We start from the raw sequence: 57,671 nt of genomic DNA, 5'->3' as shown, positions 1-57,671 counted from the left end.
AATGCAACAGTGACAACACCAGATGGTAAAACAGCAACAATTCCAGTAGCTGATTTAGTGAAAACAGCAGCTGATGCAGAAAATACTAAAGCAGGTAATAATGTAAATAAACCAGCGGATAAAGTAACTGCTAATAAAGATAATTTACAACAAGCTGATAAAGATAAAATTAAAGAAGCAATTCTTAAAGTAAATCCAGAAGGAACAAAAGTATTTGTTGATGACAAAGGAAATGCAACAGTATCTACTCCAGATGGAAAAACAGCGACAATTCCTGTTGAAGATTTAGTAAAAACTCCAACTGCTAAAGATGAAGTAAATGGTGGAAATAAAGTAAATACACCAGCAGATAAAGTAGTAGTAGCAAATCCAGCTGAATTAACAACTGAAGATAAGGAAAAAATTGCTGAAAAAATTAAAGCAGTAAATCCAGATGCAAAAGTAGTATTTGACGAAAAAGGAAATGCAACAGTAACAACGAAAGACGGAGCTGTAGCAACAATTCCAGCATCAGACTTAGTGAAAACAAATAATGACTTAACAGATCCAGCTAAACAAGATGCGGTTAAGAAACCAGCTGATAAAACACTTGTTAAGAATCCAGCTAAATTAACAGATACTGAAAAAGATGCAATCAAAGCAGCTGTAGCAAAAGTAAATCCAGAAAACACAACAGTAGTTGTAGATGAAAAAGGAAATGCAACAGTCACAACACCAGACGGTAAAACTGAAGTAATTCCAGCATCAGACTTAGTGAAAATTGCAAAAGAAGCTGAAGGCGCAAACGCAGGAAACAACATCAACAAACCAGCGGATAAAGTTTCAGCAACACCAGCAGATTTAACTGGAGATAAGAAAGACGAAGTTAAAGCTAAAATTCAAAAAGCTGTAGAATCAGTAAATCCAGGTGCAACTGTATTCGTAGATGAAAAAGGAAACGCAACAGTAACAACACCAGACGGTAAGACAGCAACAATTCCAGTTGAAGACTTATTGAAAGATCCAGCAGCTAAAGAAACTCCATTAGCAGGAAACAAAGTAAATACTCCAGCTGAAAAAGCACTTGTGGATCCAGCAGTATTGAATGATCCAACTGCAACATTACCAAAAGATGTTAAAGATGCTATTCAAAAAGCTGTAGAATCAGTAAATCCAGGTGCAACCGTAGTAGTAGACGACAAAGGAAATGCGACAGTAACTGTAACAAATCCAGATGGAACTAAGACTACAGCAACAATTCCAGCTTCAGATTTAGTGAAATCAAATGCTAAAGAAGACTTAGAAAATGCCGCTAAACAAGATGCAATTAAGAAACCTATCGATCAAACAGTAGTTGCAGATAAAGATGCTTTAACAGGTCCTGAAAAAGAAGCAATTAAAGCTAAGGTTCAAGAAGTTAACCCAGGCGCAACTGTAGTAGTTGATGAAAAAGGAAATGCAACAGTAACAACTCCAGAAGGAAAAACAGCGGTAATTCCAGCGGATGATTTAGTGAAAACTGCAGATGAAGTGTTAACTGATCCAAAAGCAGGTAACGTAATTAACAAACCAGCTGATAGAGAGTTAGTGGCAGATAAAGAACACTTAACTCCTGAAGACATCAAAGCTATCAAAGACAGAGTTGCAGCAGTTAACCCAGGCTCAACAGTATTCGTAGATGACAAAGGAAATGCAACAGTTACAACGAAAGATGGACAAACTGCAACAATTCCAGTAAATGATTTAGTGAAGACAGAAGCTGATAAGAATACAGCAAATGCTGGTAACAAGGTAAACACTCCAGCAGATAAAGTATTAGTGAAAGATCCAGCTAAATTAACTGCTAAAGAAGTTGAAGAAATCGAGAAGAAAATCAAAGAAGTAAATCCAGATGCTGAAGTAGTATTTGACGACAAAGGAAATGCTACAGTTAAGACTAAAGAAGGTAATATTGCAACAATTCCAGTATCTGACTTAGTTAAACCAAAAGCAGATTTACTAGATCCAGCTAAACAAGATGCAGTTAAGAAACCAGCGGACAAAACTTTAGTGAAAAATCCAGATTCATTAACTCTAGAAGAGAAGAAAGAAATCGAAGCTAAAGTAAGAGCTGTTAACCCACCAGCAGATGGAACAACTGTATTCGTAGATGATAAAGGTAATGCAACAGTTACAACTAAAGATGGTAAGACTGTAGTTATTCCAAAAGATGATTTAGTGAAAACTGAAGCAGAAACTGCTAACGAAAAAGCTGGAAACAATATTAACAAACCAGCTGATAAGACTGTAGTAGCAAATCCAGAAGCTCTATCTTCAGAAGAGAAAAAAGCAATCGAAGCTAAAGTGAAAGCAGTTAACCCAGCTGCTAAAGCAGTATTTGTGGATGACAAAGGAAATGCAACCGTTACATTGAAAGATGGTAAATCAGCAACAATTCCAGCAACTGATTTAGTGAAATCACCAGAAGATGCAATTAAACCAAATGCAGGAAATAAAGTGAATACACCAGCTGATAAAGTCGTTGTAAAAGATCCAGATACTTTAACAGATGCGGATCAAGAAGCTATCACTAAGAAAATTCAAGAAGTGAATCCAGAAGCTAAAGTAGTGTTTGATAAATTCGGAAATGCAACAGTAACTACGAAAGATGGAGCAGTAGCAACAATTCCAGCGAAAGATTTAGTGAAAACAGAATCAGATGCAGCTAAACCAGAAGCAGGAAACAATGTGAACAAACCAGCTGATAAGGCTGTAGTAGCGAACCCAGAACAACTTACAGATGCAGAGAAAGAAGCTGTTAAGAAAGCTGTAGAAGCAGTAAATCCAGGTTCAACTGTAGTAGTAGACGATAAAGGAAATGCAACAGTAACTACGAAAGATGGTAAGACAGCGGTAATTCCAGCGGCAGACTTAACTAAGACAGAAGCGCAAGCTAAAGAGCCAAACGCAGGAAACGACGTAGTTAAACCAGCAGATAAGACTGTGGTAGCAAATCCAGAACAACTTACAGATGCAGAGAAAGAAGCTGTTAAGAAAGCTGTAGAAGCAGTCAACCCAGGTGCTGAAGTTGTAGTAGACGACAAAGGAAACGCAACAGTAACAGTAAATGGTAAGACAGCGGTAATTTCAGCGGCAGACTTAACTAAGTCAGCAGAAGATGCAGCTAAACCAAACGCAGGAAATGATGTAAACACACCAGCAGATAAGACTGTAGTGGCAAATCCAGACTCATTAACACAAGATGAAAAAGATGCAATTGCGGCTAAAGTTAAAGCAGTCAACCCAGGTGCTGAAGTTGTAGTGGATGATAAAGGAAACGCAACAGTAACAGTAAATGGTAAGACAGCAGTAATTCCAGCAGCAGACTTAACTAAGTCAGCAGAAGATGCAGCTAAACCAAATGCAGGTAACAACGTAGTTAAACCAGCGGATAAAACTTTAGTAAAAGATTCAACAAAACTTACTGATGATGAGAAACAAGCAATCACAGACAAACTTACAGCCTTAAATCCAGAAGCTAAAGTTGTAGTAGATGATAAAGGAAATGCAACAGTAACACCTAAAGATGGAAAACCAGTTGTGATTCCAGCAGCAGACTTAACGAAGACAGAAGCACAAGCTAAAGAACCAAAAGCAGGAAACGACATCGTTAAACCAGCAGATAAGACTGTAGTAGCAAATCCAGACTCATTGACACAAGATGAGAAAGATGCAATTGCGGCTAAAGTTAAAGCAGTAAATCCAGGTTCAACTGTAGTAGTAGACGACAAAGGAAATGCAACAGTTACATTAGAAAACGGTAAGACAGCGGTAATTCCAGCGGCAGACTTAACTAAGAATGCAGATGCAGAAAATGCACCAAAAGCAGGAAATGAAATTGTTAAACCAGCTTCTAAGACAAAAGTAGCAAATCCAGACTCATTGACACAAGATGAGAAAGATGCAATCGTAGCTAAAGTTAAAGCAGTCAACCCAGGTTCAACTGTAGTAGTAGACGAAAAAGGAAACGCAACAGTAACATTAGAAAATGGTAAGACAGCAGTCATCCCAGCATCAGATTTAACAAAATCTGAAAAAGATGTGAACGATGGAAAAGCGAAAGACAATGCAGTTACACCAGCTTCTAAGACAAAAGTAGCAAATCCAGAACAATTAACTGACGCTGAGAAGAAAGCAATCGAAGACAAAGTTAAAGCAGCAAATCCAGGCGCAACTGTAGTAGTAGATGATAAAGGAAATGCAACTGTAGTGAAAGATGGTAATGTTTCAGTTATCCCATCAACAGACTTAGTTAAAGTCGAAGACGATGCTAACAAACCTAATGGTGGTAACGATGCAAACACGCCAGCAGCGAAGACTGTAGTAGCAAATCCAGACTCATTAACGACAGATGAGCAAGATGAAATCATCGCTAAAGTTCAAGCAGTCAACCCAGGTTCAACTGTAGTAGTAGATGACAAAGGAAACGCAACAGTAACGAAAGCTGATGGAACAGTTCTTAACATTCCAGCTTTAGACTTAGTAATCCCAGCTGAAAAATTAGCTGATGAAGCTACAAACGCTAAAGTGAAAACACCAGCTATCCGTACATTAGTTGGAGATAAAGAAAACTTAACAGACGCTGAAAAAGAAGCTGTTAAGAAAGCCATTGAAGCAGTAAATCCAGGCGCAACTGTAGTAGTGGACAACAAAGGAAACGCAACAGTAACAATGCCAGATGGTTCTACAGCAACAATTTCTAAAGAACAACTAGTGAAAGATAAAGAAGCTGTTTCTAAATCTAAACATGGTGGAGATAATCTTGATATCGACTTGAGTAAAGTAGAGGTAACAGATCTTGCTAATATTACTCCAGAAGAAAAAGCGAAATTCCAATTCATGATGTTAGGTGCGATTAATTCTAAAGATGCATTCAATCTTGATGAGTTCACGAAAGAAACAGACGAACAAGGAAATACAGTTTACACATCTAAAGATTCTAAAGTGAAAATTATAATCGACAAAGATGGTAATATGAAAGTTACGAAAGATGGTAAGACTGATTTAGCAGTTAACATTGATAAAGCTGGAAATGTAACTATCGTAACAAAAGATGGTAAAGTATTAGCAATTTCAAGAGATGATGCATTCAAACAACGTCCTTATGTACCACAATATGATGGTAATGCAGGAAATACTGATGCTAAAGTAGATAAATCTAAATTAGAATCAGAAATTCATAACTTGGATAGTTTAATCGCTTCTCAATTAGATAAATTAGATGTTGCACAAGCAAAAGAAGCTCAAACTTTACTTGCAGAAGCTAAAGATGTATTTGCCAATGCAAAAGCAAGTCAAGCAGAAGTGGATGCAATGGTGAAACGTATCGAAGACTTCATGGCGAAAGTTGCTTCAGCAATTAATCATGCAACTCCAGCTAATGACCAAGATGCTCAAACACCAACTACAACTCAAGCAGCAGCAAATGCTAGTCAAACAGCATCAGCACAAGCAAATACACGTACAGTGGCTAAAGAATTGCCAAATACAGGTACAGCAGATTCTACTGTAGCTATGGTAGCAGCAGCCGCAAGTGCATTACTTGGTCTTGGTCTTGCAGGCCGTCGTCGTAAAGAAGACGAAGAAGCTTAATTGGTAGATTGTTTGATAATTGTCGAATAATAAGTCCGATTTTTAAAGCTTAAATAAGTACCTCTCATAAGAAAATCTCCTAGCAGGAAAGTCTGCTAGGAGATTTTTGCATTTCAGGAAGTGAACGGCTGACTTGGCAACCAGCTGAGGGTGAAGGTTAGCTGATCAGCTTTCAAGAGGTCTCGGTGTTGAATGCTAGATACTGGCACCTTATCCAGTCGACATTCTTTGACAAAGTTGAAGTGGCTGTGGTTTTGCTCGGCATGGATATCCAGCCATTTACCTTCTTTAGCTAGGTAAATACGGAGGTGGTCAAAGAGAGGAATTCCGAGGTCGTAGCTTGGTTTGCCTGGACAGGTCGGATAGAATCCGAGTGCCGACCAGATGTACCAGGCCGAGAGACTACCATTGTCTTCATCGCCAGGATAGGCTTGCCAGCTTGGGTGAAAGGCTTTCTGACGCAAGGTCTTGATGAGAAGGGCAGTGTAGTCAGGGTAGTTGCTGTAACGGAAGAGATAGGGAATGTGGAAGCTCGGTTGGTTGGAAATGGCGACTTGTCCAAAAGGAGCAGTTGCCATCTCGCTCATCTCATGAATTTCGTAACCATAGCCAGTCGTCTCAAAGAGGGGAGCATTTTGACAGGCTTTCAATAGATAGTTGCTGAAGGCTTCTTTTCCACCCATAAGCTGGATTAAGCCTGGGATGTCGTGGAGGACGCCTAAAGTCGCTTGAATGGCAGAACATTCGGCATAATCACGTCCCCAACTGTATGGAGAGAAGTCGGGACGGAAGTTGCCTTGCTTGTTTCGCGCTCGCATGTAACCTGTCTCAGCGTCAAATAGATAGCGGTAATTTTGTGAAGCAGTTCTATACGTTTCTGCGATGTTTGTTTTTCCTAGTTTTTCGGCACAGCTAGCGATGCAAAAATCGCTATAGGCATAGTCTAGGGTATGGCTGACGCTTTCGTGGTGGTCGGTAGAGAGGTAGCCCAGTTCTTGGTATTGGGCTAGTCCGTGGCGACCATTGATGCCGAGAGGATCGGACTTGGTGGCTGTTTCAAGCATGGCTTGGAGAAATTCTTCTTCTAGGTCGGGGGCCATGTCCTTGCAGGCGCTATCTGCGATAATGCCATCTAAAAGGGTACCAGGCATCATGCCACGTTCATCTGGAGCTAGCCATTTTGGAAGGAATCCAGTCTCGCGGTAGCTATTGAGAAAGCCTTCTAAAAAAAGACGATAATGCTCTGGTATGACAAGGGCAAAGAGGGGGAAGGTGGTGCGGAAAGTATCCCAGAAACCATTGTTGCTAAAGAGAACACCGTGCTTGACAGTACCAGTAGGCAGATCCATGTGGATGGCTTGCCCTGATTCATCAATCTCATAAAAAGTCTGTGGGAAGAGGAAAAGTCTGTAAAGGCAGTGGTCAAAGAAGGTTCGATTGGCCTCTCCTGTTTCTATAACGTCAAAACGATGGAGAAGATTTTCCCATTCCGCTTGGGCACTTGCTTTACAGCTATCAAAGTTCTTTTGAGATAGATTGATTAGAGCTTGAGAAGGAGAGATGAAAGAAGTTGCTAGCTGAATCTCAGCATGGCTACTTGCTAAGTCAATTCGCCAGTCTCTCCCTTCTTGGCTGATAGCAAGAATATACGTATTCGATTGTAGAGCAGTGAACATCGTTAGCGGATTTTTGTTGGTTTCTGTTTTTCCGTCTTGTCTTAGGGCAAGAGTTCTCTTATCTACTTGCTCTACGGTCAGTTCATCTGTTGCATGAAGATAGAGGGAGAGGGTTTTGCCTTGCTTTTGCTCCAAACGAATAGAAGCACCGTAGCAAGTCGGAGTAAGCTGGCTTTCAATCTGATAGCGCAGGGAGAAAATTTTCAGATAATGAGGTTGAAAGGAAGCTTTATCTCTATCATAGGAAGACTGGCGGTGGAATAGGCTGTCTCCACCTAGTTGTCCTGTGACAGGTGTCAGAAGGAGCCAAGAATAGTCTCCAATCCAAGGACTGGGCTGGTGAGTTAATCGAATCCCCTGAAAGATGGGCAAATGCGGATCGAAAAACCAAGCTCCCTCCTGGTCACTGGTCTGGGGCACAAAGTAATTCATCCCGAAAGGGACGCCTGTGTAAGGCAGGGTATTTCCACAAGAAAAGGCATGCTTGCTGGCAGCTCCAAAGCGGGTATCGATGGTTTCAAGTAGTGGTTTCATAGTCTTTCCTTTAGCTGTTTTTCTACATTATATCAGAAAAAGAGGGCCTTTAGAAAAGGAGTTTCAAAGATAACTATTTTGTAGAAAAATGACTATCATTTGTGTATGTATTTTCTGTCTCAAAAGCTATATACTGAAAATGAAACTTGTTTGAAAGAGGAAACTGCACGATGATTTATTCGAAAGAAATTGTTAGAGAGTGGCTAGATGAAGTAGCAGAGCGGGCTAAGGACCATCCAGAGTGGGTGGATGTTTTCGAGCGTTGCTATACAGACACCTTGGATAATACGGTTGAGATTCTAGAAGATGGTTCAACTTTTGTCTTGACTGGGGATATTCCTGCCATGTGGCTTCGGGATTCGACAGCCCAGCTCAGACCCTATCTTCATGTGGCTAAAAGAGATGCCCTCCTGCGCCAGACCATTGCTGGTTTGGTTAAACGTCAGATGATCTTGGTGCTCAAGGATCCTTATGCCAATTCCTTTAACATTGAGGAAAACTGGAAGGGGCACCACGAGACCGACCATACCGACCTTAATGGTTGGATTTGGGAGCGAAAGTATGAAGTGGACTCGCTTTGCTATCCTTTGCAGTTGGCTTATCTTCTCTGGAAAGAGACTGGCGAGACTAGTCAATTTGATGAAACTTTTGTCGCAGCGACCAAGGAAATTCTCCATCTGTGGACAGTGGAACAAGACCATAAGAACTCTCCTTATCGTTTTGTCCGTGATACGGACCGCAAGGAAGATACTCTGGTAAATGATGGCTTTGGACCTGATTTCGCAGTGACAGGTATGACCTGGTCAGCCTTCCGTCCAAGTGATGATTGCTGCCAGTATAGCTATTTGATTCCGTCAAATATGTTTGCTGTAGTAGTCTTGGGTTATGTTCAAGAAATCTTTGCAGAACTAGACCTAGCTGATAGCGAGAGGATTATTGCTGACGCTAAGCGTCTCCAGGCTGAGATTCAAGAAGGAATCGAAAACTACGCCTACACCACCAACAGCAAGGGCGAAAAGATTTATGCCTTTGAAGTGGATGGTTTGGGGAATGCCAGCATCATGGATGATCCAAACGTACCAAGTTTGTTGGCTGCGCCTTATCTGGGCTATTGCGACATTGAAAACGAAGTCTATCAAGCCACTCGCCGTACCATTCTGAGCCCTGAAAATCCATATTTCTACCAAGGAGAATACGCTAGTGGTCTCGGAAGTTCTCATACCTTCTATCGCTATATCTGGCCTATTGCCCTTTCTATCCAAGGCTTAACAACAAGTGATAAGGCAGAGAAGAAATTCTTGCTGGATCAGCTGGTTGCTTGCGATGGTGGGACAGGTGTCATGCATGAAAGCTTCCACGTGGACGACCCAACTCTCTACTCTCGTGAATGGTTCTCTTGGGCCAATATGATGTTCTGCGAGTTGGTCTTGGATTACCTGGATATCCGCTAATACTCTTCGAAAATCTCTTCAAATCACGTCAGCTTCGCTTTGCCGTATAGATGTTACTGACTTCGTCAGTTCTATCTGCAACCTCAAAACAGTGTTTTGAGCTGACTTCGTCAGTTTATCCACAACCTCAAAGCAGTGCTTTGAGCAGCCTGAGGCTAGCTTCCTAGTTTGCTCTTTGATTTTCATTTAGTATAAGGAGCTCGCTTTAGTTTCACTGATTCTTGTCAGAATCACACTTTTACATTTAAAACGTTAAAATTTAAATTTAGAATGAGGTTTTACTTCATGGAAAATGTTGTTGTACATATTATCTCACATAGTCACTGGGATCGTGAGTGGTACTTGCCTTTTGAAAGCCACCGTATGCAGTTGGTGGAATTGTTTGACAATCTCTTTGATCTCTTTGAAAATGACCCTGAGTTCAAGAGCTTCCACTTAGATGGACAAACAATTGTCCTTGATGACTACTTACAAATTCGTCCTGAAAATCGCGACAAAGTCCAACGTTACATTGACCAAGGCAAACTCAAAATTGGTCCCTTTTACATCTTGCAGGATGACTACTTGATTTCAAGTGAAGCCAATGTCCGCAATACTCTTATCGGTCAGCAAGAAGCTGCAAAATGGGGCAAATCTACTCAGATTGGCTACTTCCCAGATACCTTTGGAAATATGGGACAAGCGCCTCAAATCCTACAAAAATCAGGCATTCACGTGGCAGCTTTTGGTCGTGGTGTGAAACCGATTGGATTTGACAACCAAGTCCTCGAAGATGAGCAGTTTACGTCTCAGTTTTCAGAAATGTACTGGCAAGGTGCAGATGGTAGTCGTGTACTTGGTATTCTCTTTGCCAACTGGTACAGTAACGGGAATGAAATTCCAGTTGATAAAGACGAGGCCTTGACCTTCTGGAAACAAAAATTGTCAGATGTGCGTGCATATGCTTCGACCAATCAATGGTTGATGATGAACGGATGTGACCACCAACCTGTACAGAAAAATCTGAGCGAAGCCATTTGTGTGGCAAATGAACTCTTCCCAGATGTGACTTTTGTACACAGTTCTTTTGATGAATATGTTCAAGCCGTGGAAGGTGCCCTACCAGAACAGTTATCAACGGTTACAGGCGAGTTGACCAGTCAGGAAACTGATGGCTGGTACACACTTGCCAACACATCTTCATCCCGTATTTACCTCAAACAAGCCTTCCAAGAAAATAGCAACCTCCTAGAGCAAGTTGTAGAACCCTTGACTATTATCACTGGGGGCCACAACCACAAGGACCAGTTGACCTATGCTTGGAAAACACTTTTGCAAAATGCGCCACATGATAGTATCTGTGGCTGTAGCGTGGACGAGGTTCATCGTGAGATGGAAATCCGTTTTGCCAAGGTTAATCAAGTCGGAAACTTTGTTAAGACCAATCTTCTCAACGAGTGGAAGGGTAAAATCGCTACAGCTAAGGCTCAAAGTGATTATCTCTTTACTGTCATTAATACAGGACTGCATGATAAGGTCGATACTGTTAGCACAGTGGTTGATGTGGCGACTTGTGATTTCAAGGAATTGCACCCAACCGAAGGCTACAAGAAGATGGCAGTCTTAACCTTGCCAAGCTACCGTGTGGAGGACTTGGATGGTCGTCCTGTAGAGGCTAAAATCGAAGACCTTGGGGCTAATTTTGAGTACGATTTACCAAAAGACAAGTTCCGCCAAGCTCGTATCGCTCGACAAGTGCGCGTGACCATTCCAGTTCACCTAGCACCGCTTTCTTGGACCACTTTCCAATTGCTGGAAGGAGAACAAGAACACCGCGACGGTATTTACCAAAACGGAGTGATTGATACGCCATTTGTAAGGGTGAGTGTGGGTAAAAATATCACAGTTTATGACAAGACAACTCACGAAGCCTATGAAGACTTTATTCGTTTTGAGGACCGTGGGGACATCGGAAATGAGTATATCTATTTCCAACCAAAAGGAACAGAGCCTATCTATGCAGAGTTTAAGGGCTACGAGGTCTTGGAAAACACAGCTCGCTATGCTAAGATTTTGCTCAAACATGAATTGACCGTGCCTGTCAGTGCAGATGAAAAGCTAGAAGAAGAGCAAAAAGGCATCATCGAGTTTATGAAGCGTGAGGCTGGACGTTCAGAAGAGTTGACAAGCCTTCCTCTGGAAACTGAGATGACTGTCTTCGTTGATAATCCACAAATCCGTTGCAAGACTCGCTTTACCAACACTGCCAAAGACCACCGTATCCGTCTCTTGGTCAAGACTCATAACACGCGTCCAAGCAACGATTCTGAAAGCATCTATGAGGTGGTGACACGACCAAACAAACCAGCAGCTTCATGGGAAAATCCTGAAAATCCTCAACACCAACAAGCCTTTGTTAGTCTGTATGACGATGAAAAAGGTGTGACTGTATCCAACAAGGGATTGAATGAATACGAAATCCTTGGAGACGACACCATTGCAGTGACTATTTTGCGTGCATCAGGTGAGCTAGGCGACTGGGGCTACTTCCCAACACCAGAGGCACAATGCTTGCGGGAGTTTGAAGTCGAATTTGCAATTGAATGCTACCAAGCCCAAGAACGCTTCTCAGCCTATCGTCGTGCCAAATCCTTGCAGACACCATTTACCAGCCTTCAAGTTGCAAAACAAGAAGGCAGCGTGGCTGCGACTGGTAGCCTCTTGAGCCATTCTGTTCTCAGCATACCGCAAATCTGTCCAACAGCCTTTAAGGTAGCTGAAAATGAAGAAGGCTATGTCCTTCGTTACTACAATATGTGTAGTGAAAATGTACGTGTACCGGAAAGTCAACATCTCTTCCTGGACCTACTGGAACGACCATATCCCGTTCATAGAGGCCTCATTTCACCACAAGAGATTCGTACAGAATTCATCAAAAAAGAAGAAATTTAATTTCAAAAAGTAAACATAAAAAGAAAGGAGGGGCGAAAAAGTGAGGACTAAGTACTGATTCGCCCCTTTTTATGGTAAAAACAATGACCATTGCAACGATTGATATCGGAGGGACTGGGATTAAGTTTGCCAGTCTGACTCCTGATGGGAAAATACTAGATAAGACAAGTATCCCAACACCAGAAAACTTGGAGATTTTACTAGCTTGGCTAGATCAACGCTTGTCAGAGCAGGCTTATAACGGGATTGCTATGAGTGTTCCAGGTGCAGTCAATCAAGAGACAGGTGTGATTGATGGCTTCAGTGCCGTCCCTTATATACACGGCTTTTCTTGGTATGAAGCACTTGCCCATCATCAGCTACCTGTCCATCTGGAAAATGATGCCAATTGCGTTGGACTCAGTGAACTACTAGCTCATCCAGAGCTTGAAAATGCAGCCTGTGTCGTGATTGGGACAGGGATTGGCGGAGCCATGATTATCAATGGTAGACTTCATCGAGGTCGCCACGGTCTGGGTGGGGAATTTGGCTACATGACAACCCTTGCCCCTGCTGAAAAGCTTAACAACTGGTCGCAACTAGCGTCAACTGGCAATATGGTGCGATACGTGATTGAAAAATCTGGTCAGACTGACTGGGACGGTCGCAAGATTTACCAAGAAGCCGCAGCTGGTAATACCCTTTGCCAAGAAGTCATTGAGCGCATGAACCGCAATCTGGCGCAAGGCTTGCTCAATATCCAATATCTCATCGACCCAGATGTCATCAGTCTGGGAGGCTCTATCAGTCAAAATCCAGATTTCATCCAAGGTGTCAAGAAGGCTGTTGATGACTTTGTTGATACCTACGAAGAATACACGGTCACACCCGTCATCCAAGCCTGCACCTATCATGCAGATGCCAATCTCTACGGTGCCCTTGTCAACTGGTTACAGGAGGAAAACCAATGGTAAGATTTACAGGACTTAGTTCCAAACAACATCAAGCTATAGAGTTGCTTCAAAAGCACATTTCTCTACCAGATGTGGAAGTAGTTGTCGCTCAGTCTGACCGATCCTCTATCTCTATCAAGGGTGAGGATGGTCACTATCAATTGACCTACAGCAAACCTCACCAACTCTATCGTGCCTTGTCCTTGTTGGTAACAGCTCTAGCAGAAGGTGACAAAGTAGAGATTGAGGAGCAGGCGGCTTACGAAGATTTAGCCTACATGGCTGACTGTTCGCGAAATGCGGTGCTGAATGTGGCTTCTGCTAAGCAGATGATTGAAGTCTTAGTTCTGATGGGTTATTCAACCTTTGAGCTCTACATGGAAGACACCTATCAAATCGAGGGGCAGCCTTACTTTGGCTATTTCCGTGGAGCCTACTCAGCTGAGGAATTGCAGGAAATCGAAACCTATGCCCAGCAGTTTGATATGACCTTTGTGCCTTGCATCCAGACCTTGGCCCACTTGTCAGCCTTCGTTAAATGGTGTGTCAAAGAAGTGCAGGAGCTCCGTGATGTGGAGGACATCCTCCTTATCGGTGAAGAAAAGGTTTATGATTTGATTGACGGGATGTTTGTGACTTTGTCTAAGCTACAAACACGCAAGGTCAATATCGGGATGGACGAAGCCCACTTGGTTGGTTTGGGACGCTACTTGATTCTGAACGGTGTTGTGGATCGTAGTCTCCTCATGTGCCAACACTTGGAGCGCGTGCTGGATATTGCAGACAAATATGGTTTCCACTGCCAGATGTGGAGCGATATGTTCTTTAAACTTATGTCAGCAGATGGCCAGTACGACCGTGATGTGGAAATTCCAGAGGAAACGCGTGTCTACCTAGACCGTCTCAAAAATCGTGTGACCTTGGTTTACTGGGACTATTATCAGGATAGCGAGGAAAAATACAATCGCAACTTCCGCAACCATCACAAGATTAGCCATGACCTTGCCTTTGCAGGTGGAGCTTGGAAGTGGATTGGTTTCACACCCAACAACCATTTCAGCCGTCTCATCGCTCTTGAAGCCAATAAAGCCTGTCGTGCTAATGACATCAAAGAAGTCATCGTGACGGGTTGGGGGGACAATGGTGGGGAAACTGCCCAATTCTCTATCCTACCAAGCCTGCAAATCTGGGCAGAACTCAGTTACCGCAATGACCTAGACCGTTTGTCTGCTCACTTCAAGACCAATACAGGCCTATCCGTTGAGGATTTTATGCAGATCGACCTAGCTAACCTCTTGCCAGATTTACCAGGAAATCTCAGTGGCATCAATCCCAATCGCTATGTCTTTTATCAGGATGTTCTCTGCCCAATTCTTGACAGACACATGACACCTGAACAGGACAAACCGCACTTCGCTCAGGCAGCTGAGATTCTTGCTGAAATTAAAGAAAAAGCAGGAAACTATGCTTATCTCTTTGCAACTCAGGCCCAGTTGAACCAGATTTTAAGTAGCAAAGTCGATGTAGGACGACGCATTCGTCAGTCCTACCAAGAAGGTAATAAAGAAAGCTTGCAAGAAATTGCTAGACAAGAATTACCAGAACTCAGAAGCCAAATTGAACACTTCCATGCCCTCTTTAGCCACCAATGGTTGAAGGAAAACAAGGTCTTTGGCTTGGATACAGTTGATATCCGTATGGGCGGACTCTTGCAACGCATCAAGCGAGCAGAAAGTCGCATCGAGGCTTATCTGGCTGGTCAGCTGGACCGCATCGACGAGCTAGAAGTGGAAATCTTACCATTTACAGACTTCTACGCAGACAAGGACTTCGCAGCCACAACAGCCAACCAGTGGCATACTATTGCGACAGCTTCAACGATTTATACGACTTAAAAACAAGAACATTGTGTCTTATGAAGAGTGTTTCTCGTGAAACATCCCTTTCGTCAAAAGTACTCCACATAAAATAATTTGTGGAGTTTTTTCTATGATTAGTAGCTTAACCTAACCTGTAAATAGGAGTATACTAATAATGTAATCGTTATCAAAAGTCTAAAAAGGAATTTTTAGATGGATATCAAAATAAAAAAGGGAGGAAATTATGAATAAGTTTTCAAAAACCTTGAGAGACAACTGGATCTTTCTCTTGATGGTTTTACCAGGGGCACTCTGGTTGATTCTATTCTTCTACATTCCAGTATTTGGGAACGTGGTTGCCTTCAAAGACTACCACATGACCAGTAATGGTTTCATAGATAGTATCATGAATAGTAAATGGGTCGGACTCGATAATTTCAGATTCTTGTTTAGTTCAAAAGACGCCTTTATTATCACACGAAATACTGTCCTCTACAATCTAGGCTTTATCTTTATCGGTTTGATTGTATCTGTAGGGATTGCCATCATCCTCAGTGAACTCCGTTCTAAGAGAATGGTTAAGATTTTCCAAACTTCTATGTTGTTTCCTTACTTCTTGTCTTGGGTTATCATCAGTTTCTTTACAGATGCCTTCCTAAACATCGATAAAGGGGTCTTCAACCATTTCCTAGAATCTATCGGAATGAAGGAAATCAATTTCTATGCTGACTTGGGTATCTGGCCATATCTCCTACTTTTCCTAGGTATCTGGAAAGGCTTTGGATATAGCAGTGTCATGTACTATGCGACGATTATGGGAATTGATCCAACCTATTACGAAGCAGCAACAGTTGACGGGGCCAGCAAATGGCAACGAATCCGCAATGTAACCATTCCGCAGTTGACACCATTGGTAACTGTATTGACCATCCTTGCAGTCGGAAATATCTTCCGTGCAGACTTCGGTCTCTTCTACCAAATCCCCCACAATGCTGGTCAGCTTTACAACGTAACCAACGTCTTGGACGTTTATGTTTATAACGGTTTGACTCAGACAGCGGATATCGGCATGGCTTCAGCGGCAGGTCTCTACCAATCAGTAGTCGGTTTGCTTTTGGTTATCCTATCAAACTTACTTGCAAGACGAGTTGATCCAAACTCAGCCTTGTTCTAGAAAGGAGGAGAATATGGCAGAAAAGAAAATTAAAAAGAAAAAATTGATAATGTCGGCATTCACTCCTTCAGTAAGAAAGCAGATATCTTCTTCAGTATCATTTCAGGTTTGATCGCCCTATCTTGTATCCTACCATTTGTCTTCGTTATCGTTATTTCGGTGACAGATGAAAAGAGTATCCTCCAAAATGGCTATAGCTTCTTCCCATCCCAATTTGGATTAGACGGTTTTGAGTTCTTGGCACAGTTTAAGGATAAAATCCTCCAAGCCCTCTTCATCTCAGTCTTTGTAACAGTGGTGGGAACTATCACAAACGTTTTTATCACAACAACTTATGCCTACGCTATTTCACGGACAACCTTTAAGTATCGCAGATTCTTTACGATTTTTGCCCTTCTTAGTATGTTGTTCAACGCTGGTTTGGTACCAGGCTATATCGTGGTAACTCGTTTACTTCAACTTGGTGATACAGTTTGGGCCTTGATTGTTCCAATGCTTCTCTCACCATTTAACATCATCTTGATGCGTTCCTTCTTCAAGAAGACCATTCCAGAAGCTATTCTAGAATCCGCTCGTATCGATGGTGCTAGTGAGGCCCGGATCTTCTTCCAAATCTGTTTGCCATTGTCACTACCAGGTATCGCAACCATCACGCTCTTAACAGCTCTTGGTTTCTGGAATGACTGGTTCAACGCCCTTCTTTATATCAAGAGTGACAACTTGTATCCATTGCAATATTTACTCATGCAAATCCAGCAAAATATGGACTACATCGCCAAAGCAGTCGGTCTATCTGGTCAACTGGGCGTTGCTCTACCGAAAGAAACAGGACGTATGGCCATGGTTGTGGTCGCAACCCTTCCAATCGCGATTCTATATCCATTCTTCCAACGCTACTTTGTAAAAGGTTTGACTATCGGTGGTGTGAAAGAATAGTGCTTGTTGAGAAAAAACATTTCTCAGTTCCCAACTTCCCTTGTGTGAAGTTAAGATCATTACATTGTTTATAAGTTTAAAAATAAAAAAAGGAGTTTTTGTCATGAAAAACTGGAAAAAATATGCTTTTGCATCTGCTAGCGTAGTCGCTTTGGCTGCTGGTCTTGCTGCTTGTGGAAACCTTTCAGGTAACAAAAAAGCTGCTGACTCAGCTTCAGGTGAAAAACCTGTTATCAAAATGTACCAAATCGGGGACAAACCAGATAACTTGGATGAATTGCTAGAAAATGCTAACAAAATCATCGGAGAAAAAGTTGGTGCTAAATTGGATATCCAATATCTTGGATGGGGTGACTATGATAAGAAAATGTCAGTTATCACATCATCTGGTGAAAACTATGATATCGCCTTTGCATCTAACTATGTCGTAAATGCTCAAAAAGGTGCTTATGCTGACTTGACTGACTTGTATAAGAAAGAAGGAGCAGAGCTTTACAAAGCACTTGACCCAGCTTACATCAAAGGTAACAGCATTAACGGTAAAATTTACGCAGTTCCAGTTGCAGCCAACGTTGCATCATCTCAAAACTTTGCCTTCAACGGAACTCTCCTTGCTAAATACGGTATCGATATTTCAGGTGTCACTTCATACGAAACACTTGAACCAGTCTTGAAACAAATCAAAGAAAAAGCTCCAGATGTAGTGCCATTTGCAGTTACTAAGAACTTCATTCCATCTGATAACTTCGACTATCCAGTTCCAAACGGACTTCCATTCGTTATCGACCTTGAAGGAGACACTACTAAGATCGTAAACCGTTATGAAGTACCTCGTTTTAAAGAACACTTGAAGACTCTTCACAAATTCTATGAAGCTGGCTACATTCCAAAAGACGTAGCAACAAGCGATACTTCATTTGACCTTCAACAAGATACTTGGTTCGTTCGTGAAGAAACAGTAGGACCAGCTGACTACGGTAACAGCTTGCTTTCACGTGTTGCGAATAAAGATATCCAAATCAAACCAATCACTAACTTCATCAAGAAAAACCAAACAACACAAGTTGCTAACTTTGTCATCTCAAACAACTCTAAGAACAAAGAAAAATCAATGGAAGTGTTGAATCTCTTGAACACTAACGCAGAACTCTTGAACGGTCTTGTTTACGGTCCAGAAGGCAAGAACTGGGAAAAACTTGCAGGTAAAGAAAACCGTGTTAAAGTCCTTGATGGCTACAAAGGAAACACTCACATGGGTGGATGGAACACTGGTAACAACTGGATCCTTTACATCAACGAAAACGTTACAGACCAACAAATCGCAGACTCTAAGAAACAATTGGCTGAAGCTAAAGAATCTCCAGCGCTTGGATTCATCTTTAACACTGACAATGTGAAATCTGAAATCTCAGCAATCTCTAACACAATGCAACAATTCGATACAGCTATCAACACTGGTACTGTAGACCCAGACAAAGCTATTCCAGAATTGATGGAAAAATTGAAATCTGAAGGTGCCTACGATAAAGTATTGAACGAAATGCAAAAACAATACGATGAATTCTTGAAAAACAAAAAATCATAAGATCAATTGATTTCGTGTATTCATTCCTAATTCCTAAAAATGTGATCACTGCCTTCCTTAGTTCTCTAGGGGAGGTAGTGATTTTTTTGGAAGTTTTTGAAGCCATGTATGTTGAGGAAATGTATAAAGACTATCGAGCCTAATTTATTTTAGGTTGTTATAAATACCATCTAAATATGAGTGAATTTCTTGTCGTATAGATTGTAAAGAATGATTTCTAGCTGTATCAATGACACCGAATATTTTGTAATGACTACGGAAAAGTTTATCATAATCAATGTAACTTCCTATGATGATAATATTGGCAAATTCAGAACGGAGTCGTATATCTTCTATATAAGAATACATTGTATTTGAAGATAAAAACATTGATTTTATGATAAAATAGGTAGTAGTGTTATAGGAATAGATGATATGCCTAGAGTCTATAATTCTAGTTTTTGTTGATATGTTTTCTTTAATATAAGAATTGATATTATGTGCGATGATGTATTCTAATAATGAAAAATGTAGAATTTGAATTGTATCCATATTTCCCCTCTTGCTATATCAAAGACATTCGATAGAAGATACCGAAATCTTAGATTGTATAAATTTTAGCATGGAATGTTGAAAATAACCATTGATGATAACTTAGATACCTTTTAAGATTTTTTCCATCATAGGATATTAGTTTTGATATGATATAGGGGAGTAAGGAGGAAAAATATGCAAGAATATATTTTAAACCAAGATGGAGCAGTTGTTAAAGTGCTTCATTCTAAGGTTTACTATGTGACAACACATCCGACGAAGGCACATGCTGTTATTTTTATTACAGCTGATGGAGTATTTGAGAAGTATATGAGTCTAGCAAAAGTTGAGGAAATAAGTCTGGGTAAATTGTTTAGGTGTCATAGGAAGTTTCTTGTTAACTTATCCAAAGTAATGGGATTAAAGTATGAAACGAAAACGATTTTATTTATGGATGAAAGAGTATCAGATATTATCTGCTCTAGAAGATATTTTAAAACTCTAAAAGAAAGATGGTTAAATACAAAAGGAGACGAGAGATGAATATCTTTATATTAGAGGATGATTTTGTACAGCAAACTAGGATGGAAAATCTGGTGCATGATATTTTAGAGAAGAATAATTGGGAAGTAAAGCACTGTGATGTTTATGGCAAACCGAATCAATTATTAGAAGATATGATTGAACGTGGAAGTCATCAACTTTTCTTTCTGGATATTGAAATTAAAAACGATGTTAGAAAAGGGCTAGATATTGCTTTAGAAATCAGAGATAGAGATCCGAATGCAGTCATTGTTTTTGTAACAACTCATTCAGAGTTTATGCCGGTTAGTTTTCAATATCAAGTATCAGCTTTAGATTTTATTGATAAGGAATTACCTGAAAGTGCTTTTAAGGAACGTGTGGAAAGGGCAATCACTTATGTTTACAAGAATAAACATCAACTAATGAGTGAAGATTCTTTTTTGTTTACAAATTCTAAGGCGCTCGTTCAGGTTCCGTTTTCGGATTTGCTTTATATAGAAACGTCAATGATTCCTCATAAACTGGTTCTTTATTCTATGAGAGAAAGAATAGAGTTTTACGGTAAAATTTCTGATATATTGAAGCAAGAACCAAGATTGATTCAGTGTCATCGTTCTTTTATTGTGAATCCTTATAATATCTCTTCAATAGATAAGGAAGAAAAACTAGTCTATTTGAAGAATGGTGCAAGTTGCCTAGTATCTAGGTTAAAAATGAGGGCATTGCTGACCATAGTTAAAGATTTACATGATAGTAAGGAGTAGTAAATGTCTTTTGTATTAGTATCTTTGAATTTTTACATACTTTTATTTCTTCATGCAAAAATTTATGGCTATCAATTGACTATAAAGAGATTTTTAGGGTTACTGCTTTTCTATTTTTTATTAGAGTTTTTACTTATAATCTTGATTAAAATGTTATATATTCCTGTTGTTATTACAGTATTAGATTATCCCATCTTTTTTATTACCTACACATTTTTCTTGGATAAACATAAATATAGTATAACATCGCCACTTTTTTATGCTCTGTTTCCTATCACATTTTGGTCGATTATCTATGATTTTTTTGTTGATTTTATTATTCCTAATTTTGCTAGTTTAACAGACATATATGCTTATTACGATGCTACAATTTTCTCAATTTTAGCAGGTCTTCTATCTTTGCTTATAATAAAAGTTTTTCAGTATGATTTTAGCTATTTAAGAAGTAAAGTGTTGGATAAAAATCTAGATAGAATAATGAGGATTGCTAATACTGCAATGTTGGGTTATTTTATCTTGGTTCCTTTTATTGGTTACATTAAAAACAGTCTGAATTTATCTATAAATCACTATCAAGGAGCTATAACTGCAATCTATTTCTTTTTATTTATCTATTTTGTCAATATATTGGACAGAAATGTACGTGAGGAATTGCAAAAAGATTTAGTACTACAAAAAGAGATTCAACTTCAAAATCTTACTAGCTATAGTAAACAAGTAGAAGGGCTTTATCAAGAGGTTAGAAGTTTTAGGCATGATTATGCAAATATCTTAACAAGTTTGAAGATAGGAATAGACCGAAAAGATATTAATTTGGTTGCTCAAATTTATGATAGAGTCCTGAAAGAATCGGGAAAAAGTTTACAAGATACAAAATTTGATGTAGTGAGATTGAGAAATATAGAGGATTTATCGTTAAAGAGTCTATTAATCTCAAAATTATCCGAGGCTCAGAGTTTACTAGTGCCAGTTTCTTTAGAAATAGAAAAACCAATTGCTATCAAAAAGATTGAGGAAATTGATTTTTTGACAGTTGTTTCTATATTGCTAGACAATGCGATAGAGGCTGCTGTAAGCACCACTGTCGAGGAACCTCTAAGTGTTTGTTTTTTTGAAGATAGTAGAAGTAATAAGCAAGTTTTGATTATCCAAAATCCTACTCGAGATGGAGAGATTGATGTTACAAAAATATTTGAGAGAGGAATGTCATCTAAAGGGCAGAATAGAGGAGTTGGTTTGTCTAATGTTAATAGTATTTTGACAAAATATCCAAATATCATTCTAAAAACCACAAGTTCTAATTTTATATTTAAACAAGTCTTAGAGATAGAAGTATAGGTGAGGATGGGTGACTCACCAGTTAAAGTTTTGTCTTTATCCAGTTTGATTTTTACCATAGTATGCGAGGTATATTAAATGAATAAGAAATCCTTTTTTATCATCTGCTCTACGTTGATCATAGCATCGAATCTTCTCATGATTTCCGTGGTGAACAAGGGAGAAGAAACAGGGGGCAACCTGTTTGTGATTGCTATAGCCTGTGTTATGCTACCAGCCTTTTTATATGCAGTTGAAAACAGACTTACTTCAATGGTAAGAGTAGAATCAATACTCCTAATTCAGTTGACAGTTATATCCCTACTACGTCTTATTAATAGAATAGGGAGTACGCCTGAAATCCTCAACATTATCATTACCCTTATCGCTTTGGCAAGTGGGACAGCTGCTATCCTTGTTGCGATCATGAGAATATATGAGAACAGACGGAAGTAAGGGTGCATAGCTTTCAATTTTGGATCTTTACGTTGGTAAGTTCCCCTAGGGCAAGTATGTTTTTCATGCTTGCTTTTTAAATTTTTTAACAATTCAAGACGTTTTGATGCCAATTAAATATTTTGATGAAAGAATAAAAAAACAGTGCTATACTAACAGTGTAAAGGTTGCAACAAGACAAAAATTAAAAATATGCTAGTCAGGGAAGTTCATTAGGTAATTTCCCTTCTCTATTAAAAAATACAGATTCTTTTTCAGTAAGTGAATATTGCCCGCGTGGTTATCGTGACCTTAGTTATATGGGAGTTGGTTTTCACTTATGTGGAATATAGGCTAGAATATAAAAAATGAGGAATAGTTCACATGAAAAAGCATCAGCTTGTCTTCAAAATAAGCGCAGTCTTGTCTTACTTATTTTTCGTATTTGGTCTTTCTCAACTGACGCTTATTGTTCAAAATTATTGGCAATTTTCTTCCCAGATTGGCAATTTCGTCTGGATTCAAAATATCTTGAGTTTGCTATTTAGCGGAGTCATGATTTGGATTCTGGTTAAGACAGGGCACGGCTATCTTTTTCGCATTCCGAGAAAAAAATGGATTTGGTATTCGATTTTGACAGTATTAGTGGTAGTGCTCCAGATCTCTTTTAACGTTCAGACAGCTAAACATGTTCAGTCAACTGCTGAAGGTTGGGCCGTATTGATCGGTTATAGTGGGACCAACTTTGCTGAGCTAGGTATCTATATAACTTTGTTCTTTCTGACTCCACTTATGGAAGAGTTGATTTATAGGGGATTACTGCAACATGCCTTCTTTAAACATTCGCGATTTGGCCTTGATTTGCTTCTTCCGTCAATTTTATTTGCTCTTCCTCATTTTTCAAGCCTGCCTAGTTTGTTAGATATCTTCGTCTTTGCAACATCTGGCATCATCTTTGCTAGTTTGACCCGCTATACCAAGAGCATTTATCCATCCTATGCAGTGCATGTGATCAATAATATTTTCGCAACATTACCATTTTTGCTGACTTTTTTACATAGGGTGTGGTAAAATACTGGCACGAGCGTTAGGAATGATAGTTTTTCAATTTACAAACGAATTTCAGGAGGTAAATGAGTATGACACCATTAAAATGGTTTGCTGGAGGAAGTGAAAGGCGTTGTGAAGCCATGACGATCATAAATCATCTATTGGAAGATATAAAGACTACTCCTCAACTGACTCCCTTGAAAAATCAGTTAGTGAGTTATAAAAGACGATTAAAGAACGATGGAACCTCTACTCCATTTATTCTGAGCCAAATGAACGTTGACATCTCACGTGTGTTGATTGACAATAAGCTGACTTTGTCAGAAAGTCAAGCTGAGCAGATCAAAAAATTGAGAGAATTATCTGCTATTTGCTATGGCTACTGATGAAGTGCAGGGATAAATCCCTTTCTCCAATTTCCAGTCAAATAAATTGCATTCGTTTTCTCAAGCAGGTATACTAGTATAGTTAGATGAAAAATTCTGAAAATTTAAGAATAGAAAAGAGAACAAATCTTATGGCAAAAGATATTCGTGTCTTACTTTACTACCTTTATACTCCAATTGAAAATGCAGAGCAATTTGCTGCAGACCACTTGGCTTTCTGTAAATCAATCGGCCTTAAAGGCCGTATCCTAGTCGCTGACGAGGGAATTAACGGAACCGTTTCAGGTGACTACGAAACAACTCAAAAATACATGGACTACGTTCACAGCCTCCCAGGCATGGAAGACCTCTGGTTCAAGATTGACGAAGAAAATGAACAAGCCTTCAAGAAGATGTTTGTTCGCTACAAGAAAGAAATCGTCCACCTTGGTTTGGAAGACAACGACTTTGATAACGACATCAACCCACTTGAAACAACAGGTGCTTACTTGTCTCCAAAAGAGTTCAAAGAAGCTCTTCTTGACGAAGATACAGTTGTCCTTGACACACGTAACGACTATGAGTACGACCTAGGACATTTCCGTGGAGCTATCCGTCCAGATATTCGCAACTTCCGTGAGTTGCCACAATGGGTTCGTGACAACAAGGAAAAATTCATGGACAAGCGCGTCGTGGTTTACTGTACAGGTGGGGTTCGCTGTGAGAAATTCTCAGGCTGGATGGTCCGTGAAGGCTACAAAGATGTCGGCCAATTGCACGGAGGAATTGCAACTTACGGTAAAGATCCAGAAGTTCAAGGCGAGCTTTGGGATGGAAAAATGTACGTCTTTGACGAGCGTATCGCCGTAGATGTCAACCATGTCAACCCAACCATCGTAGGGAAAGACTGGTTTGATGGAACACCATGTGAACGTTATGTCAACTGTGGAAATCCATTCTGTAACCGTCGTATCTTGACATCAGAAGAAAATGAAGACAAGTACCTTCGTGGATGCTCACACGAGTGCCGTGTTCACCCACGTAACCGCTATGTTTCAGAAAATGAATTGACACAAGCAGAAGTTATCGAGCGCCTAACCGCTATCGGTGAAAGCTTGGATCAAGCAGCTACTGTATAAGATCAAACAGTCCTTAGGGGCTGTTTTTCTATGCTTTTTACTCAAAAATCTAAAGTTTGTTTCTGTATCTTTCAGAAAAATAGGGTATACTATATGTAAACGATTTCAAAAGGAGTCCAGTTATGACGAAAACATTTTTTATTCCAAATAAACAGAGCATTTTAGGAGAACAGGAAATTTTGACTGCCAAGTCCATCTTGGCCTTGCTAGATGGCTTGGAGTCGCATAGTTATGATGCCGTCTATCTCCGTCAGCCGCTTAACCGTCTCGAGTATATCGAGTGTGCGATAGTGGGGCAATCACAATTTCTCTTTAAGGTTAGTTATGCTGATGGTCAAAAGGCTTATCGTATCGATCTTCCTGACCTACTCACAAAGACAGACTGGGAGATTATCAAATCATTTTTAGATGCCCTGCTTGCTTACACAGGAACTGAGATTGAGGGGCTAGATGGTTTTGACTTTGAAGCTTATTTCCAAGCAGGTATTCAAGCCCATCTTGTAGACACTGTAGCCCGTTTTACGATTTGCCAAGGAATTTTTAATCCTGTTTTCTTTGGTCATGGAGACTTGAAAAACTTTTTAGAGGAAGATGGCTTGGCTCAGTTTGAGGCGCGTGTACGTGCGGTTCAAGAGACAGATGCCTACTTTGCAAGAGTTTCCTTCTATCAAGATGGAGAAGACCAAGTGCATGGCGTTTACCATTTGGCTCAAGGAGTCAAGACGGTGTTGCCGAGAGAACCATTTGTTCCTGCAGCCTATATTGAGCAATTGCTGGATAAGGAAGTCCAGTGGGAAATTGACTTGGTTCAAATCACAGGAGATGGATCTAAACCAGAAGACTATGAAGCCATTGCCCGCTTGGGCTATACAAAATTCCTTGAGGCACTACCGTCAGAATTTTACCACCAACTAGACGCCAATCAATTAGAAATACAACCCATCTTAGAAAAAGATTTTAAAACATTAGCACAAGAAGAGTAAATCAGAAGCAGGTCAATCGACTTGCTTTTTAGCATAGAAAAATCCTGCCATGGATGACAGGATTGAATTTTAAAGAAAGGCCAAGATACGAAGATAATCTCCAATCAGTGCGACTTCAGCTACAAAGAAGAGGAGGATAATGACTCCGTTCACAAGGATAGATAAGAATAATTGATAGAAGGAGTCGGTTTCACTTGCTTGACTTGGCCTTGTAATGATATGGAGACTAGCAAGCAGAATGATTCCAATGCTAATCACACACAAGAGGGCTGTAAATCGTAGGCTGTCAAAGAAGGCAAAGAAACTAGCAATAGCAGTGAGGAAGATTGGAATTGCCTATGTGTAGTAATAGTTGAACTGAAATTTATGATATAACGCAAAGATAGTTATATATATTTCAAATATTGCTTATCTCCATAGAAAATAGTAAAATATATACAGGAAATTTATTTTTTATATGGAAATAGTTATCAGGAGAGTAAACAAATGGATATAAAAATAGAAGTAGGTAAAAGAATCCGAATGTTGCGAGAGATGAAACATATCACTCGTGAAACTCTTTGTGATGATGAAACCGAGATAACGGTGCGCCAATTAGCACGGATTGAATCAGGCCAGTCTTCCCCGAGTTTATCCAAGGTAGAGTATATAGCTTATAAACTAGGCTGTCCAATTTCACATATAGTAGATATGGATCATATGATTTTACCCTCAGAGTACTTGATATTAAAGGATAAACTCATTAAGTTTCAAACTTATGGAGATGATGATAGAATCCAAGTTAAGGAAGAGTTGTTTGATAGAGTTTACGAACACTATTATGACAGTCTGCCTGAGGATGAGCAGATTGCAGTTAGTGCCTTACAAGCCAATTTTGATGTCTTTGTAAGTGAAGATGCAGGGTTTGGCGATGCTTTGCTGGATGAGCATTTTGAGCAAGTAAAGATAAGGAAAAATTACTCGGTGAATGATTTGCTTCTCATAAAATTATACTTTGGTTCATGTTTGGCAAGACCGACTGAGTATCATCATGAACTATTTTGGATGCTTTCTAAAAAACTTATAAGAGAAACAAATGCATCAGATTTAGAGACAGCTTATATGTTAAAGCAAACAGTACTCGATTCTCTAGCTGTTCAATGGATGGAAAAATCTTACTCCACTTTTGAGCCTTATGTTAAGGCGATGAATAGGCTGATGATTTTATCGCAGGATTTTCAAAAGAAACCAATCGTAGATATGCTTGAAGCAATGTGTACCTTATTTCATAAACGGGATAAGGAAAAAGCCATCCGCTTATACGATAGAGCTATTATTTGTGCTCAAGCATTTGGAGACCAAGTATTAGAAGCGCGTATATTGGGAGAAAAAGAAAAAGATCTAAAAACTTTTGAGGAAATGGAGAGCTAGAGTCTGGGACAAAATAGTTCTCAGCCACAAAAAAGCTAGAGATTTCCAATAGCGGAACTCTAGCTTTTTAATTTTGAGTCGTTCTCTTATTGTATTTTAGGAGGTTATTGGCCATAAGTACCAATCCCATGTCAATTCTCACTTGACGCTTGCCCCTCAGATTACATCTCTTGTACCCCAAACAAGCCTTTATCTGCCCAAAGACAGGTTCCACATCAATCTTGCGTTGAGCGAAAATCTGTCTACCTTGGGGAGATAAAAGCGCCTGACATTCTTTATCTTTCAAGTTTTGATAGCGTTCGTTTATATACAGTCCCTTTTGAGGAGCTGATTCAGGTTCATCTGCGTAGTAAACCTTGATTTCCTGTTGAAAGTCCGTCTGTGTTTTCTGATGTTTGATATGGTGAAAACGATAGCACCAACCATTAGGATGTGTGTAGCTATCCTCCTTGTCATTATAGTGCCAATTCGCTAAGTTTTTAGCTGACTGTTTATACCCTCTCTTTTGTTCCTTATCAAACATGGCATATTTAATCAGATGGTTTACCTGCTTTTCATCTAAACGAAGGAGGTTCTCTTCACTTCCATATCCAGCATCTGCAACAACTGTCTGTACATCATGTGGATAGGTTTCAAGAAATGGCAGAAGAGTCTTGGTGTCTGTCGGATTTGAGAAGATATCATAGTGAAGAACAAATTGGTTTTCAGTAGCAATTTGAAGATTATAAGCAGCCTTGAGTTGGCCATTTTTCATATGGTCTTCTTTCATCCGCATAAAAGTGGCATCTGTATCGGTTTTAGAAAAACTGTTACGCCCTTCAAATGTCTCCTGATAGCTCTCATATTTTTCAGCACGTACTGAAAAATCATCCTTGACTTTACGCAAGACTTTCTTGAGTTTACGACGCTGGGTTTTACGTTCATCCTTTCCTTTAACGGGTGTCTCCTCAATGTCCTGGTTCAGTTTTTCCAATTCTTCTTCAAGAACTTGAGCGAATTCAAGCAACTGCTCTGAAGAAATTGATTCTTCTTCATCCAGCTTAATAGCTTGATGGATAAGGGGAGTGATTTCTTCTTGAAAATAGACCTGTATCTGTTCTTGAAGTTTGGCGGAGAATTTCTCTGTCGCTTTCTTCCACACGAAACTATACTTGTTGGCATTGGCTTCAATCTTAGTCCCGTCAATAAACAAGCAATCTAAGGTCACTAACTCTTCCATTTTTAAACGAAGATTGAGGTTGATGAAAAGATTACGAATGAGTTCTTCCACCCCTTCAGCTACACGAAAACGATTGATAGTGCGGTAGCTGACAACCAACTGTCCTGTTAGGTACTGCATAGCCAGATTTTCAATCATCATTTTTTCAATTTTTCGTCCAGAGAAAATCCCTTGTGAATAGGCAAATAGAAGAGTAGATATAAGCATTTTAGGGTGATAAGACGGGCGACCAAAGGCATGATAGAAGGCGTGGAAGTGACTATCCTTCAAGGTATTTACCACTTTTTCAATAGTAAAGACAAGATGGTCTTGTGGCAAGAAGGAACTGATTTCTAGTGGTAAAGTTGTTTGATTTGTGTTATAGTGAATATGCATGGGATAGCCTTTCTAAATGGTTTATTAAGCAATTCTATTTTACCAAGACTATCGCAACCATGCAAAAAAGCAACGGCAAATCCGTTGCTTTTTTTGGAGAAAAGAGACTATTGTCCCAGTCTCTTTTTTATTTTTGAAAGCGTTAAACTAGAGATGCAATGAAAAGTCAAGAGAGTTATTTGGGTTAGGAGGGAAGAGATGGGGAATCTTAGTATCTTACTAGAGACGTTTACACAAACTCGCCACAGTCTGATAGTTCGAAATAACACGACTTCGCAAAAGTTGGTAGAGATAGCATTAAATAACGAAATCTTTCGCCTAGCTATTTTAGATGCAGGCGAAGAGCGAGTTTTAATTCTGCCTGAGGAAGTAACGGATGTGAAGAATTTTGGAATTTCAGAGGTGGAGGATAATTCATGAAAGCAAAGGATATAATGAACGGAGAGAAACTATGAATCGTGTGATTTTAAGTCTTAAAAATATCGATAAAACATATGGGAAAGAACAGGTTCTTCATAATGCTTCCTTTGATATTGAGCAAGGAGAAATATGTGGTCTTATCGGCGAAAATGGTGCGGGAAAGACAACATTAATGAGAATTCTCCTAGGACTAATTCAATCTGATAAGGGAGAAATCAAGAGTGTTTCTCAGCATAAGATTGGCAGTATTATCGAGTCACCTGCCCTTTATCCAAACTTGACTGGACGTCAACACTTGCAATATTATAAAACAAGATTTGGTTTAAAGACAGATATCATAAAAATGTTGGAATTGGTTCGCCTACCCCAAACATCATGGGACAGAAAAGTAAAAAATTATTCTCTTGGAATGAAGCAAAGATTATCGATAGCAATTGCCCTTTTGGATAATCCAGAGCTTATTATCCTAGATGAACCAGTGAATGGTTTAGATCCTCAAGGAATTTCAGATTTAAGAAAAATGATTTTGAATTTAAGAGATCAGTTGGGAGTTACCTTTTTAATTTCAAGCCATATCCTATCAGAGTTAGAGTTTATAACAGATAAGTATATCATCATGAAAAAAGGAAAGATTCTAAATGTGATGAGTTCAAAAGAGCTAGCAAATGATTTGTCGGAAAAGCTCTTTCTTAAGACGAGTAATAATCAGATTCTAAAAACGTTTTTAAAAGAAGAGGGCATTGTTCATTTTGAGCAGGATGACTATCTGATTGTGCCAGAAAAGGAAAAATTAATGGTTATCTTGGAATATAGTGTTGCTTCAAATCTAGTGATACAGGATATATATATTAAGAAGGAACGCTTTGAGGACTACTATTTGAGTAATATTATCTGATGATTTAAGAAAGGAGGAGAATCATGAGTTCTCTTAAAGCAGATATGTATAAATTTTACTGGGAAAAAAGAGGAGTACTTCCTAGTTTGTTGATAGGATTATTGATTTTGTTATTCTCCTTATTTTTTAAGTCATCGAATGAAGATGAACCAGCATTTCGAGTATTGATTTCAAATGTGAGTGGTTTTATTCCTTTGCTTTTCATCTCTACTAATTTATTTTTCTGGGGGGAAGATTATAGTTTTCGTACGATTAATATTCTCCTCACAAAAGAAAACCAACGATGGAAGTTATTTTTATATAAAACTTTGGGAGCCTTTTGTTTGTCTTTCCTATATGTAACTATTTTTTATGGTTTAACAGCTCTTGTCTATTTGGAGGGAGACTTGGTGTTGATTATTTCGACATTTTTACACCAGCTACCATACTATTTGGTTATTATCAGTATCTCGTTATTGATTTTTCAAATATTTGATAAGGTTTATGAATCATGTATGATTTATATACTCTATATTTTACTGTTTGATAACCTATTGGTTTATGTCCTTCCAAACTCTGGTGAGAGTGTGAGAGACTATTTACTAATGACTTTAAATTTGAAAACTTCCCCTGAGGTAAGTCAATTTACCCTTACAAACGTATGCTATCCTATAGTGGTAAGTATAGCAGTGATTGTACTTGCGTTTGTTGTATTCAGTAAAAAAGAATTTAAGTAGGAGTACTAATGATGAAAAAAATAGGAATTGTAATTGGGCTGTTGTTACTGTTTGTAGTGGCTGGAATTTTATTAACCTTAAAACGAGGAGAGACGACAATCAGTGTGAAACAATCATGGACTCTTTCTTCTAAAAGTATTAAAACGTTAGAGTTTTATGGCTCAAAGCAAGCAATTGATGTTAAAGTTGTCAAGAGTGAATCAGATGAGACAAGTGTTCAAATAGAAGGAAAAGTTTCCGAAGAATCAGTGAATAACATAACTAAAAACGTTAAAATGAGTTCAGATAGTCTATATATTCCATTTTCACAACATGGATTTAATTTAGCTCTAAGTTCACAAGGGAAAGATAAGTTATATGTAACCATTTCTTTGGGGAAAAATGCAACTTTCGAAAAAATATTTATAGATACTCTTGTTGGCGATGTATCTATTACAGTTCCTAAAGATTTTGATGGAATCTATACTTTGCATACAAATAATACAGGAGAAGTTTTAAGGGTTCCTACGACAAATCAAACTTCGAATAGCGTCATTGAAGTTGATGGTTATAGTAAGATAAGTGTTGAAAAAGGAGAAAATAATGGTTAGTCACTATAAACAAGCAACTTTGCTGGATTGTGGAATGGCTTGTGTAAAGACAATCATTTCTTACTATTTCCCGAAATTAGAACATTTAGATAGTCTAAAATTTGATAATAATAACCACCAAGGACTGTCTTTGTTTGATATAGAAGATATACTAAAAAGATATGGTATTGATGCGGATTCTTATCAAATTGAGACTCCTAGTTTCCATAATATTTTGAATAACGAACTTCATAGAAATATTATGATACTACTGAACTCTAGAAATACAACCCATATTAGAAAAAGATTTTAAAGCATTAGCACAAGAAGAGTAAATCAGAAGCAGGTCAATCGACTTGCTTTTTGATATATAAAAAATCCTGCCATGGATGACAGGATTAAAGTTTAAAGAAAGGCTAAGATACGAAGATAATCTCCAATCAGTGCTACTTCAGCTACAAAGAAGAGGAGGATAATGACTCCATTCACAAGGACAGACAAGAACAATTGATAGAAGGAGTCGGTTTCACTTGCTTGGCTTGGTCTTGTAATGATATGGAGACTAGCAAGCAGAATGATTCCAATGCTAATCACACACAAGAGGGCTGTAAATCGTAGGCTATCAAAGAAGGCAAAGAAACTAGCAATAGCAGTGAGGAAGATTGGAATTGCCAAGAGTTGACTATATTGTTGGACAACCTTTTCTAGCGTCCAGTCTTCTTCCTGGTAGATAAATCGTCTCACGACGAAACTACCCAAGAGGAATGAAAAGAAGAAGAGTGTTGTTGCTACTAGGATAGAGATAATCGAAAAGAGATTTAATGAAGCAAATTGTTCAGGGAAGTGATTATGCATAGTTGCTATACGTCCATAGTAAGCATGTTTGATGTGGTAGATACTAAAGAAAAAGGAAGATGCAGAAAACAGAATGAGCAAGAGAAAGGCTGTGTAACTGTGTGTGCTACTTGTTTCAAGCTTGCTTGTAGGAGATTTGATCGCTTCCACTAGCCAAGACCAAAAATCAAGCGCTTGCTCTTTCCATTTATCCGCAGATTTTGGAGCTTGGTCGGGGATGTAAGGACTTTCTAAGGATTGACTGAGAAGAAGGGGCTCTTTCGTGGTTGGTTTTTGCTGAGGAAGAGCTTCTTGGCTCTCTTCAGCTATAGTGACTTTTTCTGTTTCTTTAGAAAGGTCTTGCTCTTCTTCAGTAGAATCTAATGCTCTCTTTTCTTCTATTCCTGTTCTCGCTTCACTATCTTCAGGTATTTCAATTTTCTCTTCTTGCTGGCTTTCAAGTTTGACTTCAGCTTGAGAGACTTCCTCCTCTACTTGAGTATTTTTTTCAATTGGTGTATCGAGATCGGCTATCGTTTCTTCAGCCTTGTCTACAACATCTTGGGCTTGTTCATCCGGCTTGTTCTTGCTTGTTGTTTTTACAAAATCATTACTTTCAAACCATTCTTGTTTCATGGTAGAACCTCCTTTTTAGTTAGATAAATATGCTTTCATAGTAGCAGATGTAAGCGCTTTTGTCAACGTCTGTTTGGTATGGATATTAGCTCAATATCATTATCAGCTCTCGCAATGAGTTGATCCTTGACTTCGGTTTTTTCAGTTTTGTAAGGGTTGCTTAATTCCGTACCTCTTGATTTAGGCTCTTCTCTTGTGAATTGGTGGATAGAACCATAGTTGCTTGAGATGTCCCAGTTAATTCGTTGGTTCTCTTTCTGGTCTAGGATGATTCTGAGATGCTTTTTGGCAGTCAGTTCAACCTTACCATGGACTTGGATATTTTCAGCGTGGAAGTGCTTCTCTGTTGACTCTAGCTGACTATCTGTAAGGTCTGTGTCAAAGATATTAACGATATTAGGGGTTGTGAGTTTACTGTTTTTGATACGACTTCCTTCAATTCGGAGGATATAGCTGTTTGTATTGAGGGTCGCATTTTCAAGGCTAGCATTAGTGATACTGGTTTGTCTGCGATTGGCTGACACGTTGATCCCTTTTAGAGTTCTCCCTTTTGGCAGTCGGAGAATAACTTCTTCAAAACGACTAGAGTAGCTACTTGCGATATGAAGAATCCCGCCAATTCCAGAAGAGAGAAATGGAGTTTCAGACAGTTTCTTATCAGTGAGGCTCAGCGTTTTATCGTTCTGACTTGTGATAAGATCATGGTTAGCAGAAATAGATGGATGATAAGAAATGTGGATTTGATCATCGAAAGAGTCTGTGATGGTCAGCGCGTGTTGGTGGAGCGTGATCTCTAGGTTTTCGACTTCCTTGCCAAAGGTTAGCTCTTCCGTACGGCTATCATAGACAGGCTCCTTGGACATGGCAAGTAGGCTCTTAATCCCGTCAGATTGGATACCTACAAAAAGCAGGATAAAGCCGATAATGGTAGTCACCACACCAAAGATGAGAAATCCTTTTGTCCATTTACGCATGCTGGTCACCTCTCTTTCCTTTTTTGAGAACAAATTGCACCAAGCGAACAATGAGTAGGCCGAAGAAGCGAGCTACATAGGAAATACCTAGTAAAACCAGAGAAGAAGCACCGATGGCTAGTAAACCAGCACCAAAAATCAAGATAAAGGCTGATTTGGCTTGGGCTAGGACAGTGAAACTTTCAACTAAAAATAGGAATCCGCCGATGATACCAAGTATGGAAACCGCAAAGAAAGCCAGAATGACAGTCAAAGCGGCTACAAGGATTCCGAACAGGGCCACGAGGATGGCGATTCCCAGAGGAATACCGATGGGTGCTGCAAGGAGGGCTAACAAGGCGATATGTAAAATTTGTCGGTTATTTTTTTGAGCGGGCGCTTCATTGATTTTTTTATCGAGAAGATTGGAGAGAACTTCGTGGGCCGCTTCTTTGGGAGTTCCCAAGCTAGCGATGAGTTCTTCTTCTCCCTCGACTCCAGCATCGTCAAAGAGTTCCCTGAAATAGTCCATGGCTTCGATGCGGTCAGCTTCAGGTAGTTTCTTGAGATAGAGTTCTAGCTGAGTCAGGTATTCAGTTCTTGTCATGGCGGATACTCCCTTCTATGATGCCATTAATGGTGTCTGTATAGAGTGCCCATTCATCTTTTAGGGTCACGAGCTGCTCTATACCACCATTTGTTAAGGAGTAGTATTTGCGCATGCGACCTTGGAACTCTCTAGAATAGGTGGTCAGAAAGTTATTGCCCTCCAATTTTTTGAGAATGGGATAGAGCGTAGATTCTTTGATATTAGCGATCAGCTTAATGGTTTGGCTAATCTCATAACCATAAGAATCATCCTGCTCCAGTACGGCCAAGATGAGAAATTCAATCAAGGCAGAGGATGTTGGAAAGTACATGGGAAACCTCCTTTTCTAATGTGTAAGATTTTTATATATAATTTTTCTACACATACATTGTACATCTAAAAGAAAGCCCTGTCAAGAGAAATGTGTAAAATTTTTATATATAAAAAACTTCTAGCTAAAACTAGAAGTTTAAAGGATTTTGGGGAGATTTTTATCTAAATTTTATCGTAGATCTTTTATACTTAATATCCTTATCCAAAAGTTTCAATAAAGGAGTCACGTATTCAGGATTCGGAAACTTGGGACCAAAAATGACTTCACCGATTTGAACATTTTCTTCTCGCTCAAGATAAAGTTTACCGAATTCAGGAGAATAATCAATTTTTATTTTATCGTTATCAGAATTTAAGTTAGCATATTGTAAAATACGTAATTCTTCTTCATACTTGTAATCAACCGATTTGAATAGGTAGCGGATTTCTTCAATACAGTCAGCGATAGCTTTTTTATAGAACGGGTCCCCAGAATTTTTATAATCCCTTAATTCTGATTTTAAATCTACCAACAATCCTTTTAGTCGCGTTACTTCTTCACTAGTGAATAGTTCAGTTTCTTCGATGTCGAATTGATCATCGGAGTAATGAACGTAAGCTACGCGATATAAATAATCCTGATTAGTATTCGGTGTAGAATATTTGTCTTCAGAATTTTGAGTATTATCATTGTCTCTAGTCGTCATCTCTTTGTTGGATTCATTTGAAGAGATATCGTTTGAAATTTCAACGCTTGAATTCATTTTGTGACTGATTTGTTTATCTGAGTTTTTTTGATACCAAGGAAGGTCACTAAGTGAATGATAATGAGCAAAATCATTCTCATTTAGTACAATACAGACTCCCTCTGCGTTATTTCCGTATTGCGACCACATGGCTAGATCATCTGTTTTGCTAGTGAAACTCATTAAAAACCAAGAACTAGGATCCAAAGGATTACGTTTTTCTAATTTTAAAATGTTTTCTAGAATTTCCCCTTCTTCAGGATCGTTCATATAGTTAGCGTTATTTAGGCGTGTCTTTCCTGAGATGGAGAATGGAGCTTTATCCTCTTTTCCTAATATGCTTTGGAGCGCTTTTCCTGAGGTATAGTGACCAAATTTTAGTTTTCTATTTTTGTCTTCAGTCTTTAATCCAAGTTCATACTTGATTTGTTGGACAAGCGAATAAATTTTAATTAACTGATTGATTCTTTCTGAGTTTTCCTTGTAATGCTCTATCCAGGATTTTAAAATATCATATTTTGTATCGGAGATGATACCAATTTTTAAGGTGCGAATAAGCAAATTTTTCTCTTTTTCATCTTTCCCTTCTTCAATAGATGAATCAAAACAAAGTTTATCCAGAGCTTTTACGATATTAGTAGTGGAAATCTGAACTTGATCTTGCTTAAATTGTTTTTCGTTTTCGAGTATTTCGATGAGCATATTTAAAATTTTAATACTCTGAATAGACTCTAAGGACTGACAGATATCGTTTACGAGATTTGATTGGTCTATTTGATTATTTTTTACCAAATCCATCCGAGCTGTAAGATATTGAACAGTAATTTCTTCAGATTGTACGAATCTATCGTGTAGTCTTTTTAGTTTATCTATAATTTCAAGTTTTTCCCCTTCATTTTGTTGTTTAGTGATAATTTCGGCAAGAGCTTCAGAGTAGCATAAAGTGATCTCTTCATTTTTTTCAAAATTATAAGCTAATTTCTTTAGTTTAGAAGCCGTATCATTCAATTTATCTAAGTTGGTTTGTTTCAGTGATAAATTGAATAAAGCCATAGCATATTGTAACGCAATGTCTTCAGACTGATTGAACTGCTCAAAAATTTCTTTGAGTAAATTAGTGGTATTCTTTCTCTCTTCTACATTTATTTGTTTAGCTGACAAATTGACTAAAGCCATAGCATAGTGTAACGCAATGTCTTCAGACTGTTTAAACTGCTCAAAAATTTGTTTGACTGAATTAGCGGTATTCCCTCTCTCTTCTACATTTACTTGTTCAACTGACAAATTGACTAAAGCCCTAGCATAGTGTAACGCAATGTCTTCAGACTGATTGAACTGTTCAAAAATTTGTTTGACTGAATTAGCGGTATTCCCTCTCTCTTCTACATTTACTTGTTCAACTGACAAATTGACTAAAGCCCTAGCATATCGTAAAGCAATGTCTTCAGACTGATTGAACTGTTCAAAAATTTGTTTGACTGAATGAATAGTATTGCCCAGTTCTTCTACGTTTACTTGTTCAGCTGACAAATTGACTAAAGCCCTAGCATATCGTAAAGCAATCTCTTCAGAATTTTGGAACTTTAAGGTTAAAGCTTCTATTTCTGATATGGATTCCTTACGTTCTTTGATATCATTTTGTCTATTTGAAAGATTGTATAAAGCCATAGCATAGTGTAACGCAATGTCTTCAGATTGATTGAACTGCTCAAAAATTTCTTTGAGTAAATTAGTGGTATTCTTTCTCTCTTCTACATTTACTTGTTCAACTGACAAATTGACTAAAGTCTTAGCATATTGTAATGCAATATCTTCAGACTGTTTGAAGCGTTCAAAAATTTCTTTGACAGAATTAACAGTGTTTAGTAGCTCCTCAACATTTACTTGTTCAACTGACAAATTGACTAAAGTCTTAGCATATTGTAATGCAATATCTTCAGACTGTTTGAAGCGTTCAAAAATTTCTTTGACAGAATTAACAGTGTTTAGTAGCTCCTCAACATTTACTTGTTCAATCGACAAATTGAAAAGAGCCATAGCATACCGCAACGCAATGTCTTCTGATTCAGGGTATTGCTCATAAATTATTTTAGCTTTTTTTGCTAGAGCTTCACAGGCAGTCTTATCTGTCTCCTTGGTTGATAAGTCAAAGAGCTTATCTAACTCTGTTAAACTTTCTTTCAAATTGTATTTCTGTTCATCCATTCTATGTACCTCGCTTGAAATAGTAGCTATCTTATAAACTAATTTATTTTTCGTATGATAATTAGTTTCTATACATTTTATTATATCAAAAATGTTATCTTTCTACTAACAGATGGATGGCGTTTTTTGTTGATATAAGCACCAAAAAACCAGACAGAGTCTGGCTTTGCATAGTTTATATCTGAGAAGTATTTTAGAAAAATTAGAGGATTTTATCAGCTCTGTCCACTGTAAAGAGGGCCACAGTCATCAGGATATCGACGAGTAAGAGAGCAGCTACAGCTGGTACCCAAGAGTGGAATAGATCAAAACTGTAACCAAAGAGGGTTGGTCCAAAGGCTGCTAGGATATAGCCTCCTGTTTGAGATAGACCAGACAATTGGGCTGTCTTTTCAGGAGCGCTTGTCTTGAGTGAAAAGTTGACCATGAGATAAGGGAAGAGGGCGCTGGTTGCGGTTCCGATGAGGAGATGGATGGCAAGCCAGTAAATGAAATGATTGATTGGGAAGAAGAGCATGGAAATGCCGACCACACCAGCTAGTGAAACCAGAGTGAGCATGAGCTGACGGTTGCGAGTAGATAAACTAGTTGTCAGGCTTGGGATAGTCATTGAAAAAGGAATGCTAATCAGAGAGAAGATAGAAGTCAGCAAGCCAGCTTCGTGACTGGATAGGCCTGCATGGATAGCCATGGTCGGTAACCAAGTCATAGCAGTGTAAAAGAGCAAGGATTGAAAACCTGCAAAGACAATAACTGCCCAGACCTGTTTATTACGCATGACCTTTGCTTGATTTTTTTGTTTGGTTTGTGGAGCCAGTCTGTGATTATAGCGGTGATTTGGCAACCAGACCAAAAAAGTTGCTAGACAGAGTAGGGTGAGGAGGATGATGAGGCCTTTCCAAGAACTGGCTTGTGTAATGGGCACAGCTAGATAGGAAGTCAGAGCCGTCGCAATCCCCATAGACGTTACATATAAGGTGGTCAGAAAACCAATCTTCTTTGGTTGATTGGCTTGGATAAGACTAGGAAGCAGAACATTAATGACTGCGATACTTGCCCCAACCATCAAGGTTCCTAGATAGAGGAGAGGCAGATTGATTAGTCGAATCAGAGAGCCTATAGTCAAGAAGAAGAGACTGTAGGTAAAGAGATGTTCCAAGCCGATTTTCTGAGCCAGTCGGGTAGAAAAGAGCGAGAAGAGGGTAAACATAAGGAGGGGAAGGCTGGTCAAGACACCAAGTGAACTAACTTCTACTCCCAGACCTTGCGAAATATCCCCCAAAATAATGGGTAAAACAGTAAAAGGAGTCCGCAAGGACACACCAATCAGGATAATACCTGGAACAAAAAAGAGTGATTGCTTTTTCATATAATACCTCTTCTAGCTGATTTTAATAACAGCTTATTTTAAGGCTTTTTCACTATAATGTCAAGTAAGGTTTCTGGCTTTCAAGATAAAAATGGGAAAGTCTTGAAAATTATGATAAAATAGTGGAAGGAAATCTATACATTGGAGAAAAACTGTGTCTGAAAAGCAAAAAATTAGCGTCTTGATGTCGGTTTATATCAAGGAAAATCCGACATTTTTGCGAGATGCCATTAATAGTATTCAAAATCAGACCTTGAAACCGAGCGAGTTAGTTCTGGTTGAGGATGGGCCTTTGACACCTGAGCTCTATCAGGTATTAGACCAAGTAGAAGCTCAGTCTGAAATTCCAGTGAAACGCTGTCCTCTTGAGCAGAATCAAGGTTTGGGTCTGGCTCTTCGACAGGGTGTTTTGCAGTGTCAGTATGATATCATCGCTCGTATGGATACAGATGATATAGCTGTTCCAGACCGTTTTGAGAAACAGGTTCAGTTGATGGAGAAGGACAGCCTAGACCTATTAGGTGGCCACATTGCAGAATTTATTGACAATCCTGATGAGATTGTTTCTTATCGTCGCGTTCCGACTCAACATGCAGAGATTGTGGCTTATCAAAGGATGAGAAGTGCCTTTAACCACATGACTGTCATGTTCAAGAAGGACATGGTTCTCAAGGCAGGTAACTATGAGGATGGGCTTTATATGGAGGATGACCTCCTCTGGCTCAATATGATTGCTGCAGGAGCTAAGACTGGAAACCTGGATCAAATCTTGTGTAAGGTTCGTGTTGGAGCAGGGATGTTTGAACGTCGTGGGGGGCTGCGTTATCTCAAACTCTATCGTCAGGCTCGTCAGCGGATGCTGAAGAGAGGGCAAATTTCTTACATGGAGTATGCCAAGAGTGTTGCGATTCAGATGGTTGTTGCTCTTTGTCCAGGATTTGTCAGACAGTTTATTTTTATGAAACTGTTACGAAAAAGCAAGTAAAAGATTGTAGCAAATCGTAAACGGGATAAAAAGTGTTATAATAACAATATAACCATCGAGCTCTTTTAAGGAGGAGTAAATTTCTATGAATAAAAAACTCACAGATTATGTCATTGATCTGGTGGAAATTTTAAATAAACAACAAAAACAGGTCTTCTGGGGCATATTTGATATTTTGAGTATGGTGGTTTCCATCATTGTATCTTATATCTTATTCTACGGATTGATTAATCCAGCACCTGTTGACTACATCATCTATACGAGTTTGGCCTTCTTGTTTTATCAATTGATGATTGGACTTTGGGGGTTGAACGCTAGTATCAGCCGTTACAGCAAGATTACGGATTTCATGAAAATCTTTTTTGGTGTGACTGCTAGCAGTGTCTTGTCATATAGTATCTGTTATGCCTTCTTGCCACTATTTTCCATCCGTTTCATTATTCTCTTTATCTTGTTGAGTACCTTCTTGATTTTATTGCCACGGATTACTTGGCAGTTAATCTACTCTAAACGCAAAAAAGGCAGTGGTGATGGGGAACATCGTCGTACCTTTTTGATTGGTGCAGGCGATGGTGGAGCTCTCTTTATGAACAGCTACCAACACCCAACCAGTGATTTGGAACTTGTTGGTATTTTGGATAATGATGAAAAGAAAAAGGGACAAAAACTCGGTGGTATCCCTGTTTTGGGCTCTTACGACAATCTGCCTGAATTAGCCAAACGCCATCAAATCGAGCGTGTCATCGTTGCGATTCCATCGCTTGATCCGTCAGAGTATGAACGTATTCTGCAAATGTGTAATAAACTGGGTGTCAAATGTTACAAGATGCCTAAGGTTGAAACCGTTGTTCAGGGACTTCACCAAGCAGGTGGAGGCTTCCAGAAGATTGATATCACAGACCTTTTGGGCCGTCAGGAAATTCGTCTTGACGAATCGCGTCTGGGCGCAGAACTGACAGGTAAGACAATTTTAGTCACAGGTGCTGGTGGTTCAATCGGTTCTGAAATCTGTCGCCAAGTTAGCCGCTTCAATCCTGAACGCATCGTCTTGCTTGGTCACGGGGAAAACTCAATCTACCTTGTTTATCATGAATTGATTCGTAAGTTCCAAGGTATTGATTATGTACCTGTGATTGCGGACATTCAAGACTATGACCGTTTGTTGCAAGTCTTTGAGCAGTACAAGCCAGCGATTGTTTATCATGCGGCTGCCCACAAGCACGTTCCTATGATGGAGCGTAATCCAAAAGAAGCCTTTAAAAACAATATTCGTGGAACTTACAATGTTGCTAGGGCCGTTGATGAAGCTAAGGTGCCTAAGATGGTTATGATTTCGACAGATAAGGCCGTCAATCCACCCAATGTTATGGGAGCAACCAAGCGCGTGGCTGAGTTGATTGTTACTGGCTTTAATCAATGTAGCCAATCCACCTACTGTGCGGTTCGTTTTGGGAATGTTCTTGGTAGCCGTGGTAGTGTCATTCCAGTCTTTGAACGTCAGATTGCTGAAGGCGGTCCTGTAACGGTGACAGACTTCCGCATGACCCGTTACTTCATGACCATTCCAGAAGCTAGCCGTCTGGTCATCCATGCTGGTGCTTATGCCAAAGATGGAGAAGTCTTTATCCTTGATATGGGCAAACCAGTCAAGATTTATGATTTGGCCAAGAAAATGGTCCTTCTAAGTGGACATACTGAGAGCGAAATTCCAATCGTTGAAGTTGGAATCCGTCCAGGTGAAAAACTCTACGAAGAGCTATTGGTATCAACCGAACTGGTTGATAATCAGGTTATGGATAAGATTTTCGTTGGTAAGGTTAATGTCATGCCTCTAGAAGCCATCGATCAAAAAATTGAAGAGTTCCGCACTCTCAGTGGAGATGAGTTGAAGCAGGCCATTATTGCCTTTGCTAATCAAACAACCCACGTTGAATAAAAAATCTTTAAAATCAGAAAACGCATATTATCAGGACTTGAAACCTTGGTAATATGCGTTTTGTTATGTGTAAACTTGCTTCATTTTATTCTGATACTCAATGAAAATCAAATAGCAAACTAGGAAGCTAGCCGTAAGTTGTTCAAAGCGCAGCGTTGAGGTTGTAGATAGAAACTGACGTGGTTTGAAGAGATTTTCTAAGAGTATGAAATGGAGTTGTTGCCCAGTCTCCGTTATGTTATTGGAAATAGGCCAAAACTTCTGAGGGTTTGTGGGCGATATAATCAGGTTGATAGTTGAGCAAATCTGCTTGCTCTCCAAATCCCCAAGTGACGGCCAATTTCTGAATGCCTGTTTCTTGAGCTCCCAGCATATCAAACTTGGTATCACCGATGATGATAGCTTGTTCTGGAGATAGTTGATGTGTCTGCAAGGCTTGGCGAATGACATCGGCCTTATGGGGTGCCTCAGGGCTGGAACCATAAATGTCCTCAAAGAAATGATGGATTCCCAAGTTTTTAGTCATGTCTTGAGCGGTTGGTGTATTCTTTGTAGTGGTGATATAGAGAGGGTAATTCTTGGATAGCTCTTGAAGCAATTCTACAATCTGAGGGAAGAGCTGAGCTTCATAGATGCCTTTTTCCTTATAGTAAGAACGGTATATCTGCACAGCCTCAGAAATTTGTTCTTTGGGAAGGCAAGTCGCAAAACTACTTTCAAGGGGCGGTCCCATAAAACCACGAATCGTTTTGGCATCAGGGCTAGGTACCCCCAGCTCTTTAAAGGTATGGGTAAAGGCATTGTGAATCCCGATAGAACTGTCAACGAGGGTTCCATCCAGATCAAAAAAGATAGCTGAGATAGAGGTCATAGTTTCTCCTATTTGATAAGCTTATTCTCCGAAAATTTCTTTTTGGAGGCGACGACCAGTAGGTGTGGCAGCGAGTCCACCTTCAGCTGTTTCACGAAAGGCAGTTGGCATGCTTGCTCCTACTTGGTACATGGCATCGATCACTTCATCCACAGGGATTTTAGATTCGATACCTGCCAGGGCCATGTCTGCTGCGATAAAGGCAAAGCTAGCTCCCATGGCATTGCGTTTGACACAGGGAACTTCAACCAAACCAGCAACAGGGTCACAGATGAGGCCTAGCATATTTTTAATGACAAAGGCAATAGCTTGGCTGGCCTGATAAGGTGTTCCGCCCGCAGCAAGAGTCAAGGCAGCGGCACTCATAGCAGAGGCAGAGCCGACCTCGGCCTGACAGCCACCCTCAGCACCTGAGATAGAGGCATTGTTTGCGATGACTAGTCCAAAGGCACCAGCAGCAAAGAGGAAATCCATCTGTTGCTCGTGGCTGAGGTCTAATTTTTCAATAGCAGCAGTTAGAACTGAGGGCAGACAGCCAGCACTTCCAGCAGTCGGAGTGGCACAGACCAAGCCCATTTTGGCATTGTGTTCATTGACTGCGATGGCATTTCGGGCAGCAGAGAGAATCGTGTAATCCGACAGAGTTTTTCCGTTTTTGATGTAGTGGTCCAGCTTGGCAGCATCTCCACCTGTCAGGCCACTACGAGATTTATTTTCATTGAGGCCAAGTTGGACAGAGGCTTTCATGACTTCCAGATTGCGTTCCATGAGAAGGAGAACCTCTTCACGTTCACGACCTGTCAATTCAAACTCCGTTGTAATCATGAGTTCTGCGACATTTCCTTGAAAGTCCAGTTCTGCCTGCTCAACCAATTCTTTGATAGAATAAAACATGCTTCCTCCTATTTAAAGAAATTGACATTGTGGAGATGAGGGATTTCTCGAATTTCCTCGATGGCCTCATCACAGTTGCGACTGTCGACTTCGATAATCATAATGGCTTTTTCACCAGCTTTTTCACGAGTAACATTCATCTGGGCGATATTGATACCATAGCGTGAAAGAGCCTCCGTTACGAGGGCAATCATACCTGGAATATCTTGATGAACGATAATGATAGTCGGTGTATTCATATTGAGAGAGACGGCAAAGCCATTGAGTTCGGTGACCTGAATATTTCCTCCGCCGATAGAAATACCAGTTACGCTGATGGTCTTGTGGGCATTTTTGACGGTAATTTTAGTGGTGTTTGGGTGAGGAGCATTACTGTCTTTTTGAATGGTCCAGACAATCTTGATACCACGCTTGTGGGCAATCTCCAGACTATTTGGGATTTCAGGATCATCTGTATCCATGCCTAAAATACCTGCAACAAGGGCTAAGTCTGTTCCGTGACCACGATAAGTCTTGGCAAATGAGTTAAATAGTTGGAATTCGACTTCTGTCGGAGTATCATCAAAAATGGAAGATACAATCTTCCCAATACGAACAGCACCAGCGGTATGGCTACTAGATGGGCCAATCATAACTGGTCCGATGATATCAAAGACAGATTGAAAACGAAGTGATTTCATCAGTTTCCCCTTATAAAAATTCTTATCTCTATTATATCAAAGAATGGAGGTCTTGGCTTTAATTGTGGATGAAAACCTTTTTACACTACAAATAGAATAAAACAGTATCTTTTGTAACAAAAAATAGCTTGTTTAGGGAAATAAAAAATAATTTTGTAATATTTCTACATAAAAGTGTCAAGAAACAGTAATATTTAAAGGGTATGATAGAACTATAGAAAGAAGGAGAATTTTCAAATATGAAATCAACAACTAAAAAGATTAAAACAACTCTTGCAGGAGTAGCTGCCTTGTTTGCAGTATTTGCTCCATCATTTGTATCTGCTCAAGAATCATCAACTTACACTGTTAAAGAAGGTGATACACTTTCAGAAATCGCTGAAACTCACAACACAACTGTTGAGAAATTGGCAGAAAACAATCACATTGACAACATTCATTTGATTTATGTTGGTCAAGAGTTGGTTATCGACGGCCCTGTAGCACCAGCTGCAACACCAGCGCCAACTACTTATGCAGCCCCAGCTGCTCAAGATGAAACTGTTTCAGCTCCAGCAGCAGAAACTACAGAAGTAGTAGAAGACGCAGCACCAGCTGCAAGCGCTCCTGTAGCAGAAGAAACGGTTGCTGCAGCAGAAACTTCAGCACCAGTTGCAACTGTAAGCGGATCTGAAGCAGAAGCTAAAGAATGGATTGCACAAAAAGAATCAGGCGGTAGCTACACAGCTACAAACGGACGTTACATCGGACGCTACCAATTGACAGATTCATACTTGAACGGTGACTACTCAGCTGAAAACCAAGAACGTGTAGCAGATGCCTACGTTGCAGGACGTTACGGTTCATGGTCAGCTGCGAAAAACTTCTGGCTTAACAACGGCTGGTATTAAGAACTAGGAAAAGAGCTTTGAATGGCTCTTTTTTCTTGTATTTTGAGAAGCCTGTTCACACTGTGTAGCCAATTTGATATAATCTTCTCAAAAAGTAGTATAATGTTTTTATAGAAGATAAATAGTGGTGGATAGCATGCATGCATTATTAGCAACAAGATTAAAAAATAAGCGAAAAGAGCTGGGCTGGTCGCAAAAAGAATTGGCAGAAGGAATTTGTCAACAAACTCAGATAAGTCGTATGGAACAAGGCAAATATATGCCAGGAGCAGATTTGTTATATAAATTATCTGAAAAAATGGGCTTAAATATGGACTATTTCTTTTCAGGAGAAATTTCGAAAGAGTTTCTAGGCTTGTCTGCTTTCAAGAGATTGTCTGAAACATTATTGGAAAATCAAGATTATGCCTCTTTGAAATATGCTTTTGAGGGAGAAAGAAAGCAACAGACTTCCTTATCTTTTGATGAAAAGGTTTATCTAGACTGGATAGATGCTATTCTAACCTATCAATGTGAACATCAATTAAAACTAGCTATTTCAAAAATAGAGGACATCCTCAGTAGGATTAGTATTGATAAAGTAGACTATTTGTATATTTTGAATACCCTGCTGATTTTCTTAGACTATGATGAGGATAAGGAGAAATTTGAGCAACTATATGATCAGGTTTCCGTAGCCCTTTCAAAAATCGATACCAGTGTGCGTGAACAAATTGAGTTGTATATCAAAATAAAATACAATTATTGTTACCACCTTTGGAAACAGGAGGAGATGGACAAGTCAAGAGCGCTATTATTGGAGATGATTGAATTTTGTAACAAATATCATAGTAGCTTTAGGTTAGCAGATTTATATTGTTTGTTGGGAAATGTAACAGAGGATCTTGATATCTCTGTTGCTAAGGACTATTATATGAAAGCTAAGGTGCTCTATCTAATTGAAAATAATGAAGTCATGGCACTCAAGGTAGAACAATATCTAATGGATAAGAAGTCAGAGAATGTATGAGGATAGCAGAAGCTATCTTTTTTATGTGTAAAATAGAATTATAATTCTTCTTTCAAAAAAATATATCATTTTATACTTTAATTACTTGACAGGTTATATATGTTGATTTATAATATAGGTGAAAGAAGGTGGCAAGATGGGAAAATTAAAATTCGAATATTTGAAAGCGCTATCTATATTGCTTGTTGTGCTGATTCTACTGAGTAATAGTCGGAGTTTTATTAGTACTACTCTAGTTGCTCAAGGTATTGATACAGGAGCGTACTATTCTCCCAGTTAAGAGTACGTTCGTTGTTTAAAATGAAACGAGATAGAAGGAAGGCGAATCCAATGGATAATTTTTAAATAATGTATAATAGGGGAACTAAAATGATATTTTTAAATTGCTTTTATGACAATTGAATAGAATAACCGATAGACTGGAGGTAGAAAGATGTTTAATAGATTGAGTAAAAGTTTAAGTTTGTTAATGATTATCACGATGTTGAGCGCAGTGTCAATCCCTAGCTTTGTGGCTTATGCGGATGACAATTCATCACCTAGTATTCAATTGACTTCCGAAGAAAGAGAAATAGCATCTGAATTTCGTTATTTATTTGAAATTGCTAGTTACTTAGATGAAAATGGTAATCGAGTGATTGATATGGATGCTTTACAACAGACTTATGGTAAAGCACAAGCTCCTTATATAGCGGAGGGAATTCGAATATTATCGGATCCAAAGGAAACAGATATAGTTCTGTCGAATATGAAGTCTGATTTTTATTCTAGGAGTTGGATGAGTTGTATGATGGATTCAACTATAGACTTTTTAGGAATAAATTTATTAACAGATATATTCGGTGGAGGTCTGGGAGGGCTATCAGGACTTATTCAAAAGAAAGCGTGGCCAAAGATTGCAAAATTGGTATTAAAATCTACCGTAAAAACTTCTGGTGCGGCAATTTTAGCTACTTTGTCATGGTATAGTTTAAAATGTTTAAACCAATAAAATATACAGTAACGGTTTGCACTATCTTAGCCTATATTATTTGGTTTAGGATGAGGATAAAATTAACTGATTTAATTGAACTTTTTATTGTAACACTGATGACTGAAAATTTTATTTTTATTTTTTCAATGATAAAAAGAAAAAATAAGACTCTCTCTTGCTTACTAAAGTTAATAAGCTAAAGTTACCTCATCTAATTTAGCTAAATTTAATGTAGTTGTTGTTCTAACTTCAATATACCATAATATAAGTCGTCCCTACCCTATGTTGATTAGATTAAACCGATAAATCAGGAGGTTAAGCGATGAACTACAATGTAAAATATCTCTTATCAGGAATATTTATTATAGTCTTTATAGGTTTTCTAGTCTGGATGCGTTATTTTAATCAGAAGAAGGAAGAAGCGCATTCGGATGTGTCTTTTGAAGCGAGGTTAGATAGTGAGGTCAAGGCCTTATATAAACAACTAGGATTGGGTGAGGAGCCTCAGTATTTCTTAGCGTATCGCTACCTACATCCTTGGTTTAATTTGGCGATTTTACCACCAACAGTTGAAATTTTCTTAACTAAAATAGCGCTGGTGATGGTGACTCCAGATGAACTACTGATAAGAAATCTTGGGAATGGGATGACTTTCACAAGTGAGCACCATCGTGATTTGCGACAAGGACTTATCCGCATTCCAAAATCAGAGATGAAAGAATTTGAGATTCGCAACTGGAAAAGAGTTTTTATATTTGGCGATTTTTTGACAATTAAAACAAGCCAACATAGCTATTATTTGCAGGTTAGAGATGATGGACTTCAAAAAGGAAGTCTTTCTACCAAACATTTCTCAGACTTGAAACGACAAGATTTTCTAGGATTATTGACAGATAAAAGAACATTCTGATAGACAATTGTTCAAAAAACTAACCTCTAAACATTCAAAAACCACACAGTGTTTTCAGCATTGAATATAATCAAGCTGAGAAAATCACTGTGTGGCTTTATTGGAAAGTTAGTTTTTCCCAGTTTAGTCTCTTCACGGGAGGTATCTCTATGAAAAAAATCAGTCATCTTTGTATGTTTCTGCTGTTGCTGTGTACCACTTTTTTTGTTTTTAATGTAAACTACACACGTGAAGCGGTTCGGATTCGGGAAATGGGAAAGACTGTAGATTCTTTGGATTTGTATTTGAAAGATATTAACGAACCTGCAGCGTCTGTTCTTCGATTTTTTGAGGATGTATCAAAGGAGTACAAAGTCTCCATCATCAAAACAGACAGTGGTGATGAGGTAATCAAGTCTGGTGTTTTTGATAAAGATACCTTCCCCTACCAAGAGTTTGGGATTTCTTCTCTTGATTTTACCACAGATGGTGAAGGAGTCTACAGTAATAAAGAAATTTCTAATAAACTTGGTACGATACCGACCTTTCTAAAAGCCAAGCCTATTCAGCTTATAACTTTTCAAACCTATATCAAGGATACATCTCGTAGTTTAAATGGTCGCTATACGATAACTTCTACACAAGAGATGGATAAGGATAGGATTGTACAGAAATGGAGCGATTTTTTCAAGATAGACCAGGCTACCTTGCTAGAGCCTACCTATAAAAGTGCAGTGGAAGTCATAAATCGAGATTTGCTTTTATCTGCCATTGTTTTTGTCTTGGCTATTTTACTTCTTGTGTTAGTAACAGTTTATCAGCCGATGATGGAGATGAAACGAGTGGGGGTTCAAAAGTTACTTGGTTTTCAAAGCGGAGCGATTTTGGCTGGTTTTGTAAAGACTAATTTTTATCTTCTCTTGGGTGGAAGTCTTGTCATTGACTTGGGGCTATTTTTAGTGCTGGACTACAGACCAAAACTTCTGTTCCCAAGTTTACTCTTATCCCAATTTCTGCTTTTACAGTTGTATTTGTTCATCAGTTGGCTGACCTACCTGATGATTCAGAAAATGACAGTTAGTTCCATGTTGAAAGGTTTTTCATCTGTCAAACTTGGTCTAATCTTCAATTATGTGATGAAAATAGGGACAACTATTTTACTGACGGCCTTACTGATTGGGGTAGGCAGAAGTCTAGAACAAGAAAACAAAGAACTTGCTTATCAGCAACAGTGGGTAAGCCAAGGGAATTACTTGACCTTAGAAACCTTCCAACTCAATGATAACCTGTGGCAAGAAGAGCTAGCAGGGTCAGGGAAATCTACAGATTATTTCTACCAATTTTATCAAGATTTGATAGCAAAAATACAAGTAAATTATGTGCGAAGTGCGAGTCTTCCTATCAAACCAGTCATCAAAGCAGAACAAGTGCAGCAGTACCAACTGCCTGATAAGGTAGATGTTTACTATGCTAATAGCAATTTTCTAAAGAGCAAGGGATTCAAGTTACCAGATACCAGCACTAAAAAAGTTATTTTGATGCCAGCCAGTGATAAAGGACAAGAAGGCAAGAATCAGTTCTTGGGAAAATCCATCGCCTATCTTTCTATGAGGTATGAAGATCAGCAAAAGCAAACAATAGAAGATATGGATGTAGAAATTGCCTACTATGAAGGAGATTGGTCATTCTTCCCTTATAATAATGAGCGAAAGGAAAACCTCCACAATCCAATCATTAGTCTGGTAAATGATCAAGACATGATGTGGGAAGAAAAGACTCGCTTGTCAACGACAGGTTTAAACAACCCGATGAAAGTTGAAAATACAGAACAAAATCAAAAAGTGATTACGGAGTTAGTTGAGAAATTATCAGATGGGAATTATTTAAAATTTTCATCGATTCAAGCCATTCAACAAGAGAAAGTAGATTCTTATCGAGATGCAGTTCGAAATCTTAATATACTCTTTGCTTTGTTTGGTCTCCTTAGCATGATGATTTCCTACTTCTTACTAGTAACAACTTTCTTATTGAAGCGAACAGATATCATTACCAAGAAGTTTATGGGGTGGAAACTGGTCGATCGCTACCGTCCTCTCTTAGTTCTGCTCTTGCTGGGCTATAGTCTGCCTCTTCTAGTCTTGATTTTCTTTGCCCATGCGCTCTTGCCACTTCTACTGTTTGCAGGTTTTACATGTTTGGATATACTATTTGTGCTAGTCTTGGCTTCTAGGATGGAGAAAAGAAGTCTAGTAGAGTTATTGAAAGGGGGTATCTTATGATTGAGTTGAAAAATATTACCAAAATCATTGGGGGAAAAGTGATTTTGGATAACTTGTCTCTCAGGATTGATCAGGGGGATTTGGTAGCCATTGTTGGCAAGAGTGGTAGTGGTAAGTCGACCTTGTTAAATTTATTAGGTTTGATAGATGGTGATTATAGCGGACGGTATGAGATTTTTGGTCAGACAAATCTAGCAGTCAATTCTGCTAAATCACAAACAATAATCCGTGAACATATCTCTTATCTGTTTCAAAATTTTGCCCTGATTGATGATGAAACGGTCGAGTACAATCTCATGCTGGCGCTGAAATATGTGAAATTGTCCAAGAAAGACAAGCTCAAAAAGGTGGAAGAGATTTTAGAGAGAGTAGGTTTGTCAGCTACTTTGCATCAAAAGGTTTCCGAGTTGTCTGGTGGTGAACAACAACGAATTGCAGTTGCTAGAGCCATCTTAAAACCCAGCCAGCTGATTTTAGCCGATGAACCAACAGGTTCTCTGGATCCTGAAAATAGAGATTTGGTCTTGAAGTTTCTCTTAGGGATGAATCGCGAGGGGAAAACAGTCATTATTGTGACCCACGATGCTTATGTAGCCCAACAATGTCATCGAATCATTGAATTGTGAAAAATACAGAAATCTTATCAAAAATCTTTAGATTTAAGGATACCTTTAAAATTTAATTTTAAAACACTCATTTATCAACATTTTTTGATTGATAAAAATAGGAAATTGGTTGTTTTTGGGAGATTCACTAAAATTACCTCCTAACCACACGTACTAAAAAGATACTTCCTATGGAAATCGTATGACTCTGAAGCTTCGAATAGTTCAATTTTCATGATTTTTATGCTATTCTAGCTTTAGAATCCTTCAGAACGTAAAATTTTAAGCAGTCAAAGACTTAGAATATCCCTAAAACATTTATTTTATGGCAATTCTAAACGTAGAATTGCGTGGATATGTATGGATTTAATCTGTTCGATAGTTTGGACAGCTCTATTCTGAGAAATCTGAGTTATCAATGCTTTAGAATAGTATTTCGTCAATGAATTTTATTGAAGGATTGCTTATTTTATGCTACTCTAAAATAAAACGGATTTAATGGAGCAAATGGAGAATCATTACATGAAACATTTTTTTGCAGGAATTGGTGAGATTCATTTTTTGTCATTTTTATTATATCTAAGCATGTCTACTAGTCCAATTATTGGACTAGTGATTGGATATACTAAAATAAATCTAATAAATTCGATTATTATAGCTCTTGGTATGATATTGGTATTAATTTTGGTATTATCAAGAGTGTATAGAAAATATTTTTATAGAGATGATGATTACTAAAGTTTTTATCAATAAAACCAGAGGTTGGTAGATTATCAGCCTCTTTCTTGTCTTCTCTAACCAAGCATGTTATAATGAATACTGCTCAAGCGACCTTCAATCGTGAAGCACACACGACCTTCAATCGTGAACTAGTCATTTCGTTTATCTTTTATTACGTCGTTAAGTCGAAATGAGATACAAGCAGAGCTTGTCTTATTTATAACCTCAATCAGTCTCCCAGACTGATTGAGCGAACTCAAGTTATGCCTGCGACTCGTTGCCTAGTCCTAAAAGCGAACGAAAAGACTATACTCGAAGAAATTCTATTGAAAGTCATAGTAAATAGAATTTTGAGGGGTATAAATAAACGAATAGATGGGAGACTTACCATGAGTGATAACTCTAAAACACGTGTTGTCGTGGGGATGAGTGGTGGTGTTGATTCGTCGGTGACGGCTCTTCTTCTCAAGGAGCAGGGCTACGATGTAATCGGTATCTTCATGAAGAACTGGGACGACACAGATGAAAACGGCGTCTGTACAGCGACCGAAGATTACAAGGATGTGGCTGCGGTAGCAGACCAGATTGGCATTCCTTACTACTCTGTCAATTTTGAAAAAGAGTACTGGGACCGCGTTTTCGAGTATTTCCTAGCGGAATACCGTGCAGGACGCACGCCAAATCCAGATGTTATGTGCAACAAGGAAATCAAGTTCAAGGCCTTTTTGGATTATGCTATGACCTTGGGGGCAGACTATGTAGCGACGGGGCATTATGCTCGAGTAGCGCGTGATGAGGATGGCACTGTTCACATGCTTCGTGGCGTGGACAATGGCAAGGACCAGACCTATTTCCTCAGTCAACTTTCACAAGAACAACTTCAAAAAACCATGTTCCCACTGGGACATTTGGAAAAGCCTGAAGTTCGCAGACTAGCAGAAGAAGCAGGACTTGCGACTGCTAAGAAGAAAGATTCGACAGGGATTTGCTTTATCGGAGAAAAGAACTTTAAAAACTTTCTCAGCAACTACCTACCAGCTCAGCCTGGTCGCATGATGACTGTGGATGGTCGCGATATGGGCGAGCATGCAGGCCTTATGTACTATACAATCGGTCAGCGTGGCGGACTCGGTATCGGTGGGCAACACGGCGGTGACAATGCCCCTTGGTTCGTTGTCGGAAAAGACCTAAGCAAGAATATTCTCTATGTAGGACAAGGTTTCTACCATGATTCGCTCATGTCAACTAGCCTTGAGGCTAGTCAGGTTCACTTTACTCGTGACATGCCAGAGGAATTCACGCTAGAATGTACGGCTAAATTCCGCTACCGTCAGCCTGACTCTAAGGTGACCGTCCATGTCAAAGGAGACAAGGCAGAGGTCATCTTTGCAGAACCGCAACGTGCGATTACACCAGGGCAGGCAGTTGTCTTTTATGATGGCGATGAGTGTTTAGGTGGTGGTTTGATTGACAATGCTTATCGCGATGGACAAGTTTGTCAGTACATTTAGATTGACAAATTTTCTCAATTTGCTACAATAATAAAAGCAATAGAAATGATGGTCAAAGCTCATGGATGTTGCAGGCTTTTTTGTCCTGCACTTCTTTGGAGTTTTGACTGTTTTTGTGTCGTTTAAGGGAAAGGATAAAAATGACTCAACAAGACTTTCGGACAAAAGTAGGAAATACAGTTTTTGGAGTTCGGGCGACAGCCTTGATTCTCCAAAATCGCAAGCTTCTAGTTACCAGAGATAAGGGCAAGTATTACACTATCGGCGGTGCGATTCAAGTCAATGAAAGCACGGAAGACGCAGTAGTCCGTGAAGTGAGGGAAGAACTGGGTGTAAAAGCTCAAGCTGAACAGCTAGCTTTTGTGGTTGAAAATCGTTTTGAACAAGACGGTGTTTATTATCACAACATCGAGTTTCATTATTTGGTAGACTTGCTTGAAGATGCCCGATTGACCATGCAGGAAGATGAGAAAAGGCAACCCTGTGAGTGGATTGACTTGGACCAGCTCCAGGATTTCCAACTAGTTCCAGCCTTTTTAAAAACGGCCCTACCAACTTGGGACGGCCAACTAAGACACATTCATCTTGAGGAATAGGAGAGAAATATGACTTATCATTTTACAGAAGAATACGATATTATTGTAATTGGTGCGGGACACGCGGGAGTTGAGGCTTCCCTAGCTGCTAGTCGTATGGGTTGCAAGGTCTTGCTTGCGACCATCAACATTGAAATGCTGGCTTTCATGCCTTGTAATCCCTCTATCGGTGGTTCTGCCAAAGGGATTGTCGTGCGTGAAGTCGATGCCCTCGGAGGCGAGATGGCCAAAACCATTGACAAGACTTACATCCAGATGAAGATGCTCAACACAGGGAAGGGGCCAGCTGTCCGTGCCCTTCGTGCGCAGGCTGACAAGGAACTTTACTCTAAGGAAATGCGCAAGACGGTTGAAAATCAAGAAAATCTGACCCTTCGTCAGACCATGATTGATGAGATTTTGGTGGAAGATGGCAAGGTTGTCGGTGTTCGTACAGCGACCCATCAAGAGTATGCTGCCAAGGCTGTTATCGTGACGACAGGGACTGCCCTCCGTGGGGAAATTATCATCGGAGACCTCAAGTACTCGTCAGGACCAAATCACAGTCTAGCTTCGATTAACCTTGCTGATAACCTTAAGGAACTGGGACTCGAAATTGGTCGTTTCAAGACAGGAACACCTCCACGTGTCAAGGCTTCTTCGATCAACTACGACGTGACAGAGATTCAGCCAGGGGACGAAGCGCCAAATCACTTCTCCTATACTTCACGTGATGAGGATTATGTCAAGGACCAAGTGCCATGCTGGTTGACCTACACCAATGGTACCAGTCATGAGATTATCCAAAACAACCTCCACCGTGCGCCTATGTTTACAGGTGTGGTCAAGGGAGTAGGGCCTCGTTACTGTCCGTCAATTGAGGACAAGATTGTGCGCTTTGCGGACAAGGAACGCCACCAACTCTTCTTAGAGCCAGAAGGTCGCAATACAGAGGAAGTCTATGTTCAAGGCCTATCAACCAGTCTGCCAGAGGATGTACAGCGTGAGTTGGTTCATTCTATCAAAGGTTTGGAAAATGCAGAGATGATGCGAACAGGTTATGCTATCGAGTACGACATGGTCTTGCCTCACCAGTTGCGTGCGACTTTGGAAACCAAGAAAATCTCAGGACTTTTTACTGCTGGCCAGACAAATGGAACGTCAGGTTACGAAGAAGCTGCTGGCCAAGGGATTATCGCTGGTATCAATGCGGCTCTGAAAGTCCAAGGCAAGCCTGAGTTGATTTTGAAGCGCAGTGACGGTTATATCGGGGTGATGATTGATGACTTGGTGACCAAGGGAACCATTGAACCCTACCGCCTATTGACTAGTCGTGCTGAATACCGTCTCATTCTCCGTCATGACAATGCTGATATGCGTTTGACAGAGATGGGACGCGAGATTGGCCTTGTGGATGATGAACGCTGGGCTCGTTTTGAAATCAAGAAAAATCAATTTGACAATGAGATGAAGCGTCTCGATAGCATCAAACTTAAGCCAGTCAAGGAAACCAATGCCAAGGTTGAGGAGATGGGCTTTAAGCCGTTGACCGATGCGGTGACAGCCAAGGAATTTCTTCGCCGTCCAGAAGTTTCTTACCAAGATGTGGTGGCTTTCATCGGACCAGCTGCCGAGGACTTGGATGACAAGATTATCGAATTGATTGAAACAGAAATCAAGTACGAAGGCTATATTTCCAAAGCCATGGATCAGGTTGCCAAGATGAAACGCATGGAAGAAAAACGCATTCCAGCTAATATTGATTGGGATGATATTGATTCTATCGCAACAGAAGCCCGTCAGAAGTTCAAACTCATCAATCCAGAAACCATCGGCCAAGCCAGCCGTATTTCGGGAGTAAACCCAGCAGATATTTCTATTTTGATGGTGTATCTTGAAGGTAAAAATCGTAGTATTTCTAAAACTCTTCAAAAATCAAAATGATACGTCGTCGGCTTCTTACGAATGAGTTCAAAGCTTGGCTTTGATTCATCTACAGCCTCCCATAGTTCCCCGAACTATGGGAGCTAGCTTAAGTTATGCTTTCGCCTAGCCTTCTAGTCTGATTTCGATTTTTATTGAGTTTCAACCTCAAAATAAAACATAGAGAAAAACAGCTCCGAAGACGGGGCTGTTTTGTTGACTTATTCTTCATCTGGTGTGAGGATCATAGGGATGATAATCGGCTCACGTTCTGTATTTTCATAGAGGAAGGGGCGAATGGCGTTGACAATGGCACCATTGACAGATTGCACGCTGGCGTCCTTATTTTTCAGTGCGATACGAATTGCATTGAAGAGGATGCGTTGGCTTTGGCGAATCAAATCACCAGATTCTCTCATGTAGACAAAGCCTCGGCTGAGGATATCTGGACCAGACAGAATCATCTGTGACTTGAAGTCAACAGTTGCGACTGCTAGAACGACACCGTCTTCAGATAAATCACGACGGTCTTTGAGGACAGCGGCACCGATTTCGCCGATACGATTTCCATCGACATAGATGTCTTGGGCGTTGAAATGACCTGCGATACGAGCTGAGTCAGCAGTAAGGGCAAGTACATCGCCATTGCTCATGATAAAGATATTGTCCTTCTCAACACCAGTATCCACTGCTAGTCCAGCGTGGACTTTTTGCATGCGGTATTCACCGTGGACAGGCATGAAGTATTTTGGCTTAATCAAGCGGAGCATGAGTTTTTGCTCTTGCTGACCACCGTGTCCAGATGTATGGATATTGTTCACTTTACCGTGGATAACTTCGACACCAGCTTCAGAAATGATGTTAATCAGCTTGTTGACGCTAGTAGTGTTTCCAGGGATTGGGCTAGAAGAGAAGATAACCGTATCACCTGGTTGGAGTTGCACCTGACGGTGGGTTCCGTTGGCGATACGAGAGAGGGCTGCCATCGGCTCACCCTGACTACCTGTACAGAGGATGAGAACTTCGCCTGCAGGATAGTCTTTGATTTCATTTGGCTCGATAAAGGTTCCCTTAGGAGCTTTAATGTATCCAAGGTCGATTCCGTTAACAATGGCCTTTTCCATCGAACGACCAAAGACCGCAATCTTACGTCCAGTCTTAACAGCAGCTTCTGTTGCTTGTTGGAGACGGAAGATATTTGAGGCAAAGGATGCAAAGATGATACGTCCTTCAATACCTTGGATAATCTTCATGATGGACTGACCAACGACTTTTTCAGAGTTGGTAAAGGTTGGCACTTCTGCATTTGTCGAGTCAGATAGGAGACAGAGCACGCCTTCTTCCCCAAGGGCTGCCATACGGTGCAAGTCCGCAGGTTCTCCAACTGGAGTGAAGTCGAACTTGAAGTCACCCGTACAGACGATTTTTCCTTGAGGAGTATGAATGACAATCCCCAAAGGCTCTGGAATAGAGTGAGTGGTTCTAAAGAAAGTTGCCTTAAGATTTTTAAAGGTCAACTCAGTGTTGTGGTTGATTTCGTAAAGTTTGGCGTTACGCAAGAGGCCGTGTTCTTCGAGTTTCCCACGAATCAAAGCCAAGGCAAGTGGTCCAGCATAGATAGGGACATTTGCTTGCTTGAGCAGGAATGGAATCCCACCGATGTGGTCCTCGTGTCCGTGTGTAATCAAAACAGCCTTGACACGGTCGATATTGTCCACGATGTAAGAGTAATCAGGAATGACATAGTCGATACCAAGCAAGTCATCTTCTGGGAATTTAATCCCAGCATCGACGATGATAATCTCGTCTTGGTATTCAATCCCGTAAGTGTTTTTCCCGATTTCTCCCAGACCACCGATGGCAAAAACGCCGACTTCTTCAGGTTTAAGAGTATAGGCCATATT

The 57,671-nt window shown here is 39.6% G+C and carries 48 protein-coding genes and 1 pseudogene (2 of these 49 running past the window's edge); 34 read left to right on the top strand and 15 right to left on the bottom strand.

Going from position 1 to position 57,671, the window contains the following annotated elements; translation table 11 throughout:
• Nucleotides 1-5,610: the 3' portion of a YSIRK signal domain/LPXTG anchor domain surface protein gene (locus tag SK642_RS09175; RefSeq protein WP_033684490.1), read on the top strand. The gene continues 5,877 nt to the left of window position 1, outside the view; 5,610 of the gene's 11,487 nt are visible here — the last part of the coding sequence; the start codon falls outside the window, past its left edge; the stop codon is at nucleotides 5,608-5,610.
• A 113-nt stretch (nucleotides 5,611-5,723) separates the two neighbouring features.
• Here SK642_RS09175 and SK642_RS09170 read toward each other — a convergent pair whose 3' ends face one another.
• On the bottom strand, nucleotides 5,724-7,820 hold the full coding sequence (locus SK642_RS09170; RefSeq protein ID WP_033684489.1) for a GH92 family glycosyl hydrolase: 2,097 nt from the start codon (nucleotides 7,818-7,820) through the stop codon (nucleotides 5,724-5,726).
• Nucleotides 7,821-7,990: 170 nt separating this feature from the next.
• On the opposite strand from SK642_RS09170, the gene SK642_RS09165 reads away from it, so the two are divergent.
• The 7 genes from SK642_RS09165 (at nucleotide 7,991) to SK642_RS09135 (ending at nucleotide 18,688) form a co-directional block, all read left to right on the top strand.
• Nucleotides 7,991-9,271, top strand: a complete 1,281-nt coding sequence (locus SK642_RS09165) for a glycoside hydrolase family 125 protein (protein ID WP_033684488.1) — start codon at nucleotides 7,991-7,993, stop codon at nucleotides 9,269-9,271.
• Between the two features lie 285 nt (nucleotides 9,272-9,556).
• Nucleotides 9,557-12,202 (top strand): alpha-mannosidase, encoded by a 2,646-nt coding sequence (locus SK642_RS09160; RefSeq protein WP_033684486.1) that lies wholly within the window; start codon nucleotides 9,557-9,559, stop codon nucleotides 12,200-12,202.
• Between the two features lie 83 nt (nucleotides 12,203-12,285).
• Nucleotides 12,286-13,155 carry an ROK family protein gene (locus tag SK642_RS09155; RefSeq protein WP_033684485.1) on the top strand — a complete coding sequence of 290 codons (870 nt, stop codon included), beginning with the start codon at nucleotides 12,286-12,288 and terminating at the stop codon, nucleotides 13,153-13,155.
• On the top strand, nucleotides 13,149-15,029 hold the full coding sequence (locus SK642_RS09150; RefSeq protein WP_033684484.1) for a beta-N-acetylhexosaminidase: 1,881 nt from the start codon (nucleotides 13,149-13,151) through the stop codon (nucleotides 15,027-15,029). Before SK642_RS09155 ends, SK642_RS09150 begins: the two co-directional genes overlap by 7 nt.
• A gap of 208 nt (nucleotides 15,030-15,237) precedes the next feature.
• Nucleotides 15,238-16,167, top strand: a complete 930-nt coding sequence (locus SK642_RS09145) for an ABC transporter permease (protein ID WP_001032151.1) — start codon at nucleotides 15,238-15,240, stop codon at nucleotides 16,165-16,167.
• Nucleotides 16,168-16,251: 84 nt separating this feature from the next.
• Entirely contained in the window at nucleotides 16,252-17,103 is an 852-nt protein-coding gene (locus SK642_RS09140; protein WP_235202175.1) for a carbohydrate ABC transporter permease, read from the top strand.
• Nucleotides 17,104-17,206: 103 nt separating this feature from the next.
• Nucleotides 17,207-18,688: an ABC transporter substrate-binding protein gene (locus SK642_RS09135; RefSeq protein WP_033684483.1), complete on the top strand. Its 1,482-nt coding sequence runs from the start codon at nucleotides 17,207-17,209 to the stop codon at nucleotides 18,686-18,688.
• 144 nt (nucleotides 18,689-18,832) lie between these two features.
• On the opposite strand, the gene SK642_RS11020 is transcribed toward SK642_RS09135, so the two are convergent.
• Nucleotides 18,833-19,219 carry a hypothetical protein gene (locus SK642_RS11020; RefSeq protein ID WP_235230876.1) on the bottom strand — a complete coding sequence of 129 codons (387 nt, stop codon included), beginning with the start codon at nucleotides 19,217-19,219 and terminating at the stop codon, nucleotides 18,833-18,835.
• 177 nt (nucleotides 19,220-19,396) lie between these two features.
• On the opposite strand from SK642_RS11020, the gene SK642_RS09125 reads away from it, so the two are divergent.
• From SK642_RS09125 to SK642_RS09085, 8 genes are all read left to right on the top strand, one after another.
• A complete protein-coding gene (locus tag SK642_RS09125) occupies nucleotides 19,397-19,744 on the top strand; it encodes a LytTR family DNA-binding domain-containing protein (protein ID WP_033684482.1) in 348 nt (115 codons plus the stop codon).
• Nucleotides 19,741-20,490 (top strand): response regulator transcription factor, encoded by a 750-nt coding sequence (locus SK642_RS09120; protein WP_033684481.1) that lies wholly within the window; start codon nucleotides 19,741-19,743, stop codon nucleotides 20,488-20,490. Before SK642_RS09125 ends, SK642_RS09120 begins: the two co-directional genes overlap by 4 nt.
• Before the next feature lie 3 nt (nucleotides 20,491-20,493).
• Nucleotides 20,494-21,828 carry a sensor histidine kinase gene (locus SK642_RS09115; protein ID WP_033684480.1) on the top strand — a complete coding sequence of 445 codons (1,335 nt, stop codon included), beginning with the start codon at nucleotides 20,494-20,496 and terminating at the stop codon, nucleotides 21,826-21,828.
• Nucleotides 21,829-21,966: 138 nt separating this feature from the next.
• Nucleotides 21,967-22,263, top strand: coding sequence for a hypothetical protein (locus SK642_RS09110; RefSeq protein WP_235230875.1), 297 nt, complete (start codon nucleotides 21,967-21,969; stop codon nucleotides 22,261-22,263).
• A 363-nt stretch (nucleotides 22,264-22,626) separates the two neighbouring features.
• On the top strand, nucleotides 22,627-23,313 hold the full coding sequence (locus SK642_RS09100) for a CPBP family intramembrane glutamic endopeptidase (protein WP_033684478.1): 687 nt from the start codon (nucleotides 22,627-22,629) through the stop codon (nucleotides 23,311-23,313).
• A gap of 68 nt (nucleotides 23,314-23,381) precedes the next feature.
• On the top strand, nucleotides 23,382-23,678 hold the full coding sequence (locus SK642_RS09095) for a bacteriocin immunity protein (protein ID WP_033684477.1): 297 nt from the start codon (nucleotides 23,382-23,384) through the stop codon (nucleotides 23,676-23,678).
• Nucleotides 23,679-23,809: 131 nt separating this feature from the next.
• The gene (locus SK642_RS09090) at nucleotides 23,810-24,796 is read left to right on the top strand and encodes a rhodanese-related sulfurtransferase (protein WP_033684476.1); all 987 of its coding nucleotides are present in this window, start codon (nucleotides 23,810-23,812) and stop codon (nucleotides 24,794-24,796) included.
• A 122-nt stretch (nucleotides 24,797-24,918) separates the two neighbouring features.
• A complete protein-coding gene (locus tag SK642_RS09085; protein ID WP_033684475.1) occupies nucleotides 24,919-25,779 on the top strand; it encodes a DUF4299 family protein in 861 nt (286 codons plus the stop codon).
• 69 nt (nucleotides 25,780-25,848) lie between these two features.
• On the opposite strand, the pseudogene SK642_RS10405 reads toward SK642_RS09085, so the two are convergent.
• A pseudogene (locus SK642_RS10405) lies at nucleotides 25,849-26,115 on the bottom strand (DUF6574 domain-containing protein); the annotation flags it as partial.
• 150 nt (nucleotides 26,116-26,265) lie between these two features.
• On the opposite strand from SK642_RS10405, the gene SK642_RS09080 reads away from it, so the two are divergent.
• Nucleotides 26,266-27,189, top strand: a complete 924-nt coding sequence (locus SK642_RS09080; protein ID WP_033684474.1) for a helix-turn-helix domain-containing protein — start codon at nucleotides 26,266-26,268, stop codon at nucleotides 27,187-27,189.
• Nucleotides 27,190-27,256: 67 nt separating this feature from the next.
• On the opposite strand, the gene SK642_RS09075 is transcribed toward SK642_RS09080, so the two are convergent.
• Entirely contained in the window at nucleotides 27,257-28,783 is a 1,527-nt protein-coding gene (locus tag SK642_RS09075; protein WP_033683759.1) for an IS1182 family transposase, read from the bottom strand.
• A 198-nt stretch (nucleotides 28,784-28,981) separates the two neighbouring features.
• Here SK642_RS09075 and SK642_RS09070 point away from each other — a divergent pair, with 198 nt between their 5' ends.
• Genes SK642_RS09070 through SK642_RS09050 form a run of 5 tightly spaced genes read left to right on the top strand, consistent with a single transcriptional unit; the run spans nucleotide 28,982 to nucleotide 31,696 of the window.
• Nucleotides 28,982-29,203, top strand: coding sequence for a hypothetical protein (locus SK642_RS09070; RefSeq protein ID WP_033684473.1), 222 nt, complete (start codon nucleotides 28,982-28,984; stop codon nucleotides 29,201-29,203).
• Nucleotides 29,204-29,234: 31 nt separating this feature from the next.
• A complete protein-coding gene (locus tag SK642_RS09065) occupies nucleotides 29,235-30,098 on the top strand; it encodes an ATP-binding cassette domain-containing protein (protein WP_033684472.1) in 864 nt (287 codons plus the stop codon).
• Between the two features lie 23 nt (nucleotides 30,099-30,121).
• On the top strand, nucleotides 30,122-30,814 hold the full coding sequence (locus SK642_RS09060) for an ABC transporter permease (protein WP_033684471.1): 693 nt from the start codon (nucleotides 30,122-30,124) through the stop codon (nucleotides 30,812-30,814).
• An 8-nt stretch (nucleotides 30,815-30,822) separates the two neighbouring features.
• Nucleotides 30,823-31,404, top strand: coding sequence for a hypothetical protein (locus SK642_RS09055; RefSeq protein WP_033684470.1), 582 nt, complete (start codon nucleotides 30,823-30,825; stop codon nucleotides 31,402-31,404).
• Nucleotides 31,397-31,696 (top strand): cysteine peptidase family C39 domain-containing protein, encoded by a 300-nt coding sequence (locus tag SK642_RS09050; RefSeq protein ID WP_033684469.1) that lies wholly within the window; start codon nucleotides 31,397-31,399, stop codon nucleotides 31,694-31,696. The genes SK642_RS09055 and SK642_RS09050 overlap by 8 nt, the downstream gene beginning before the upstream one ends.
• 92 nt (nucleotides 31,697-31,788) lie before the next feature.
• Here SK642_RS09050 and SK642_RS09045 read toward each other — a convergent pair whose 3' ends face one another.
• From SK642_RS09045 to SK642_RS09020, 6 genes are all read right to left on the bottom strand, one after another.
• Nucleotides 31,789-32,853, bottom strand: a complete 1,065-nt coding sequence (locus SK642_RS09045; protein WP_033684468.1) for a DUF6574 domain-containing protein — start codon at nucleotides 32,851-32,853, stop codon at nucleotides 31,789-31,791.
• A 62-nt stretch (nucleotides 32,854-32,915) separates the two neighbouring features.
• The gene (locus SK642_RS09040; protein ID WP_033684467.1) at nucleotides 32,916-33,827 is read right to left on the bottom strand and encodes a DUF4097 domain-containing protein; all 912 of its coding nucleotides are present in this window, start codon (nucleotides 33,825-33,827) and stop codon (nucleotides 32,916-32,918) included.
• Nucleotides 33,820-34,413: a DUF1700 domain-containing protein gene (locus SK642_RS09035; RefSeq protein WP_033684466.1), complete on the bottom strand. Its 594-nt coding sequence runs from the start codon at nucleotides 34,411-34,413 to the stop codon at nucleotides 33,820-33,822. Before SK642_RS09035 ends, SK642_RS09040 begins: the two co-directional genes overlap by 8 nt.
• A complete protein-coding gene (locus SK642_RS09030) occupies nucleotides 34,400-34,726 on the bottom strand; it encodes a PadR family transcriptional regulator (RefSeq protein ID WP_000273856.1) in 327 nt (108 codons plus the stop codon). The genes SK642_RS09035 and SK642_RS09030 overlap by 14 nt, the downstream gene beginning before the upstream one ends.
• A gap of 160 nt (nucleotides 34,727-34,886) precedes the next feature.
• On the bottom strand, nucleotides 34,887-37,658 hold the full coding sequence (locus tag SK642_RS09025; RefSeq protein WP_051734082.1) for a DUF2971 domain-containing protein: 2,772 nt from the start codon (nucleotides 37,656-37,658) through the stop codon (nucleotides 34,887-34,889).
• Nucleotides 37,659-37,860: 202 nt separating this feature from the next.
• On the bottom strand, nucleotides 37,861-39,027 hold the full coding sequence (locus SK642_RS09020; protein WP_033684465.1) for a CynX/NimT family MFS transporter: 1,167 nt from the start codon (nucleotides 39,025-39,027) through the stop codon (nucleotides 37,861-37,863).
• A gap of 154 nt (nucleotides 39,028-39,181) precedes the next feature.
• Here SK642_RS09020 and SK642_RS09015 point away from each other — a divergent pair, with 154 nt between their 5' ends.
• Complete coding sequence (locus tag SK642_RS09015) at nucleotides 39,182-40,012, top strand: glycosyltransferase (RefSeq protein WP_033684464.1); 831 nt, start codon at nucleotides 39,182-39,184, stop codon at nucleotides 40,010-40,012.
• Between the two features lie 85 nt (nucleotides 40,013-40,097).
• Nucleotides 40,098-41,948, top strand: coding sequence for a polysaccharide biosynthesis protein (locus SK642_RS09010; RefSeq protein WP_033684463.1), 1,851 nt, complete (start codon nucleotides 40,098-40,100; stop codon nucleotides 41,946-41,948).
• A gap of 238 nt (nucleotides 41,949-42,186) precedes the next feature.
• On the opposite strand, the gene SK642_RS09005 is transcribed toward SK642_RS09010, so the two are convergent.
• From SK642_RS09005 to sdaAB, 3 genes are read right to left on the bottom strand one after another with little or no spacing between them, the layout of a single operon-like run.
• A complete protein-coding gene (locus tag SK642_RS09005; RefSeq protein WP_033684462.1) occupies nucleotides 42,187-42,819 on the bottom strand; it encodes an HAD family hydrolase in 633 nt (210 codons plus the stop codon).
• A 21-nt stretch (nucleotides 42,820-42,840) separates the two neighbouring features.
• Nucleotides 42,841-43,713, bottom strand: a complete 873-nt coding sequence (sdaAA, locus tag SK642_RS09000; protein WP_033684461.1) for an L-serine ammonia-lyase, iron-sulfur-dependent, subunit alpha — start codon at nucleotides 43,711-43,713, stop codon at nucleotides 42,841-42,843.
• An 8-nt stretch (nucleotides 43,714-43,721) separates the two neighbouring features.
• Entirely contained in the window at nucleotides 43,722-44,393 is a 672-nt protein-coding gene (gene sdaAB / locus SK642_RS08995; RefSeq protein ID WP_033684460.1) for an L-serine ammonia-lyase, iron-sulfur-dependent subunit beta, read from the bottom strand.
• Nucleotides 44,394-44,632: 239 nt separating this feature from the next.
• Here sdaAB and SK642_RS08990 point away from each other — a divergent pair, with 239 nt between their 5' ends.
• The 10 genes from SK642_RS08990 (at nucleotide 44,633) to mnmG (ending at nucleotide 55,788) form a co-directional block, all read left to right on the top strand.
• Entirely contained in the window at nucleotides 44,633-45,283 is a 651-nt protein-coding gene (locus SK642_RS08990) for a M23 family metallopeptidase (RefSeq protein WP_033684459.1), read from the top strand.
• Between the two features lie 136 nt (nucleotides 45,284-45,419).
• Nucleotides 45,420-46,292: a helix-turn-helix domain-containing protein gene (locus SK642_RS08985; protein WP_033684458.1), complete on the top strand. Its 873-nt coding sequence runs from the start codon at nucleotides 45,420-45,422 to the stop codon at nucleotides 46,290-46,292.
• Nucleotides 46,293-46,725: 433 nt separating this feature from the next.
• Entirely contained in the window at nucleotides 46,726-47,283 is a 558-nt protein-coding gene (locus tag SK642_RS08980; protein WP_033684457.1) for a hypothetical protein, read from the top strand.
• Nucleotides 47,284-47,587: 304 nt separating this feature from the next.
• Nucleotides 47,588-48,175: a hypothetical protein gene (locus SK642_RS08975; protein ID WP_033684456.1), complete on the top strand. Its 588-nt coding sequence runs from the start codon at nucleotides 47,588-47,590 to the stop codon at nucleotides 48,173-48,175.
• Nucleotides 48,176-48,324: 149 nt separating this feature from the next.
• Entirely contained in the window at nucleotides 48,325-50,433 is a 2,109-nt protein-coding gene (locus tag SK642_RS08970; protein WP_033684455.1) for an amino acid ABC transporter permease, read from the top strand.
• Complete coding sequence (locus tag SK642_RS08965) at nucleotides 50,430-51,059, top strand: ABC transporter ATP-binding protein (RefSeq protein WP_033684454.1); 630 nt, start codon at nucleotides 50,430-50,432, stop codon at nucleotides 51,057-51,059. The genes SK642_RS08970 and SK642_RS08965 overlap by 4 nt, the downstream gene beginning before the upstream one ends.
• Nucleotides 51,060-51,560: 501 nt before the next feature.
• Complete coding sequence (locus tag SK642_RS11015) at nucleotides 51,561-51,776, top strand: hypothetical protein (protein WP_033684453.1); 216 nt, start codon at nucleotides 51,561-51,563, stop codon at nucleotides 51,774-51,776.
• A gap of 371 nt (nucleotides 51,777-52,147) precedes the next feature.
• Nucleotides 52,148-53,269, top strand: a complete 1,122-nt coding sequence (gene mnmA, locus SK642_RS08955; RefSeq protein WP_033684451.1) for a tRNA 2-thiouridine(34) synthase MnmA — start codon at nucleotides 52,148-52,150, stop codon at nucleotides 53,267-53,269.
• A 140-nt stretch (nucleotides 53,270-53,409) separates the two neighbouring features.
• Nucleotides 53,410-53,865: an NUDIX hydrolase gene (locus SK642_RS08950; protein WP_033684450.1), complete on the top strand. Its 456-nt coding sequence runs from the start codon at nucleotides 53,410-53,412 to the stop codon at nucleotides 53,863-53,865.
• A gap of 9 nt (nucleotides 53,866-53,874) precedes the next feature.
• Entirely contained in the window at nucleotides 53,875-55,788 is a 1,914-nt protein-coding gene (gene mnmG, locus SK642_RS08945; RefSeq protein WP_033684449.1) for a tRNA uridine-5-carboxymethylaminomethyl(34) synthesis enzyme MnmG, read from the top strand.
• A 200-nt stretch (nucleotides 55,789-55,988) separates the two neighbouring features.
• Here the strand turns inward: mnmG and rnjA are convergent, their stop codons facing one another.
• Both rnjA and SK642_RS08935 read right to left on the bottom strand, forming a co-directional pair.
• Nucleotides 55,989-57,668, bottom strand: a complete 1,680-nt coding sequence (gene rnjA / locus SK642_RS08940) for a ribonuclease J1 (protein WP_000331983.1) — start codon at nucleotides 57,666-57,668, stop codon at nucleotides 55,989-55,991.
• Between the two features lies 1 nt (nucleotide 57,669).
• On the bottom strand, nucleotides 57,670-57,671 hold a 2-nt sliver of the coding sequence (locus SK642_RS08935; protein ID WP_000639572.1) for a DNA-dependent RNA polymerase subunit epsilon. The gene runs 232 nt beyond the window's last position; a 2-nt sliver of its 234-nt coding sequence is all that appears in the window; its start codon lies off the right edge, out of view — the gene reads right to left on this strand; the stop codon is cut by the window's right edge — 2 of its three bases fall inside, at nucleotides 57,670-57,671.

Source organism: Streptococcus mitis, assembly GCF_000722705.1.
Lineage (GTDB): Bacteria > Bacillota > Bacilli > Lactobacillales > Streptococcaceae > Streptococcus > Streptococcus mitis_P.
Note: the sequence above shows the minus strand (reverse complement) of the source record. Positions and strands in the feature narration are given on the sequence as shown.

Bases quoted from the DNA above. Each gene is read 5' to 3' on its own strand.
- SK642_RS09170 (WP_033684489.1), bottom strand. From the start codon at position 7,820: ATGAAACCACTACTTGAAACCATCGATACCCGCTTTGGAGCTGCCAGC.
- SK642_RS09165 (WP_033684488.1), top strand. From the start codon at position 7,991: ATGATTTATTCGAAAGAAATTGTTAGAGAGTGGCTAGATGAAGTAGCA.
- SK642_RS09160 (WP_033684486.1), top strand. From the start codon at position 9,557: ATGGAAAATGTTGTTGTACATATTATCTCACATAGTCACTGGGATCGT.
- SK642_RS09155 (WP_033684485.1), top strand. From the start codon at position 12,286: ATGACCATTGCAACGATTGATATCGGAGGGACTGGGATTAAGTTTGCC.
- SK642_RS09150 (WP_033684484.1), top strand. From the start codon at position 13,149: ATGGTAAGATTTACAGGACTTAGTTCCAAACAACATCAAGCTATAGAG.
- SK642_RS09145 (WP_001032151.1), top strand. From the start codon at position 15,238: ATGAATAAGTTTTCAAAAACCTTGAGAGACAACTGGATCTTTCTCTTG.
- SK642_RS09135 (WP_033684483.1), top strand. From the start codon at position 17,207: ATGAAAAACTGGAAAAAATATGCTTTTGCATCTGCTAGCGTAGTCGCT.
- SK642_RS11020 (WP_235230876.1), bottom strand. From the start codon at position 19,219: ATGGATACAATTCAAATTCTACATTTTTCATTATTAGAATACATCATC.
- SK642_RS09125 (WP_033684482.1), top strand. From the start codon at position 19,397: ATGCAAGAATATATTTTAAACCAAGATGGAGCAGTTGTTAAAGTGCTT.
- SK642_RS09120 (WP_033684481.1), top strand. From the start codon at position 19,741: ATGAATATCTTTATATTAGAGGATGATTTTGTACAGCAAACTAGGATG.
- SK642_RS09115 (WP_033684480.1), top strand. From the start codon at position 20,494: ATGTCTTTTGTATTAGTATCTTTGAATTTTTACATACTTTTATTTCTT.
- SK642_RS09110 (WP_235230875.1), top strand. From the start codon at position 21,967: ATGATTTCCGTGGTGAACAAGGGAGAAGAAACAGGGGGCAACCTGTTT.
- SK642_RS09100 (WP_033684478.1), top strand. From the start codon at position 22,627: ATGAAAAAGCATCAGCTTGTCTTCAAAATAAGCGCAGTCTTGTCTTAC.
- SK642_RS09095 (WP_033684477.1), top strand. From the start codon at position 23,382: ATGACACCATTAAAATGGTTTGCTGGAGGAAGTGAAAGGCGTTGTGAA.
- SK642_RS09090 (WP_033684476.1), top strand. From the start codon at position 23,810: ATGGCAAAAGATATTCGTGTCTTACTTTACTACCTTTATACTCCAATT.
- SK642_RS09085 (WP_033684475.1), top strand. From the start codon at position 24,919: ATGACGAAAACATTTTTTATTCCAAATAAACAGAGCATTTTAGGAGAA.
- SK642_RS09080 (WP_033684474.1), top strand. From the start codon at position 26,266: ATGGATATAAAAATAGAAGTAGGTAAAAGAATCCGAATGTTGCGAGAG.
- SK642_RS09075 (WP_033683759.1), bottom strand. From the start codon at position 28,783: ATGCATATTCACTATAACACAAATCAAACAACTTTACCACTAGAAATC.
- SK642_RS09070 (WP_033684473.1), top strand. From the start codon at position 28,982: ATGGGGAATCTTAGTATCTTACTAGAGACGTTTACACAAACTCGCCAC.
- SK642_RS09065 (WP_033684472.1), top strand. From the start codon at position 29,235: ATGAATCGTGTGATTTTAAGTCTTAAAAATATCGATAAAACATATGGG.
- SK642_RS09060 (WP_033684471.1), top strand. From the start codon at position 30,122: ATGAGTTCTCTTAAAGCAGATATGTATAAATTTTACTGGGAAAAAAGA.
- SK642_RS09055 (WP_033684470.1), top strand. From the start codon at position 30,823: ATGATGAAAAAAATAGGAATTGTAATTGGGCTGTTGTTACTGTTTGTA.
- SK642_RS09050 (WP_033684469.1), top strand. From the start codon at position 31,397: ATGGTTAGTCACTATAAACAAGCAACTTTGCTGGATTGTGGAATGGCT.
- SK642_RS09045 (WP_033684468.1), bottom strand. From the start codon at position 32,853: ATGAAACAAGAATGGTTTGAAAGTAATGATTTTGTAAAAACAACAAGC.
- SK642_RS09040 (WP_033684467.1), bottom strand. From the start codon at position 33,827: ATGCGTAAATGGACAAAAGGATTTCTCATCTTTGGTGTGGTGACTACC.
- SK642_RS09035 (WP_033684466.1), bottom strand. From the start codon at position 34,413: ATGACAAGAACTGAATACCTGACTCAGCTAGAACTCTATCTCAAGAAA.
- SK642_RS09030 (WP_000273856.1), bottom strand. From the start codon at position 34,726: ATGTACTTTCCAACATCCTCTGCCTTGATTGAATTTCTCATCTTGGCC.
- SK642_RS09025 (WP_051734082.1), bottom strand. From the start codon at position 37,658: ATGGATGAACAGAAATACAATTTGAAAGAAAGTTTAACAGAGTTAGAT.
- SK642_RS09020 (WP_033684465.1), bottom strand. From the start codon at position 39,027: ATGAAAAAGCAATCACTCTTTTTTGTTCCAGGTATTATCCTGATTGGT.
- SK642_RS09010 (WP_033684463.1), top strand. From the start codon at position 40,098: ATGAATAAAAAACTCACAGATTATGTCATTGATCTGGTGGAAATTTTA.
- SK642_RS09005 (WP_033684462.1), bottom strand. From the start codon at position 42,819: ATGACCTCTATCTCAGCTATCTTTTTTGATCTGGATGGAACCCTCGTT.
- sdaAA (WP_033684461.1), bottom strand. From the start codon at position 43,713: ATGTTTTATTCTATCAAAGAATTGGTTGAGCAGGCAGAACTGGACTTT.
- sdaAB (WP_033684460.1), bottom strand. From the start codon at position 44,393: ATGAAATCACTTCGTTTTCAATCTGTCTTTGATATCATCGGACCAGTT.
- SK642_RS08990 (WP_033684459.1), top strand. From the start codon at position 44,633: ATGAAATCAACAACTAAAAAGATTAAAACAACTCTTGCAGGAGTAGCT.
- SK642_RS08985 (WP_033684458.1), top strand. From the start codon at position 45,420: ATGCATGCATTATTAGCAACAAGATTAAAAAATAAGCGAAAAGAGCTG.
- SK642_RS08980 (WP_033684457.1), top strand. From the start codon at position 46,726: ATGTTTAATAGATTGAGTAAAAGTTTAAGTTTGTTAATGATTATCACG.
- SK642_RS08975 (WP_033684456.1), top strand. From the start codon at position 47,588: ATGAACTACAATGTAAAATATCTCTTATCAGGAATATTTATTATAGTC.
- SK642_RS08970 (WP_033684455.1), top strand. From the start codon at position 48,325: ATGAAAAAAATCAGTCATCTTTGTATGTTTCTGCTGTTGCTGTGTACC.
- SK642_RS08965 (WP_033684454.1), top strand. From the start codon at position 50,430: ATGATTGAGTTGAAAAATATTACCAAAATCATTGGGGGAAAAGTGATT.
- SK642_RS11015 (WP_033684453.1), top strand. From the start codon at position 51,561: ATGAAACATTTTTTTGCAGGAATTGGTGAGATTCATTTTTTGTCATTT.
- mnmA (WP_033684451.1), top strand. From the start codon at position 52,148: ATGAGTGATAACTCTAAAACACGTGTTGTCGTGGGGATGAGTGGTGGT.
- SK642_RS08950 (WP_033684450.1), top strand. From the start codon at position 53,410: ATGACTCAACAAGACTTTCGGACAAAAGTAGGAAATACAGTTTTTGGA.
- mnmG (WP_033684449.1), top strand. From the start codon at position 53,875: ATGACTTATCATTTTACAGAAGAATACGATATTATTGTAATTGGTGCG.
- rnjA (WP_000331983.1), bottom strand. From the start codon at position 57,668: ATGGCCTATACTCTTAAACCTGAAGAAGTCGGCGTTTTTGCCATCGGT.